Origin of the sequence: Paenibacillus oryziterrae, assembly GCF_042610485.1 — a bacterium.
Classification (GTDB): domain Bacteria; phylum Bacillota; class Bacilli; order Paenibacillales; family Paenibacillaceae; genus Paenibacillus_AQ.
Window position 1 is genome coordinate 1 of the sequence record NZ_JBGJZO010000010.1, and the last position, 57,671, is coordinate 57,671.

Here is a 57,671-nt window from a genome sequence, read left to right on the forward strand (position 1 = left end):
TAAACTTCTTTTGTTCCATAAAATGCTCCCCATACAGTAACAGGCTTTTATTATTTCACCTGTCTACTATATGGGGAGCATATCATGCCGGGACACTCTCTTTGACTATATAGATGATTTGAAGAAAGCAGGAAGATACGCCTTGTTCTTCTCCAGCATTTCATCCATCAACTGCTTAGCCACGGATACCGATGGTACCAGCGGATGATGAACAAGCGCCTGCAGAACAAGTCCGCGATCCCCCTGCACCGCTGCATCAATCGTCAGTCTCTCATAGGTTTTGACCGCATGAATTAATCCTTTAACGTGCTCCGGAACTCTTCGGACCGGAAGCGGAATAGGTCCATTCCCTGTCACGATACAGTTCACCTCAATACAGGCATCCTGCGGCAGAAAATCAAGGATTCTTCCGTTTCTCACATTAAGTGTCTGGATATCCCGTTTATCGTTATATATGGAATCCATAACATTAACAGCCGCTTCCGAATAATACGCGCCTCCGCGTTGCTCCAGCTGCTTTGGTTTTTCCTGAAGAGTCGGATCTTTATATAATTCGAACAGTTCATTCTCCACCCGTTTTACCACTTCGGCACGGGTTCCACCCTGCTCCACAGATTCGAGCTGTTCTTTAAGCATAATGTCTGTCATATAGAAATATTTCAAATAATAGGATGGCAGGGCCCCTAGAGACAACAGAAATTCAGAATCCCATTCACTGGGCGGTACATTCTTCGCGGTATATTCCTCACGCTGATCCAGAAGCTCCGGCAGCTTATTCTCCCCGTTCACGAGCACCTCAGTTACCCAGTGCAGATGGTTTAAACCTACGAACTCGGTATAGATATGCTCGGCTTGTGTCTGATATTTCTGAACCAGCATCTTTTGCAAACCGATAGGGGCGTTACACAGACCGATGCTCTTAACGCTGGAATACTTCTGGATCGCTTCGGTAACCATGCCGGCAGGGTTGGTGAAATTCAGCAGCCATGCATCCGGGCTGAGTTCCTCGATATCCCGGCATATATCCAGCAGCGCAGGAATCGTCCGAAGTGCCTTCATCATCCCTCCCGGACCTGTAGTCTCCTGTCCAATTACCCCATATTGATTGGGAATATGCTCATCCCATTTACGGGCTTCCAGCAATCCTACACGCATCTGTGTAGATACGAAATCAGCTCCCTCAATCGCCTTTCTGCGGTCAAGCGTCAGGTGAAGCTCAATTGGCAGACCCGATTTCTCAATCATTCTTCTTGCTAAATTCCCGACAATTTCAAGCTTATGTCTGCCCTCTTCAATATCTACCAGCCATAATTCCTTAATCGGCAACTGATCATAACGCAGCAGAAAGCCCTCTACAATCTCGGGTGTATAAGAGGAGCCCCCTCCAATGACTGCAATCTTCAAACCTTGTTTCATTTATACTCACACTCTTTTCGTCATAGTAATCGAATGAAATTCCTGAATCGTCTTAAGCTGGCTGTAGGCTTCCGGCGAGAGAGCTTCTCCTGATGACTCCAACGCCATCCATACTGCCCCGACTACCGGCTCTACCGCAAGCTTAACCAAATTCACACCGGGTGCAACTCTTTTAACGGCTGCAGCAATGGGAGCGTGGATGAAATCCCCTTCTCCCCGGGTGACAATGCTCCCAGCAAGAACAAGATCGAAGGTCTCCCCTTCCATACCAAGACGGCGAATCACCGCGCAGGCTGACTTGCCAAGTTCTTCACCCTGATGCGTCAGAATATCCTGTGCTACCTTATCGCCTTTCATAGCCGCTTCAAAAGCCAGCTTCGCAATGTGAATTGGCGGAGTCAGATTATGGTCGAGATAGTCATCGAGCATCTCATCGACGTTGTTATATTGAAGGACTTCCAGCAGAAGCCCGGTAAGCATCGTCGGGATCTCTCTTCCATCCCAAGCGCGGATCACAGAGCGAAACACCTCTACCGACAATGCCCCCCCGCCACCGAAATCTCCGAATAGATAGGAGAAACCTCCGCACTGAAAGAAATCCCCCTGCCGGTTTCTCCCCGCGCTGTTGGTTCCACTTCCGCATATCAATACAACACCATATGGTCTGGTTGTGCCAGCCCGCAAAGCAATCTGTGTATCACAAACAATGCTATGCCGGGGAAAGCCTAAAGCGGCGATCATTGGCCGCAGCACTTTAAAGTCCGTCTCTCTGTCCGCTCCTGCCAAGCCGAAGCAGGCATGCTCAATCTCATCCGGTGTTAGAGCAGCTATGTGCAGCGCCGTGTCGACGGCCTGCCCGATATTTCTTCTGGCTATATCATAACCGGTCTGGTGATTACCGTTCCCGGCTTCACCCATGCCGAGAACGTTCCCATACTGATCCGTAACGAGCGCGTAAGTTTTGCTGCCTCCGGCGTCGACGCCCAAGTAATATTTCAAAGGTACCACTCCAGCTTCAAGTAAAATGTTGTGTTAATTAATTCTCGCTGTCGATTCCCGGATAATCAGCTCGGGTTCAAACTGCAGCGGCAGCGATACATCGGGTATTGCAGATTCATTAATCCATTTCAGCAGCAGATCCACACCGTACCGGCCAATCTTCTCAGCCGGCTGGCGTACCGTAGTTAGCCGGGGATGAAGTTCGGACGCCACCGACTGGTCATCAAAACCGACGATGGACACCTCCTGCGGAACCCGTACACCGGAATACTGAAGCGCGTTAATTACGCCGAGGGCAATATTATCATCCGCGGCAAAAATGGCAGTCGGCAGATCTCCGCTTTCCAGCCATTGCTGCGCAATGGCATAACCCGAGGCAATCGTGAACTCCCCACGCTGTACAGCATGCGGGACCAGTCCGGCTTCTTCCAGTGCTATACGGAATCCGTGCTCTCTTTCCCTGCTGCTAAGGAACGGATCGGGTCCGCTAATATGAGCGATTTTGCGATGTCCCAGATCTATGAGATGTCTGGCGGCATCATACCCGCCTTTCCGGTTATTCACAATGACCGAGGGCACCGAAGGATGCTTTAACTGGTTATCCAGCATGACAAAAGGTAAGTTCTTCTTCTTTAATTCCTGCACGTAGGTTTCCTCGTGAATCGGAGAGAGCAGGAATACGCCATCCACACGGTCTTCCTGAAACAGAGGGCTTTGCAGCGCATCCTCTTCAGGAGAATAGACAGAGATGGCCAGGAAATACCCATGCTCTGTCAGCCGGTCATTAATTTCTTTTACGACTAGATCAAGAAAGGAATCATCCAGTGTCATCAGTGTAAGACCGATAATTCCTGTCCGGCCGAGAGCTAAGCTGCGTGCGGCAGCGCTTGGCTGGTACCCTAACTCCTTCATGGCTTGCAGAACCTTATCCCTATTCTTCGGCCGGACTGAGTCTGAGCGATTCAGTACCCGGGACACGGTAACAACCGAGAGACCGGATTTCTTGGCTACATCGAAGATACTTACTTTCATGTCGGATCTCTCCATTTACTGTAGGTTTCAATCCTTTAATTATATCACACGAGTTCTCACGGAAGCCTGCAGATCAAGGGGGTCCAAGGTTCCGCACACGCCTCGGCCCCCTCCATCATTATTTGTTCAGGCGGGCCAACAGCTTCTCCAGCTTATCTTGAATCACTGGCAATACCTCGTCAGCTGCCTGTTTCCCGTTCTCTACGCCGGACAGCTCATTGATAAACAATTCGTTAATCTGCGAGTAGTTGGCAATGAGATGATTATAGGATTCGAAACCGTATTTGTACGCTCCTTCATAGACCTGCTTGATATCGGCAGGATCAATGCCTTCGAAATTACTGTAGTATTTCTCTGCAGCCTTCTGGTTCACGGGCGGATTGCCTCCGCTCAGCTCGATCGACTGCTCCTGAACCTCGGTGGTAATGAGGTATTTGATCCACTCCAGCGCTTCCTGCGGATGCTTTGAATCCTTCAGGATGAATAGCGGATCGACGTAAAGAACGCTTCTTACTTTCTCATTCGGGCCCTGCGGAACGGCGGCTACTCCCACTTTGAAGTTGAAATCCGCAGCAGCGGCAAGACTCCAGGAGCCTACCACCGACATTCCGATTTTGCCGGAGAGGAACGGATCACCGAACTGCCCGGACACAGACTTAGAGAAGGCCGGGGTCGGCGAAATCTTTTTATCCCAGATCAAGCCGTAAATGGTCTTGTAGGCATTAATAACTTCCGGCTGGGTCAGGTTAACTGCAGAAGGTTTGCCGCCGTTACTCCATGTATCATCAGAGTACACATTCGCTCCGAAATACTGCGGCCGCTGGTCCCGCTCGCCCCACCCGAAATCCACACCGTATTGCGCCTCGGCCAGATTCGTTGAATCTACCGTCATTTTGCCGGCGTAATCGACCATTGTATCAAATGTCCAGCTCTTGTCTTCATAATCTGTAGGAGGGTACGAAAGCTTGGCGGCATCGAACAGGTCCTTATTATAGAGCATCACGGTCACATAGCTGTTAATCGGAATCCCGTACGTCTTGCCGTTGACTTTATAGATGTTCATGACATCTTCCGGAATGTTATAGTCGGCAGCATCGAAACCATCTTTCTCCATAAGCGGAGTCATATCGAGCAGCATATTCTTGGTATAATACTCCATGAAGCCGCCGTATCCCCAGTGCGAGGTCACATCTGGTGAATTACCTGCCGCGATAGATGACTGAAGCTTGGAATCAAACTGCTCATACGGTGCTTTGGTCACTTTAATCTTGATCCCTGGATGGGTCTTCTCAAAATCGGGTATCAGCTTCTCCACAAAAGTCCGGTCCGGTGAATCAATCGTATAATGGGTTATGGTTACTGTATCTCCATCACCATTTCCACTGTTTTGCGAACAGGCAGAAAGGGTCAAAGTTAAGGTAAGCATGATACAGACTAGCACTCCTGCATATCTTCCGTGCTTCTTCATGTTCGAACTCCCCCTGATTATGAAATGATTTACTTGATTCCTGTTAGCACTATTCCTTCCACGAACCGCCGCTGGGCAATGGTGAACAACAAGATAATCGGCAGCACCGACAGAAGGGAAGCGGCCATCAGCAAATTCCATGGTGCAATACGAAACTTGGAGGAGAGCATAGCCGCCATGCCGATTGGCAAGGTGAAATTCTCCTGTGAATCCAGATATAACACGGGTGCCAGCAGATCATTCCAGCTCCAAATGAAGGAGAACACCGCAACAGTTGCAAGAACCGGACCCGATAAGGGCATGGTAATATTCCAGTACAGCCGGAACTCACTGCACCCGTCGATCCGCCCGGCAGCATATAATTCGTTAGGGAGTGAGGCAAAGAATTGTCGCAGCAGAAAGATCATGTACGCAGAACCGAAGAATGTTGGCAGAATCAATGGAAGCAAGGAGTCATGCAGGCCAAGTTTCGTAAAGAGCAGAAACTGTGGAATCATAATCGCCGGATAAGGCAACATCATAGTACTGAGAACCAGGACGAACAGCACATTCTTCGCTCTGGACCGGTACCGGGCAAAGCCATACGCCACAAGGCTCGAAGATAATACGGTTCCGATTACCGTCATTACAGCAACAACAATGCTGTTCCAATATTGGCGGCCAAACTTGAGATCAGAATTCGTGAACAGCTTAGTGAAATTGTCCCAGGCATAATCCACAGGCAGCAGCGTCGGCGGGTAAGCAAGCATCTCTTTGGTAGTCTTAAGCGAAGTGGATATCATAAACCATAAGGGTGACAGCATGGCAATCGTAACGGCCAGGAGAATGAGAAACCCAATGGCTTCAAATGGCCTTATCGCGAACTTTGGCCTGCGTGTGATCCCCTTATGCTGTTCCAAAACAACACGGTTCATCGCTCCTCCCCTCCTTCGTAATAAACATAACGCCCGGATGTTTTTAGAATCAGGAATGTCACCAGCAGGACCGCTACCAGCAGAAGCCAGGCCATCGCCGAAGCATAGCCATAACGGAAGTTCTTAAATGCGTTGATGTAGATGTTGTATACGTAGAACCAAGTAGAATAGCTGGGACCGCCTTGGGTAATCGTATAAGCCTGGGTAAATACCTGAAAAGAATCAATGACTCCAATAATAAGCTGGAACAGAAATACGGGTGAAATCATAGGAAAGGTTACATTCAGAAAAGACTTCCAGCGTCCCGCCCCGTCAAGTTTGGCCGCTTCGAGCAGGCTCGCCGGAACTCCTTGCAGCCCTGCCAAAAAGATCAGCATACCAGCCCCCATCCCCCAGAAGGACATAATGATCAGTGCCCAAAGCGCATACTTCTCATCAAGGAGCCAGGGAATTGGATCTACACCGAACCACGACAGTACATAATTGAACAATCCCGCCTGGGGATTGAATACCCAGAACCACAGCAGCGCCATGGATACACCGGAAATCATACTGGGAAAATACATCGCAGTGCGGAAGAAGCCACGAAACGGAACCTTCTGGTTGATCAACAAGGCGAACACAAGTGACAATACAAGCGTGATGGGTACACTAATAAAAGAGTATTTAAGTGTAACTTTGACGGAATTCCAGAACTGAGAGTCATGAAACAGCTCAGTGTAATTTCCGAGCCCGATGAAGACAGGACGATTAATGATGTCATACTCCGTAAAGCTGTAATACAATGATGCACCTACGGGGAACAGGGCGAAAATGATAAAGCCGAGAATCCATGGTGAAGTGAAAGCATAGAAGTGTCGGCTTTCTCTGCGCATTTCTCTGGATAACTTCATGGCATACCTTCCCTTCGCATAATTCCGTTGGCATCCTAAAAGTTTAAGCGCTTTAACTTTTAGGTATAAAAAGTATCACCCCGCCCCTGTGCTGCGCATCAAAGTATAAGCGCTTTAACTTTTGACTAAATTATAGTCTACCATCAAAATGATTTCAATACTTTTATTGTGGTTAACGAAGGATCTCCAGAAGCGGGTATTGATATGAGGCACTTCGGCTACACTCATAAGTAAGGCGTACCCTCTACATCTTCACATGCAAAGGAGATGCATACAAATGCTACCCGTCCACGAACGGCTTGCCGAATTATATACCCTCAGCCGCCAGCGCAAGCTGGATCTGGTTGAAGCTGCCGAAATGCAGCAATGCCTCCAGGTGAATGCCAAGTACTGCTGGGAAATGTCCTGCCTTAACAATGAAGCGCTGCTGGCAATGGCTACCGGCGATAAAGAATGGCAGCAATCCATAAGCTATGCCATAACGGAACTGCGCCTAACCGGCAAACGGGCCAAACGGCCCAACTAAGCACCCACAAAAGCCAACCCGAATATAAAAAGGCAAGCGACATTCATCGCCTGCCCTTCCACGCTTATACCGCTGAGTACCAAGCCGTAGTTCCATTAAAGGAATCGGAACTGCGCTTCAATCAGCCCGTTATAAATTCCTTCCCGGTCCGTAAGTTCCTTGTGTGTGCCTTCTTCCTTGATTTCACCGTGGTTCAGAACGACAATTTTATCTGCATGCCGGATGGTAGACAAACGGTGGGCTACAATAAACGAAGTGCGCCCCTGAAGCAGAATCTTCAGCGCTTCCTGAATTTTCAGTTCTGTCTCTGTATCAATACTTGCCGTTGCCTCATCGAGAATCAGAATGCGGGGATTGGCGAGCAAGGCTCTGGCGAATGACAAAAGCTGGCGCTGTCCCATGGACAAGGCACTCCCGCGCTCCTCCACCTCTGTATCATATCCCCGTGGCAGCCTGCTGATAAATTCATGGGCATCCACAGCCATGGCTGCCTCCTCGACTTCCTTGTCGGTAGCATTCAACCGCCCGAAACGGATGTTATCACGGATCGTACCGGAGAAAATAAAGGTATCTTGCAGCACGATACCAATCTGCTCCCGCAGACTTTGCAGGGTCACCTCGCGGATATCTCTGCCGTCAATAGTAATTTTCCCGCTCGTAATGTCATAGAAACGGCTGAGCAGATTGATTATCGTGCTTTTTCCTGATCCGGTGTGGCCAACTAGCGCAATGGACTGCCCCGCCTTCACTTTGAGGTCAATACCCTTCAACGCCGCCCGCCCTTTCTCATATTCGAATACCACATGCTCAAAGCGGATGTCTCCGCGGATGGTGGGCAGCGGCTGTGCCCCCGGAACATCCTTCACCATTGGTTCTTCATCCAGGTATTCGAATATCCGCTCCGACGAAGCCATGGCGACCAGCAATTGGTTGTACATCTGCCCGAGGCGGTTGATCGGGTCCCAGAAGTTGCTGACATAGGTGCTAAATGCGACCAGCGCGCCGATCGTAAGCTGCCCCGACTGAATCAAATGGGCACCCAGCCAGAACAGAATCATCGTTCCCAAGCCACCGGTCACCTCGATGATCGGCCCAAAACCCTGGTTCATCGCTGAAGCTTTATTCCATGATTTGCGGCTGTCCATGTTCATGGTATCGAAATACTGCATATTCTCCTGTTCCTGCGTGTACGCCTGTGTCACCCGAATGCCCTGAATGGATTCATTCAAGTGGGAGTTGATTCGCGAGTTCTTGATCCGTACATCCTGCCAGGCCATGCGGATCTTCTGCCGCAGCTTAGTGGAGACAAAGAACATAATCGGCACGGTAACCATGACCGCAAGCCCCAGCTTCCAGTTAATCAGCAGCAGAATCACCATAATCCCGGCAAGCTGCACACAGTCGATCATGAGGTTGACCGCACCATTGGTGAACAGATCCTGAAGTGAGTTAATATCATTCGTGACCCGCACCAACACGGAACCCGCCGGTCTTTTATCAAAAAAGTTAAATGAGAGCTTCTGAATATGCCGGAACAGGTGCGAACGCAGATCATAAATCACCCGCTGCCCGATCACATTGGTATATTTGATCCGGTATACACCGGCAATCCACTGGATCAGATACAGCACGACGACGCTTGCTGTAAGTAGGTACAGTAGAGTCAGGCTTGTATTTCCATCCGCCGGGTTAATTGCCCGGTCAATAGCCAAACTGGTCAGAAAAGGTACCATGAGCTTGGTTATCGTACCCAGGACCATCATAATCAATACCAGGGGCAGCATCTGCCTTGCATAAGGTTTCATATAGCTGAACAGCCGGACGAACTGTTTCCAGTCAAAGGCTTTATCGATCTGATCGTCATCCTTGTATACGAACCGTTCTTTAGTGGAATCATTCGTCTGGGTCTTGTTATCGGCAAAAGCAATACTTCCCGCGGGTTTAGTCTCAAGCTTCATTCCGCAGCACGCTCCTTCCCTCCAGTGTCTCTGGTCAGATAATCTGCATACTGGATCCGGTAGACATCCCGGTAAGGACCCGGCACTTCAATAAGCTCCCGGTGAGTCCCTCTCTGTATGACACGGCCCTCGTCAAGAACAATGATCTGATCCGCATGCCGGAGTGAAGAGATCCGATGGGCGATAATCAGTGTCGTGCGCCCCCGCATCACTTCCTGGAAGCCGGCTTGAATTTCGTGCTCCGTCTCCATATCCACGGCACTGGTCGCATCATCTAGAATGAGAATTCGCGGATTCTTGAGCAGCGCTCTGGCGATGGCAATCCGTTGTTTCTGTCCGCCGGAGAGGCCCATACCCCGTTCACCTACAACCGTATCGTAACCCTCGGGCATCTCCATGATGAACTCATGAGCCTTGGCCAGTTCAGCCGCGCGGATAATCTCCTCCATGGTTACATTGTTCAACCCGTACGAAATATTATTGCGGATCGAGGAGGAGAAGAGGAAGGTCTCCTGAAAAACAGTAGCGATCTGCGAACGCAGGCTATGTACCGTGTATTCCCTAATGTCCTTGCCATCCAGCAGAATATTCCCTTCGTTCACATCATAGGCGCGCATCATCAGCTGGGTCACAGTAGACTTCCCTGAGCCTGTCCCTCCGAGAAAACCGATAACGGAACCTGCGGGAGCGTCGAAATGAATATCCGTCACCGCCGGCATCTTATTCCCGTAGGCAAAAGTAACATGGTTAAAGGTAATATGCCCCTGCACCTCTGCAGCTTTCAGTTCTCCTGCGTCCTCCTTGTCCTTCACGTCAATCCGCTGATTCAGCACCTCCAGTACTCTCTCGCCAGATGCCTTGGACTGGGTATAGTTATTGATATGGAATCCGAGTCCCCATACCGGCCCGATGATATACCAGATCAGACTGAAGAAGGCAACCAGCTCTCCCAGAGACATGTGTTTATTAATGACCAGCGTTCCGCCGACACCGAGCAGAATGGCTACACTCACCGATGCGAGAAGCTCCATGACCGGAAAAAAACGGCTCCACAGCTCAGCGGCAAAAATCTGATTATTCTTGTAACGCTCATTACGGTGGGAGAACTTCTCCACCTCATACCCTTCCCGGGCAAACGACTTCACGGTCCGGACACCCGTCACATTCTCCTGAACGGCTGTTGTAAGTGCACTTAGCGCCATTCGCATCTCCTGAAACGCAGGATGAATCTTAGATTCAAATCGGAAAGCCACAGCAGCTAAGAATGGCATCGTAATCAAAGTGACCAGAGTAAGCTGCCAATTAAGTGTGAACATCATGATAGAACCGAAGGCAACCATAAAAAATACATTCAGCAGTTGGGCAAACCCGAAGCCGATAAAGAGTCGGATCGCTTCCAGATCCCCGGTCAGCCGGGACATCAGGTCTCCTGTCTTAGCCGTATCATAATACCGGAAGGACAGAAACTGCAGCTTCTCGTAGCAGCCGTTTCTCAACCGGTAGGCGAGGAAGTTGCCCAATCGACCTCCAAAAAAACCATGCAGAAACTGAAGGCAGGCTTTAATAAAAACTACGCCTAGCACAGTTAGCGCAAGCACTGGTACTGCCTTGAAATTCATTGGAACAATTACTTCATCAATCAGCTTTCTGAGTAAATTGGGAATGATCAATCCTACTGATGTTGCAGCGGCCAGGCATACAATCGAAAGATACAAATAATGCAGCTTCTCCCGGTAAAAGCCCCGCAGTTGCCTGAGAACGTCCATCTCTTTCCTCCTTAGAGCTATTTCGCGTAAGCGGCTTAGCAGACAAGGCTTAGCCTAACTTCACATAGCATCTTTCTATATTTAGCGCTTCCATTTTAGTGACTTTATGCAGTTTATCATCCCTCTTTTAATGCGGCAAAGCGTAGAATCACCCATTTTCCACTTGATATGCGACAAATTGGTGCTTAACCTCAAGGTTATTAACTATCCTTTCTTTAAATACTCTGATTTCCTCGTAAATGCTAATGAATTAAGGTTAGGGTTGATTCAACTGTTACTCCGAGATGTGCATATGGTTGATGAAAATCTTAAGCATGTACTGCCTCATAATAGAAAAATCCGCCAGCCTATGGCTGACGGAGACTTTGGGAGTGTGAGACTATACCCAAAATGCTTTAGTGATGATTACCAGCAAGATATAAAGCACCAGAATTGCCGTTGTCGATGTCCAGCCTACCAAAGGACCAGGACCATATCCATTACCAACACATTCACCCATTAGTGATTCCTCCCTTGTAATTGAGTACACCATAGCGTATGCGGATTTCCCTGGTCTGCTTGGGTGAATGCACCGGTTCCCGGAACATTAAGCCATAATAATATTCGGGCTGTCCCCCTGCTTCACGGCTTTCACCTAAAGGTTTATTTTGCTTCGCAATTGATATTAAGCAGTCTTTATTCACACATTAACCAAACACCCCGCCACTCTAATAATGGGTAGCGGGGTGTCGTATGTATATCGCGGTTTCCTTAGACCTTTGGTATTGTGTCTGGCCAACTAAAAACGTGTCCGAGGCTTTGACACTAAAGTATCAAAAGCACTGCGGACACGTATTTGTATTCCACGGAGAAGCCTAAGTAAAATCTGTTACCCGATAGACCCTTCCATCTCGAACTTAATGAGACGATTCATCTCTACCGCATATTCCATCGGCAGTTCTTTGGTAAATGGCTCAATAAAGCCCATAACAATCATTTGGGTCGCTTCGGCTTCGGTGAGACCGCGGCTCATCAGGTAGAAGAGTTGCTCCTCGGATACCTTGGAGACGGTTGCCTCATGCTCCAGCGTAATGTTGTCATTCATGATCTCATTATACGGAATCGTATCTGAAGTAGACAGATTATCCATAATGAGTGTATCGCATTTAATGTTCGACTTAGCACCTTCTGCCTGACGGCCAAAGGAAGCAAGTCCACGGTAGGTTACCTTACCGCCGTGCTTGCTGATCGATTTAGATACAATGGTTGAAGTTGTATCCGGAGCCAAGTGAATCATCTTGGCACCCGCATCCTGGTGCTGGCCTTTACCGGCTACAGCAATAGAGAGTACGGAGCCTTTGGCGCCGCGGCCTTTTAGCACAACCGCAGGATATTTCATCGTCAGCTTAGAGCCGATGTTGCCATCCACCCATTCCATCGTGGCATTTTCTTCAGCAACCGCACGTTTGGTAACGAGGTTATAGATATTTGGTGCCCAGTTCTGGATAGTAGTATAGCGAACCCGGGCATTTTTCATGCACAAAATTTCAACAACCGCGCTGTGCAGAGAGTTCGTGCTGTAGATTGGAGCCGTACAGCCTTCAACATAATGCACGAAGCTGTCTTCATCGGCAAGAATCAGGGTGCGCTCGAATTGTCCCATGTTCTCGGAGTTAATACGGAAGTACGCCTGCAGCGGCACTTCGCATTTCACACCTTTCGGAACATAAATGAAGCTTCCGCCTGACCATACCGCACTGTTTAGTGCAGCAAATTTATTATCAGATGGTGGAATAATCGTTCCGAAGTATTTCTTCAGCAGCTCCGGATGCTCCCGAAGAGCAGTATCGGTATCAGTGAAGATAACACCTTGATCTTCAAGGGTCTTCTGCATGCTGTGGTAGACAACTTCAGATTCGTATTGTGCCGATACGCCGGCCAGGAACTTCTGCTCCGCTTCCGGAATGCCCAGCTTGTCGAAGGTTTCTTTAATTTCCGAAGGAACCTCTTCCCATGTCTTCCCTTGTTTCTCCGAAGGTCTTACATAATACTGAATATCCTCGAAATCCAGATCGTCCATATTGCCGCCCCATGTAGGCATCGGCATTTTGCGGAACTGTTCCAGTGATTTCAGGCGGAAATTAAGCATCCACTCCGGTTCATTCTTGATTGCAGATATTTCTTTGACAATTTCGGCCGTCAAACCTTTGCCAGACTGGAAAATCGACTTGTGCTCATCCCGGAATCCATACTGGTACTCTTCCATCTCGGGCGCTTTCTTCGCCATGGTGTCAGCCTCCTTGTTCTACTGTTATTTGTGTTCTTCTTCCCCGTCGATCCCTTTACGCAATGCATTCCAGGCCAGGGTGGCACACTTGATGCGTGCCGGAAATTTATTCACTCCCGATAGGGCTTCGATATCTTCATAATCGTCAAACTCAACGTTGTCGCCCTTCATCAGGCAAGAGAAGCGCTCCGCCAGATCAAGAGCCTGTTCTACGGTTTTGCCTTTGACCGTCTCCGTCATCATCGAAGCCGAAGACATGCTGATCGAGCAGCCTTCTCCGTTGTAACGGGCGTCCTTCACAACCCCATCTTCCACTTTGAGTTGAAGCGTGATCCGGTCGCCGCAGGTCGGGTTATTGAGTTCTATCTTCATCGCATCATCATCAAACGAACCGCGGTTCCGGGGATTCTTATAATGATCCATAATTACGCGTCTGTACAAATCATCCAAGTTCATCGGCGAAATACTCCTTTGTCTTGATTAAGCCCTGAACCAGCCGATCAACATCTTCTTCGGTGTTATACAGGTAGAAGCTGGCGCGCGCCGTTGAGCTGACTTTCAGCCAGCGCATTAGCGGCTGGCAGCAGTGATGGCCGGCGCGAACGGCAATGCCTTCCGCATCCAAGACCGTTGCTACGTCATGAGGGTGAACGTCTCCCAGATTGAAGGTCACGACTCCAACCTCACGATTGCGAGGTCCATAGATCGTAAGTCCGCCGATCTCAGACAGACGCTGCTCCGCATAAGCGGCGAGCTTCATCTCATGACGGTGTATTTCATCCATTCCAACCGACTGCAGGAAATCAACGGCTGCCCCGAGTCCAACGGCTCCGGCGATAATCGGGGTGCCGCCTTCGAACTTCCAGGGAAGCTCTTTCCAAGTCGATTCGTAGAGACCTACATCATCAATCATTTCGCCGCCGAATTCCACCGGCTCCATAGCTTCGAGCAGCGATTTTTTACCGTATAATGCTCCGATTCCGGTAGGAGCCAGCATTTTATGCCCGGAGAGGGCGTAGAAATCACAATCCAAATCCTGCATATCTACCTTCATGTGCGGAGTACTCTGCGCGCCGTCTACAACAATGACTGCCCCATGTCGATGGGCGATAGCCGCTAACTCCTTCACCGGGTGGGTAACGCCCATAACATTGGATACATAAGCGACAGCTACAATTTTGGTCCGGTCTGTAATTGTCTTCTCGGCATCCTCCAAAGTAATGGTTCCATCTGCCTGGAGGGGAATAAATTTAAGCGTGGCGCCAGTTCTTTTGGCAAGCTGCTGCCACGGGATAAAATTGCTGTGATGCTCCATTAGTGTAATAACAATCTCATCGCCTTCCTTAACGGCCGAAGAGCCGTAAGAAGAAGCTACAAGATTTAGCGCCGTTGTGGTGCCGCGGGTGAAGATAATTTCTTTGGTGCTTCGTGCATTAATGAATCTGGCCAGCTTCTCTCTGGCACCTTCATAAGCATCCGTTGCCCGGCTGCCCAGTGTATGGACACCGCGGTGTACGTTGGCGTTGTCCCACTCGTAATATGACTTAACCGCTTCGATGACCTGGCGCGGCTTCTGGGAAGTCGCCGCACTGTCCAGGTATACAAGCGGGTGGCCGTTCACCTGCTGATTCAGGATGGGAAATTGCTCCCGGATAGTGCTGATCATTGACCCAACTTCCTTTCCACAAGAGATTGGAGCTGATTGCGCAGTCCCTCCAGTGGAATTTGCGACACAACGGGAGCCAGGAAGCCATAAATAACAAGTGTTTCCGCATCATGCCGTGAAATTCCCCGGGACATCAGGTAATATACCTGTTCGGGATTGACCTGTCCTACGGAAGCGGCATGGCCTGCTGTAACATCATCCTCATCAATAAGGAGGATCGGGTTGGCATCACCGCGCGCTTTTGGACTTAGCATCAATACTTTCTCTGTCTGCTGGCCATCGGCACGGGTTGCGCCTTTTTCTATCTTGGTAATTCCGTTAATAATTGAAGTGGCTGCATCACGCATCACCGCGCGCGTGATCATGTTACTTGGAGTGCTTTTGCCGAAATGCTGAGCTTGGGTTGTATAATTCAGCTTCTGCGAACCTGAGCCGACTGCAATAACCTTGGCATTCGAGCTCGATCCGTTGCCTTTAAGCACCGACTTGGTGTCGCTTGCGGTGTCTCCATAATTCATTTCACCGACGATCCAGTCAATCTCGCCATCATTTGCTACGACTGCACGGCGGTAGGTAACATCGGTAATATCTTCTCCAAGCTGATGCACTGTAGCATAACGAACCTTAGCACCTGCTCCAACAAACACCTCCACCGCGCCATTATGCAGGCTGGCTTCGGTCTTATCTGAAACATAGTTATCAACATAAGTAACAGAGCTGTTGCTGTCGGCTACAATAAGAATGTGCGGAACAAAAGCAGCTTCGGCATCATCGGTAAGAAGTACAGCCTGAAGCGGTGTTTTGACTTCAACATTACGAGGTACATATAGGAATACTCCACCGTTCCAGAGCGCTGCATGCAACGCCGCCAGGGAGTTCTCTCCAGGCAGTACGGCTTGATGCAGATATTTCTGAATCAAATCGCCATGCTCCTTGACTGCAGTAAGTAAATCGGTGAAGATTACTCCCTGCTCCACCAGTTCTGGTGCCAGTCTTGTATATACAGCGCCTGAGTTACGTTGAATAATCAAGCTTCCCTCTTCCTGATCCTTTACCAGTGCAGCAATAGAGGATGGAGCTTCGATAAGTGAAGTAATGGAAGGGCTGGTCTTATAGTTTACGGACTGATCTAAGTTCCAGCGGTCAATCCGGGTCTTCTCCAGTTTGGGCAGGTTCAGCTCTGCTGCCAGCGCCAATGCCGCCAAGCGGCTTTCCTTCAGCCATTCCGGCTCGCCGTTTCTTTGCGATAACTCGCTTAAACGTTCGGCATCCACCGGAAGTGTGGTTTGCGTCGTCATATAGTGGTCTCCTCCTTCCCGGTGTGTTTTAAGCGTTCTGTCCTACAGTCTCATCTTCAATGCCAAGCTCTTCTTTGATCCATTCGTAACCTTCGGCTTCCAGACGTTCAGCAAGCTCAGGTCCTCCGGATTTCACAATTCGACCCTGCATCATTACGTGTACAAAATCAGGTTTAATATAGTTCAATAGCCGCTGATAGTGGGTAATAACCAGGAACCCACGGTCTTCGCTGCGCATGGAATTCACACCGTCGGCTACAATACGAAGTGCATCAATATCAAGGCCGGAGTCAATCTCGTCCAAAATTACGATCTTAGGATCCAGCATCATCATTTGCAGGATTTCATTCCGTTTCTTCTCACCGCCGGAGAAACCTTCGTTCAAATAACGGTGCAGGAACTCAGGGTTCATCTCCAGTTCCTTCATCTTCGCTTCCATTTGACGAATGAAACGGATCAAAGAAATCTCGCTTCCTTCTTCTCGGCGTGAATTAATCGCACTGCGCAAGAAGTCAGAGTTAGTCACTCCGGAAATTTCGCTTGGATACTGCATCGCCAGAAAAAGACCGGCACGTGCGCGCTCATCCACAGCCATTTCCAAAAGATCCTCACCTTCAAGCGTTGCAGTTCCCTCAGTCACTTCATATTTAGGGTGACCCATTAGTGCAGAAGCAAGTGTACTTTTACCTGTACCATTGGGACCCATAATCGCGTGAATTTCTCCGCCTTTCATTGACAGATTGATTCCCTTGAGAATTTCCTTCCCTTCAATTGTCGCTTTCAGTCCCTCGATAACAAATTCTGCTGCCATAAATAGTATTCCCTCCATTATTCGATTTGCGAAATCAAAAGCGGTATCTGTATTGTAAACAGGATGTCCCTGGTTGCCAGCACAAGTAGACCTAATTGTAATACTGAGTATCACATTATAATTATTATAAATTAGATCATAGTGATTATCAATGATTCTCATTAAGTTTATTACAAACCAATCTTTTTTACAAACGTATTCCCTTGTCCAAAAGACAAAAAAATAAAGCCTCCTTTCTGAGGCTTTATTGTAAACGTAGCCATAGAAATCCCTTTACCGGGATACTCAGCCGAGGAAAGAACGCAGCATCCATTGCTGCTTCTCCAGATCACTACGAATCTTAATGAACAAATCTGCAGTTGGCTGATCGCTGGCTTCTTCCGCCAATTCGATCCCCTCAGTTAATTCCTCCGACACGGTTGCGAAATCCTCAATTAAAGATTGAATCATTCCGCGGGTGTCTTCTTTGCCTGTAGCTTCTTGTATCGTTGAAAGCTCCAAGTATTCTTTCATAGTAGCAGCCGGTGACCCTTTAATTCCCAGAAGACGCTCAGCCACCTCATCCATTTTGAGTGTAATATCATTGTACAATTCTTCAAATTTCACATGCAACGAGAAGAACTGTTCCCCTTTAACAAACCAGTGAAAGTTATGCAATTTAACGTACAATACGTTCAGGTTAGCCACCTGACGGTTTAAGGTTTGCTCCAGTGATGTTGTGTTTACTTTATTGTTTTCTTTAGCTTTAGCCATGATCTTATCCCTTCCTTATCCGATAGTGTAGCCGGTTTCCCGTTGTTCTTCCCGGCTCTGCCCTGCAGTGGTCTATATTCATCTTACCCTTCCGGGTACAAGACGAAACAAGGAAATGTTGAGATATGCCCGTCCTGTTACCTAGGATGAACTTCGATGACACAGCTTATCCTTATATATATGCAAAGATCTACAACTCATGCAAAAAAGGAGCCTAAGGCTCCTTGAAAATGGAAGCTTATCTATTTCGCGGAGACTTATCAGACCATCCGCAGCAAAGCTTCTGCTCCAGTCATACCCGGGAGTATGCCCAAATGTTCAGCCTCCGTTGTAACAGACTCCATCGGTGCGGCCAACAGCTGTTCCAGCGTACGGACGCCTACTGCCCTGGCGGCTATAATATGACGGTCGCCCAGACGATCATTCAACAGTCCGATATCCAGTGCTCCGCACATAATGTATCCTTTACTTGTGCTGATGCTAAGTAGTGTTGTCTTAGGCAGCTTGACTTCCACACCAAGCATGATGTGATCACCTACGACGATGGGTTCAAGGGTAACCAAATTAAAGCACCTCCTCTTCTCGCTTACACGATGTATGTGTATGCCTTAACACTTGACAATGTGTGGATGGCAGTCCTGTACAAACAATTTATAGCAAAGCGCAAGTCCTATTTGTCACTTGTGAAATCGTCTGGTTATTGATTTAATAGTGATAAGGTTATATACTAAATAACCGCATTCCTAATAATTAAGCCGGGGGACTTATGGACAAGAGACTTCAAAGCACTGACGGAAACTACCTATTCAACGTCGATATCCTAATTAATGCCCGTACCAACCCGCTTGCCATGCAACTTTTGCTCGAGCTGTTGAACAACAACGATAAAGTAACTGATTTCAAAATCAATTCCGGTATGGAAATGGGAAGAACGATCGACAACCTTCTCCGTTCTGCGAAGCTTGCTTTGCAGCAGCAGGAGGCAGCTGCTCCCAAACCGGTCAAATCGCCTGTGGACAGAGTGGTCAATCCCCAAGTCAAAACAAATCAGCCACCCTCATCTAAACTTTCCAATCAGCCAAAGCAATCTGAGCCAGCGTTGGGACCTGCAGATGTATTTGGCCAAATTCGTAAATATGTTCAGAACAATCAGCTAGTTCGTATCAGAGCCAATCGTCATGGGAAGCAAGTTTCTATGCCATGCCGGATTCTTAACTTCGATGAAGCGGCCAATACACTTAGTGTGTATCATGTGGATGAGAAGCAAGTGTACACCTTCAAACTTAACGAAATTGACGAATTTTTGTAAGTTCCGCTACCAACAATAAACAAGCACCCTGCCTTATGAGCAGGGTGCTTGTTTATTAATTTTCTTTTTCATAAAATGGCAGCAGATGCTACATATCCGTTCTCCGGGAAAGAGCTTCCAATACAAGCAGTAACCAGCCGGCAAGAAAACAAATACCGCCCAGCGGTGTGATTGCTCCGAGCACCTTGATGCCGGATATACTAAGAACGTAGAGACTTCCCGAGAAGAGTATAATGCCTGATATCAGCAGCCTGCCAGACCACCTGAGTCTGGAGCTTTCTCCCCACTGGCCCACTATAAGGGCAATTAGGATAAGGCCGAGCGCATGTACCATATGGTATTGCACACCGGTTTCATACACCTTCATAGCGTCTTCACCAATCATCGGCTTCAGCAGATGTGCACCGAACGCCCCAATAGCTACTGAAAGCATCGCCAGTAAAGATCCCCAAGCCAGAAACGTACGCTGCATGGTATACATCTCCTTCATTTAAATGCTGCCTATAGCATGGTGTTCCATCCCCGAACGGAAGGTCTTTTTATCTTAACGTATTGCAGGACTGTTTTTCCAGCCGCGCTTTTATATATTTTCCAATTGGGGGGTTGCAATTCATGTCGTCTTATGAAAAAGTGAGCATGTACCCTGTTACTTTTATCTGCTGAAGGAGTGTCACTACATGGATGATAATTATTTGTCGAAATCAGATCCGCTTGAACCTTCCCTCCCGTACGAATCGAAGTATAACCTGAAGCATTCCGGCCCGGGTATCGCTTCCTTTGTCATCTCCATCGTCTCCATTCTGGGCTACGTCATTACTATAATTACCGTCTTTGCCATGGCCAGTTCCATTATGAATGAATTCGGTGAAATGACCAATGACGCCTCACAGTCGATTATGTTCTTGGGATTTGCCGTGCTGGCACTGGCCGCACTGAATGTCGTGGGAGTCGTTCTCGGTATTATCGGACTTATTATCCGCAACCGGAAGAAAGTACTGGCAATTATCGGTACGATTCTCAATGGAGTCGTCATTCTGTTCTTCATGTTATTAATTGCGGCAATACTCATCAACGCGGGAACGGTATAAACGCATCCCACATGACTAAGGGCTGTTTCAGGCCGTTAACGGCACTTGAAACAGCCCTTTAATTCAATTATCCAATCTACTATTGGTTTACGATCGAATTAAGCGAAGAATAGACATGCGGCGGGAACCCTTCGAGTGCATCACCCATAGGAATATGAAGCTTGAAAATATAACCCTGTCCGTCGATTTCCTTCACTATATATTTCATAATGCTGCCCTTTCCGGTAGCTGACAGAAACAGTCTGGCATCCGACATGGAATCCGGTCTGTCCACTTCAGTAATCACACTCACCTTCCCTGTCTTCGCCAGTTCCTCTTGTCCTTCCAGCTTCAAATAATCCAGATTGAAATCCGAAGGCAGCTTGATAATATCGGCATAATAGTCCTTATCAATCGTCAGAAACAACCGGTTCTGGTCCTGATCAAACGTTAGGATATCAAGCACATACAGGGCATATCCGTCACCATGGGCAAGTTTGGCAACCTTATCTTCAACATTGCCTTCCAAATTCAATTTCATGGTCATGTTCTGCGGCAGTTCAACCTCCCCGGCAGCCCCCCCACTATCTTCTTCTGACAGCGAAAGCTTGGACAGGATGCGTTGTTTCAAAGTGTCATCGTTACCTACTAGTTTCTCCACGAACTCAAACACAACTGGATCATTCATCTGAAGTGTCTCCGGAACACTTTCGGTTCCGGCTCCAAGTTCAAACGCAGTAGGTCCTTCCTCCGTTTCTATTTCTACCGAGTGATTATCAATCTGTCCTATATAAGTACCGCTACCCTGAATTACCACTGGTTCTTCAGCAGGAGGTTCTGTGGAAGGTGCCGGACTGGCGGTTACAGTAGGCAATGGTGATGCGGATGCGGATGCCGTTGCAGTTGGAGGATTCTCTTGACCTGGAGCTGCAACCGGATGATCCCCTCCGCAGGAAGACAGCAGCAACAGACTAGCAAGTGATGCGACAATTACAGGCAATACGTATCTTGTTCTCATCTGAATACCTCCTGTTCATAGATGCATAGTGAATTCTGTCGTACTACATATATAAACGTGTTCGTCTTAACCAAGGTTGCAGGGTTAACATTACATTACATTACATTACCCTCTTTCATAGGTGTACTAGCACTGACATATTAAAGTACCCTTACCCGCTAAACCCTAGACCCGATAGGAAGTCTCTCCGTTCACCACCGTCATTCTAACGTTGACCTTCAGCAACTCCTCTGAATCCTTATACACATCCCGGTCTATCACTGTGAAATCCGCATAGTGGCCTGGAGCAAGTTCTCCTCTTAGATTGTCTTCACCGGCTGCGGCGGCACTTCCAGCAGTGAACAATCGTATGGCTTCCTCAGTGGTCAACTTCTCCTGTGGCAAATATCCTTCGTGCGTCTCCCCCGGTTTGCGGCGGGTTACGGCAGCATGCATGCCCAGGAACGGATTCAGCGGTTCGATTGGAGCATCGCTGCCACTCGCGCAAAGTATGCCTGCATCCAGAAGTTTTTTCCACGCGTATAGATAATCTGTTCTTGCCGAGCCAACGCGGTCTAGTACCCAGGGGAAATCGCTTGCCACAAAACGCGGCTGAATATCGGCGATGAGCCGGAGGCTCCGCATTTTCTCCACAAGTCCAGCATTCAGAACCTGGGCATGGATGAAGCGGTCAGGCAGCGGTGCATCCATAGGTAATGCTGCTGTCTTCATCGCCTCAAGGGTCATGCGGGCAGCCGCATCCCCGATGGCGTGGACAGCCACAGGAAAGGACATTCTTCTGGCGGAAGCCACAATTTCATTCAGCTTATCCTGGGTGTGAATCGCGATTCCAGAGGTATGCAGAGCGTCGCTGTATGGATCCTCCAAAAGAGCCGTACGACCGCCGATCGCACCGTCAGCGAACAGTTTCACAGCGCCCAGACGTAACCACTCGTCGCCTGATCCAGGCTGAAGCCCCAGCTCTTCTACCTCCTGAAGATATGTATAATACAGTAGCTGATGGGTGCGGAAATGCAGCCCTTCCTCCCGGAGTTCCCTATGAATACGCAGCATAGTATCTACGCTGCCAAGCAGCCGTAAGTCCTCAGTGTGGGCAGCGGTCAGCCCTAGTGACAGGGCGTCCTTATAGGCGCGTCTCATGGCTGCTTTCAAGGCGGCATAATCCGGCACCGGTTGCACAGCGGCAAACGGTTCGGAAGCATCCTCATAGATCCAGCCGTTCAGACGACCGGCATTGTCCCTTCCATAAGCACCAGAGGCGAAATCAGGAGTACTTTCGGTAATCCCGGCCCTGCGGAAAGCTTCGCTGTTCGCTAGAAAAGCATGAAAGCAAGTCCGTGTCAGATAAACCGGATGCTTGTCCGTTACAGCGTCAAGTTCAGTCATATTCGGTGCTTCAGCAGGCTGGAACTCGTTCTCATTCCAGTTCAGACCGAGTATCCATTCCCCTGCCGGAGTTACCTCTGTCCGTCTGCGGATCATTTCCAGCATCTCTTCCTTCGAAGTAACGCCAGTGAAGTCCAGCATGTCCAGCTTCAATCCGTGCATGCCCAGATGCAGATGCGCATCTACAAGGCCGGGAAGTACATAACCCCCATCCCAATCCACCGTATGATACGGTTTGCCGGACAATTGCAGGGCTAGTTCACGGCCGTCCCCGATAGCGGCAATTCGCCCGTTCTCAACATATATTGCATCTCCCGCAATCTTACTGGATGACGGCAGAACGCCATTTGTAAACAAGGTTGCTGTCATAGGTAGCTGCTCCTTCTCTTATTCAATGTAACTCCTATTGTAGTATAGGCACAAACGGGATGCACGCTGCCGTATAATTGCAGCGAATGGGGCAGACATTCCGGCATTATCACATATCCCCCATCCCCATGAATATACTTTAGTTACAACCTGCACTTTGAAGTAGCCTGTACGGAATTATATTTCTTGGGAGGTGGTCAGACATGCAACCGCAGCAGCCCTTCACATTCGTTGTATCCAAGGAAGACTGGTCCCTGCACCGGAAAGGCCATCAGGATCAGGAGCGTCATCAGCAGAAGGTCCGGGACGCCATTAAAGATAATTTGCCAGATCTCGTAACCGAAGAGAACATTATCATGTCGGACGGCAGGCAGATTGTGAAGGTGCCGATCCGCAGTTTGGATGAGTACCGGATCATCTATAATTACCGTAAGCAGAAGCATGTTGGTCAAGGTGATGGAGACAGTCAGGTGGGCGATGTTCTGGGCCGCGAGCCTTCATCTGCCGGTCCGGGCAAAGGAGAGAAGGCCGGGGATCAGCCGGGACAGGACACGATTGAGGCCGAAGTGGACTTGGAAGACCTGGAGGATATCCTATTCGAGGAGATGGAGCTTCCGCACCTGAAGCCGAAGGATAAAGAGGAGATTGAGGTCCAGTCCATCGTCTTCAACGACATCCGCAAAAAAGGAATGATGTCCAATATCGACAAAAAGCGTACCCTGTTGGAGAATCTGCGCCGCAATTCAAGCGCGGGACGGCCCGGCATTCACGGCATCAGCCCCGACGATCTGCGCTACAAAACCTGGGATGATATTACCGTCCCTCACTCCAATGCCGTGATCATCGCCATGATGGATACCTCAGGTTCTATGGGCACGTTCGAAAAATACTGCGCACGCAGCTTCTTCTTCTGGATGACCCGCTTTCTGCGCCGCCAGTATGAGAAGGTGGAGATCGTGTTCCTTGCCCACCATACAGAGGCGAAAGAGGTCACCGAGCATGATTTCTTCACCCGGGGTGAAAGCGGCGGCACGATCTGCTCCTCCGCTTACCAGAAAGCACTGGAGATTATTGATTCCCGCTATCCGCCATCCAAATACAACATTTATCCGTTTCATTTCTCCGATGGCGATAACCTGAGTTCTGACAATGAACGCTGCGTGAAGCTGATCGCGGAGCTGCTGAAGCGCAGCAATATGTTCGGCTATGGGGAAGTGAACCAGTACAACCGCAGCAGCACCCTCATGGCGGCCTACCGCCACGTCAAACACGAACAATTCATGCATTATGTCATCAAGGATAAAAAAGAAGTGTACCAGGCTTTGAGGACCTTTTTCCGGAAACGTGATGGTGTGCAAGGGTAATGATGTGCCATAGGATAAAAAGGGTGACCCAAGCGCCAAATGAAATGCTCCCCATACAATAGACAGGTGAAATAACGAAAACCTGTCTCGCTATGGGGAGCATTTTGGCGGTTCATGGTTTTAATTTGATACTAATTGGATAAACGCAAAGTGTAATTCGTTCTTTTATCAGGAAGTATCGGCTCAACTGCAATGTACTCATCCACTGAACGATACAAGCGACTGCTTCAGGGATTCCGCCAGTCCTTCCAGCTTCGCAGACAAGGCGACCAGCTCTTCACTGACGATAAACTGTTGGGAAGACATAGAAGCTACTTCTTGCGTAGCAGCATTGGTCTGCTCAACAACTGAGCTGACGCTGGCCATCGACTCACCTAATTGCTGCTGGAACTCGACCAGCTCCGAGATTGCGGCTGAGGATTCACCGATATGGTTGATAAAATGCTCCATTTCCTCTTTTACACTCTCAAATATAGTAGAGGATTCCCGGACGCAATGAATCTGCTCCTGGAACAGCGGGGCCGCCTCATGAACCACCTTCACTGTATTCTCGATATGGTGGCCGATTTCATCGGTAATCCGTGAGACGGATTGAATGGATTGACTGGACTGGTTGGCGAGCTGACGGATTTCATCCGCGATCACAATAAATCCCCGGCCTGCGGCTCCCGCACGGACCGCTTCAATAGAGGCATTAAGTGCGAGAATATTCGTCTGCTTGTTCATATCGATCATCGGGGCAAGGATACTGCGGATCAGATGGGTGCTCTGCCGTAGTTCATCTGTATGCCGGACGATGAGATTCATCGTTGACAGTGAGGTCTCGCTTTTCTCCACCAGTTCCTTCATCAGCTCTGATCCTTGGCCGCTGACCTCAATCACCTTGCCGGCGGAGGTGTCCATCACTTCATTGATGCCGGATACCACAGTCATTTTGTGGCCCATCGTCTCTACGCTTTCGTTACTCTTCTCCGCTTCAGCCGCGAGACTCGCAGCTCCTAGCGCGATATCGCCTGTTGCATTCGCTACTTCCCTTGCATGGAGCGAGGTGGTGCTGGAAGCCTTCACAAGCTGCTCCGAGGTAGCCAGAACTTCGTTGGCAGATGATCCGCTTTGACCGGCAAGCAGTGATATCTGCTCCATCATCCGATTAAAGCTATGACCAAGACGGCCGATTTCATCCTGATTCTTAAAGTTCGTCCGCACCTGGAGATTGCCCTTCTCGCCTTCTTCCATAAGATCTGCCAGCTTGTGAAGCGGACCGCCGATTAACCGCGCCAGGAAGAAACCCATCAACACCGCGATTAAAGCGGCAGCCAATACAACAGATAACGTTATGTATAGAAGTTTATTGGCTGATTTCGTAAAATCACTGACTGGTGCATAGCCCAGCATGGTCCATTTTGCTGTTTCGAGTGGCTGATATACGACAAGCTGAGGATCCCCCTGCTCATCCTTGGCTGTGAAGGAGTGTTCCTCCGCTTTGGTCTGTTCCTTGCTCACTTTTATAAACGAAGGCTGTCCAAGCAAAGCAACATTCGTGTTGTAAGTGATCGTTCCTTCCGTATCCAGAATCCGCACCACACCGGAGGTTCCAATATGAAGATTGGACAATACATCGGTCAGCGCTTTCCCTTTAATCTCAATGAGCATGTAATATTCTGCTTCGGGATGCTTCATATTCCGTAGCAGCCTGCCCATAGTTAGTGAAGGCTCACCGTAGGAATCGAAGAAGCCCTTAGGCCGTACAGGGAACCAGACTGGATTACCCTTAGCACTCTCAATCTCCTTCAGACGTTTCTCAACGCCTTCATCCTTCCGGATCGAGCTGGTACCGGTTGATTTGTAAGACTCCACATCGACCAGGCTTTTGGAGACCAGCCGAATTCCATACATCCGGTCGTCCGAGCCTTTTACTGAATCCAGCTTTCGGCGGATGCGGTCTTCAGCGGCCACTTTCTGCACGGTCCCCGCAGATGGATTATTCACCAGCTCCATATCGGCCTTTAGTACAGGATCTACAGCAAATTGTCTAGAAAGCGCTTCATACTCGGCGAACAAAAAATCCAACTTGTCCGCTGCCTGGACCACAGACTGCGAAGAAGCCGCCGCTACTTCACTCGTAATGATTCCTTTGGCTGCATAATATGAGGTTAAACCCAGAACGGATGACAGCAGGACAATGGTCAAGAATAAAATGGCAAACAGCTTCACTCCAACAGACTTCATTTGAACAAGTTGTATTCTTCTCATTCCCTTTTCTCCCCATGACAAAATAAAGGTACAGACCTTCAATACTGCATAAAGGCTGTACCCCTGTTGTTCAAGCTTTACTACATCAATTAACCTTTGCTGGCTCCTGCCGTTAATCCGTCTACAAGCAGGCGTTGCAGGAATGCGAACAAGATCATAATCGGAATCGAAATCATTACAGCACCTGCCGAGAACAAGGTGAAGTTTGTGTTCTGCTGGCTGTTAACCATATCCCACATACCCACAGCTACTGTCCAGTTCTCTTTGGTACGCAGAATCAGCTTGGCGAAAATGAAATCTACCCATGGGCCGACGAACTGTGTCAGTGCCATATAGGTAATCATCGGACGCGACAACGGCAGGATGACTCTGGTGAAAATGCCGAAGTTGCTGGCACCATCGATCCGGGCCGCTTCATCCAGTGAACGCGGAATGGTATCGAGGTAACCTTTGGCGATAAAGGTTCCACCGAGCGGCGCCCCGGCTGCGTACACGATAATGAGTGCCAGATGCGTATCGAGCAGATGGAATTCCTTAAGCAGCAGATAAATAGCGATCATGCTCATGAAGCCCGGGAACATCCCCAGAATCAGCACTGTCGAGAGTGCTGTTTTACGGGCTTTAAACCGGAATCTGGATACCGCATAGGCGGTCAGCAATGTAAGGACAACCCCGATCAGCATCGAGCAGATCGCAATTTTCAGTGTATTGCCATACCAGGTTCCGAACATGTAGACCGGTGAGGTAAACAATTCTTTGTAGTGCTCCAACGTGAAATGCTCAGGAATGAGTGTCTTACTGTACAAGGATTTACCGGGCCGGAAGGAAGCAAGCAGAATCCAGAGCGCCGGATAGACCGCAGCGATCGCCAGAGCAATCAGGATGATGTAACTTCCCGTCAAACGAATAAAGTTACCGAGTTTACGTCCGCTCATTGAATCATGTCCTCCTCTTTAAATGATTTGGTTCGGCGGTAATTGTACAGGGAGAAGGATGCCACGATGACAAAGATAATAATCCCTATCGCTGAAGCCATGTTGTTTTTGTTCTGATCCAGCGTCAATTTATACAGCCAGGTGACCAATAGATCTGTTGATCCGGCATATTGGTAATTACCGTTAACCGGATTCCCGCCCGTAAGCAGGAAGATCGCATTAAAGTTATTGATATTGCCCGCGAACTGAGCAATCAGTGTCGGTGCGGTGGAGAACAGAATCATCGGCAGCGTAACGATACGGAACTTCTGATATGCAGAGGCTCCATCCACTTCGGCAGCTTCATACATATCGCGCGGAATAGTTGTCAGTACACCCATAATCAGCAGCATAGATACCGGAATACCCACCCACATATTAACGATGATAACCGTAACTTTGGCCCAGAATGGATCCGTCAGCCAAGGCAGTCCGCCTAGACCGAAATATCCGAGGTACTGGTTGATCGGTCCAAACTGTCCGTTGAACAGGTTGCGCATCAAGAGCAGGGAGATCAACTGCGGCACCGCATAAGGAACGATGAGAATAACTCTCCACATCCCTTTAAATTTGATGCCCTTCTGGCTAACCAATAATGCTACCAGCAGACCACCGAAATATGTAGTTACCGTTGACAATACCGCCCAAACGATCGTCCAGGCTAATACACCATAGAAGGTGTGGCTCCAAGTCTTTAGTACAAGCAGATTCTTGAAAGTTTCAAAACCTACCCAATCCACTAGCTTGGCCGGCGGCAAATGATTCGGTGCAGAATAGTTCGTGAACGCCAGCATGACCATGAAGATAATCGGCATAATGGTGAAGAACAGGATACCGATACCCGGCAGAATCAGAAAAGTTTGAGCAAATTTATAGTCGAGTATATAGCGAATCGTTTGTTTAAACGTATTCGGATGAAGACCAGCTTCGCGTTCCGCGCCAGTCTTATAAGCATCTTTAATATTCAAGTACCAGGCAAGAAGCACAACAATAAGAATAAGCAGGGTAATCAAGCTCTGTATGAGGATATAAATCGAGTGATCTCCGGGAACCAGCTTGGCTATCCCTTTAACCTTCTCAAAATGACTGCCCGAATCCCCCAGTGTAGCCATACCCCAAAAGGCCCGGCCCAGATGACCGATAAAATAATACACACCAACAGCTTCCACAGCCAAAAAGATAAGTCCTTTGATGAATTGGCGGTTATATATTTGTCCCAATCCCATAAAAATCGTCGACAGTATTGCGGCTCTCGTACGGTGTCGCTGCATTTCCCTTCCGTTCTCCTCTCCCGCGGAATCAGTAACTCGCCCGCCGCTTTGATTCCTGCGGCGGGCAAGTTGATTCCACTATAGGCTGTTAATTCTCAGGCAGTACACTGTACTATTACTCAGCGGATGCGCCGTTGTTCAAATCAGTGATTTGTTGTACAGCTTTATCCATTGCAACTTTAGGGTCAACATTGTTATCCCAGATTTCAGGAAGCGCTGCGTTCACAGGACTCCATACGTTACCCATTTCAGGAATGGAAGGCATCGGCTGGGAGTTCTTAGCTTGCTCAGCAAACGCGGATACATAAGGGTCATTTGCGATTTGCGGATCAGCCAGTGCTTCATTATTCGTAGGCACGGAACCGATTGTTTTGTTCAGCAGAAGCTGTGCATCTTTGCTGGAAGCGAAGTGTGCATACAGTTTAGCTGCATTTGGATATTGGCTGTAAGCATTAACTCCGAAAATTTTGATACCGGAGAACGTAATAGCTGTTTTTCCGTCAATCGTAGGAATTGGTGCAATACCCAGGTTGTCGCCCAGTGCTGTTTTGTAGCCGGCAAGTTCCCAAGGACCAGTAATATCCATTGCTACATCACCGGAGTTGAACAAGCTGCGTTTAATATCGGCATTGATATCACCGCTCTTGATTGGCAGTGCTTCTTTCATTTTGACAAATGCGTTCAGGCCAGTGATTGCACCTTCGTTGTTCAGACCGATATCATCTTTGTTGGTGCCGTTATCCCCGAAGAGGTAACCACCGTTGGAAGCGATAAACATGTAGTTGAAATACAGGTTTCCAACTTCCCACATAATTCCGTACTTGTTCTTAGTTTTGTCTGTGAAAGTTTTGCTGAAAGCCAGTACATCGTCAAAGGACTTAGGAGCTTCTTTAACCAGTGATTTGTTGTAGAACAAAGCATAAGTTTCAGCCGCTCTTGGGTATCCGTACAGTTCGCCGTCAAACGTGGAACCGATGATCGATGCTTCAGTGTTGTTTGCTTTGGTTTCTTCACCAAAAATATCGTTAGGCAGCAGCAGGCTCGCGCTAGCAGCTTTACCCAAGTTATCGTGTGGAATGAGGATAACGTCAGCAGCAAGTCCGGATGGACCGTCTTGTGTAAGTTTAGTTACTTGATCCGGTGGTGCTACCTCTTCAATTTTGACAGGAACATTATATTTAGCTGTGAATTGCTTCGCGATTTCTTCGGCAAAAGGTCTTTCTTCTTTACTTTCCCATACAACCAGTGATGCGCCATCTTCAGGGACAACTTCCTCAGTTGCTGCTGCATTGCCAGCGCCTGCATTATTTGTTGCTGCAGCGTTGTTTGCCGGTGCGTTAGTTGCTGCTGCATTCTCCTCATTGTTGCCGTTGTTGTTACTTCCGCATGCTGTGATGGACAAAGCCATCGAGAAAGCTGCGGTGAGAGCCATAATTTTCTTAACCTTCATTGCTTAAACCCCTCCCGTTTTATGTAACTGAAAATGTGTTTCTACCACGCTGCAATAACTTGCGCAAACGATTTCAGAGAAGATAAAAAAAATGTGGTTTTGAACATCGTCCTTATCTGTTTACGCTTTAACAAGTTTTAGAAAGCGCTTCATTCATGAATCCATCATACAACAGTAATCTTTGTTTGTAAAAACGTTTGCACATGCTGAAAACGATCATTTTGGGATATTTTCCACAACTTTTAGGTTGATTCCTCTTATTATCGCACGATATCTCTTATTTGAGCGTATTTTTCAATATTCTTAGGTTTCTTTTTTACTATAAACCCCCTGTACTTAACGATTTGCATAATAAAAGCGTTGTTTTTCGGAGCCAGTTATGAAAAAACATCCTATTCCATGTGAAAATTTGTGCAATTGTTTGTACAAAAGACATTGAACACCTTATTTGTTCATGCTATAATCCATTTCGATCAGGTAATTGACAATATTCACACAATCAGAAGGCAATGTTATCTATGACAGGTACATCCTCGGAAGCTCTGCTTTCTTGATGTGCCTGTTTGTCATGATCTCTATTCATTCTTTTTCAGGAGGAAATTCGATGCTACTAGAAGCTGTATATCACCGTCCCCGCTTAAACTGGTCTTATGCTTATGACGAGAACACCATTCACCTGCGGTTGCGTGCCAAAAAAGGAGATTTGACCGAGGTCTTCGCCTGGGCTGGAGACAAATATGCTTGGGACACCACTAAAGAACTGATCCCGATGACGCTGTTCACTTCCGATGCCATGTTTGATTATTGGGAATGCGCATCTGTCCCTCCCCACCGCCGCCTGAAATACGGTTTCTTGCTGCAAAAGGATCATGAGCGCATCTGGATGACAGAAAGCGAATTCCAGACTGAGCGTCCGGCCAATCCTTACCGTTTGTTTGAGTTTCCGTACATTAACCGCAATGATGTATTTACGCCTCCGGCATGGGTAAAGGACGCCGTATTCTATCAAATCTTCCCTGAACGTTTTGCCAATGGCAATCCGGAACTCGATCCTGAGAATGTAGAACCGTGGGGTGGAACGCCTAGACCGGATAATTTCTTCGGTGGTGACCTTCAAGGGGTTATTGACCATCTAGATCATTTGAGTGAACTGGGTATCACCGCCATTTACTTTACACCTGTATTCGCTGCTACCACAAATCATAAATATGATACCGAAGACTATATGAAGATTGACCCGCAGTTTGGCGATGCTGAAACCCTGAAGAAACTTGTGGATGTCTGCCATGAACGCGGAATTCGGGTATTGCTCGATGCGGTGTTCAACCATGCGGGTAAGACCTTTGCACCCTTTGTGGACGTACTTGAAAAAGGCGAAGCTTCCAAGTATAAAGACTGGTTCCATATTCATAAATTTCCGATTGAATTCACCGAAGACATCCCTCCGTACGATACTTTTGCTTTTGAACCAATGATGCCTAAGCTGAATACGGAGAATCCCGAGGTGAAACAGTATCTGCTGGAGGTCGCTGAATACTGGATCAAGGAAGTCGGCATTGACGGCTGGCGCCTGGATGTGGCGAATGAAGTGGATCACGAATTTTGGAGAGAATTCCGCCGAGTTGTCAAACGGGCCGATCCGGATGCATATATACTCGGGGAAATTTGGCATGAATCTGCTCCATGGCTGGAAGGCGATAAGTTTGATGCTGTGATGAACTATCCGTTTACGGATGCAGTTCTGGACTTCTTTGTCACGGACAAGCTGGATGCTGAAGGTTTTGCCAACTCCATCGGGAAGCAATTATCGCGTTATCCGCTCCAGGCCAGTGAAGTAGCCTTTAATCTGCTGGATAGTCATGATACTCCCCGCGTTCTTACTCTGGCTGAAGGTGACAAGAACAAGCAGAAGCTGGCTGCACTATTCCAATTCACATATATGGGGACCCCTTGTATCTATTACGGTGACGAAATCGGTATGGATGGCGGAGGCGATCCGGAATGCCGCAAATGTATGGAATGGGATATCAGCAAGCAGGACCGCAATTTGTTCGAATTCTATCGCCGCTTGATTCATATCCGCGCAAGCCACCCATCGCTGCGGACTGGAACAATTACCTTCCTGGAAGCAGGAAGAAATGGAACAAAGCTTGCCTATGAGCGCCGGCTGGGTGAAGATGTCATCGTTGTGCTACTGAATAAGGATGAAACCGCCCAATCCTTCCTGCTGGATGTGGAAGAAACACAATGGGAGAATGTATTCACAAGTGAGGCCGTCAGAACGGAACGAGGCAAGCTGAGAATCAAGCTTCCAGCTTTCGGATTTACAGTCCTAAAGGCCGTCTATTAATAATAGAAGAAATAATTTCAGATTCGCGTGCACAACCCATTCTTTGGGAAGTATAAAGAATGGGTTGCTAGCGGATTTTTGGCTTTTGACTGGGGCCCTGCAAGCATTCTGAAAGAGTTTATCTATTTACAATTATCAGGTCTTCGATTAATATTACTTTGTAAAGCAAACGGTTCCATAAGGAGGTTTCTATGACAGTTACCATCAAGGATGTAGCCAAGAAGGCTGGAGTTTCACCTTCCACGGTCTCCCGGGTGTTGTCAGGCCATCCCAGAATCAGCCTGGAAACTTCCCGCAAAGTTAAGGTTATTATGGAGGAAATGGGCTATCATCCAAATATGATGGCTAAAAGCCTGGTCTCGAAGACGACCAATAGTATCTGCATTATCCTTCCGAAACCGGCTGAAGAGCTGTTCTCTAACCTGTTTTTCATGGAATTGATCCGCGGGATTGTTACACAGGCTAGTCGTTCCGGGTATGATGTGCTCATCAGCTCAGGTGCGAATGAGAAGGAAGAACTTGAAGCCGCTTCACGTCTCCTGAAGGGACGTCGGGTTGACGGCGTTATTCTGCTGTATTCGCGCAAAGACGATGCAGTTATTGATTTTCTGGAAAGCAACGGCTACCCTTTCGTACTTGTAGGAAGAAGTGACCGTTATGAGAATATTGTCTCTGTCGATAACGATAACGTGATGGCTGCATACGACGCTACCAACCATTTAATATCTATGGGGCATGAGCGCATCGGCTTTGTCAGCGGTCCTCCTAATCTTATTGTTTCGCGCGATCGTCTGGAAGGTTACCGAAAGGCCATGCAGAGCAGCGGTTTGGACATGCGCACTGAGTGGATCGTCGAGGGTGAGTTTCTCCAGGATAGCGGGTATCGGGCAATGTCTTTTTTCATGAATCTTCCTAACCGTCCGACCGCGCTTGTCGTTGTCGATGACATGGTATCCTTTGGTGTACTCCGTGGACTTAATGAATTGAAATACAGTGTCCCTGAAGATTTAGCCATTGTCAGCTTCAACAATATCCCGCTTTCGGAATTATCTAATCCGCCGATCAGCAGTATTGATATCGGCATTTATCATCTGGGTTACACGGCTTCTCAGGTGCTGATCCAAAGCATCCAGAAGTCGGATATCGGTGCCGGATATACCAACCGTTTTGTAATTCCGCATCGTCTGATCATCCGTGAATCATCCATGCATTCTCTGAACAAGAAATGATTTAATGTTTCAATAAATGAAGCAGCTAAGGCTTCATTTATTTTTTCGAAAGTTGTACAAACGTTTGCGCTACATAATCTCTTCATCCATAAGCTTGGTTACATCCAGGCAGCAAACGTTGAAATATTAGCTAGATTTACATCACGCTCAGGAGGGCTGCTTGGAATGACGGAAATAAAAGCATGTTTATTTGATTTGGATGGTGTTCTTGTCGACACGGCGAAATACCATTATATTGCCTGGAAAGAGCTCGCGGATCGCCTCGGTTTTGAGTTCACTGAACAGGATAATGAGCGCCTTAAAGGCGTTAGCCGGGCGGCGTCGCTGAACATTCTGCTTGAGATCGGCGGTTTAAGCTTGGGAGAAGCCGAGAAAGAGCACTTGGCTGCTGAAAAGAACGCGCGTTATGTGGAATATATTTCGGCAATGGACAATTCCGAGATTCTACCCGGAGCACTGGAGTTCCTGAAGGAATGCCGGTCACAAGGTCTGAAGGTTTCACTTGGTTCTGCCAGCAAAAATGCTATGATGATCTTAAACAACACCGGACTTACACCGTATTTCGACGCCATCATAGACGGCAATCATACATCGGCTGCCAAACCTGATCCTGAAGTGTTTCTGCTGGGGGCAAAAGCTCTCGAAATCGAGCCCGCGAACTGTGTCGTATTCGAGGATGCCGAAGCCGGTATAGAGGCCGCGAACCGCGCCGGAATGGCCAGTATTGGAATCGGTTCCGAACAAACGCTCGCCGCTGCGAATATGGTAGTCCCTTCACTCGCCCATATGAACGTAGAGCGTTTGAAATCGGCTTTTGCAAGCGCTTAGTTGCTTAATCATCGGGAAATCTGTCTTTAAATTAGGATATGGTGAGAAAGTAACGGAGAGGAATTTTGGAATTGGAGAAGCGTTAGCGTTCGCCTTTATAATCAGATTTCAGCCGCCAATGCGGATAAATTAAAGAAATCTGATTATAACAGCGATCGGAAGTCCAAACATTCAGCGTAGTTACGTCCTGGCCACCAATCCGATAAATGCATTTTGTAATGATGTAATTCCTAATCATTTATAAGGAGAGATTAATGTGAAACAGTATTTGAAAATTGATGAATGGTCGATCATCGAGGAATCGTTCGATCCTCAGACGCATGAGATATCTGAAAGCATTTTCAGCATTGGTAACGGTTATATGGGCGGACGCGCCAACTTTGAAGAGCAGTACAGTGGGCGCAGTTTACAAGGCAGCTATATGGCCGGCGTGTATTACCCCGATAAGACCCGTGTGGGCTGGTGGAAGAACGGATATCCTGAGTATTTTGCCAAAGTGCTTAACAGCACCAACTGGATCGGGATTGATGTAGAGATTGACGGAGTTCAGCTGGATCTGGCAAAATGCACTGTCAGCGAGTTCCGCCGTGAGCTGAATATGAAGGAAGGTACGTTGTCGCGCAGCTTCACTGCCACTCTTGAAGACGGCAAAGAGGTTAAAGTCGAGAGCATCCGTATTGTCAGCATGACCCGTCATGAGATTGGTGCCATCCGCTACTCCATTCTTCCTGTGAATTTTGCCGGCACCATAACTATCACTCCTTATCTCGATGGTGATATCAAGAACAAGGATTCCAATTATGATGAGAAATTCTGGAATGAAGTAGAGAAGAACAGCGAAGAAGGCAGCGGATACCTTACCCTCAAGACGAAAAAGCTGGATTTCCACGTTACTTCCGCAATGACTTATGACATCCTTCTGGATGGCGAGAAAATCGCTACGCCCCCTGAAGTAATCGAGCGGGAAAAATATGTTGCTAACAAGGTCAGCCTTAGCGTTCAGCAAGGGAATCAAATCGTAATCTACAAATACGCAGCAAATACAACCTCCCGCAATCATGGTCTAGGCCAACTTGTGGAAGCAGCCAAAATCAAACTTCAAGAAGCTAAAGAAGCTGGTTTCGTGACCCTGTTAACCGAACAAGCGGAAGCTTGGAGAAACAAATGGAAAGAAAGCGACATCATCATCGAAGGTGATCCGTCGGCGCAGCAGGCCATCCGCTTTAATATTTTCCAGTTGAACCAGACCTATAGCGGGGATGACGACCGTCTCAACATCGGGCCTAAGGGCTTTACTGGTGAAAAATACGGCGGCAGCACTTATTGGGACACTGAAGCGTACTGCGTACCCTTTTACCTCAGTACCGCTGACTCTTCCATCGCCCGCAATCTGCTGATCTACCGTTACAAGCACCTTGAGAAAGCCAAGGAGAATGCCCGCAAGCTCGGCTTCACTAAAGGCGCGTTATATCCAATGGTGACAATGAACGGTGAAGAATGCCATAACGAGTGGGAAATTACGTTTGAGGAGATTCACCGGAATGGTGCTATCGCTTACGCCATCTATAATTATGTGAATTACACCGGCGACAAGTCTTATCTCGGACAATATGGACTTGAAGTTCTCGTTGAAATTTCCCGCTTCTGGGAAGAACGCGTTCATTATGTAGCCCACAAAGATAAATACGTTATGCTTGGCGTGACCGGCCCTAACGAATATGAGAACAACGTCAACAACAACTGGTACACAAACCGGATGGCTTCGTGGACGATGGAATACACGCTGGAGGCACTTTCCTATCTGCAGGAGAATGAGGCTGCACGTTACGCCGAACTGGCAGAGAAGCTGGAGCTTCAAGAGTCTGAAACATCCAAATGGAATGAAATTATCGCTAAAATGTACTACCCGGCGGATGAAGAACGCGAAATCTTCCTGCAGCAGGACGGCTTCCTGGACAAAGAAATCATCCAAGTAAAAGACCTGGCGCCGGAACATCTGCCGCTGAATCAGAAATGGTCCTGGGACCGCATCCTCCGTTCCTGCTTCATTAAACAGGCGGATGTGCTTCAAGGGTTGTATTTCCTGGGCGATCGTTACGATCTGGATACGAAAAAACGTAATTTCGACTTCTACGAGCCAATTACGGTGCATGAGTCTTCCTTGTCCCCTTGTATCCATGCGATTCTTGCCTGTGAACTGGGCTATAAAGAGAAAGCTTATGAAATGTATCTACGTACTTCACGGCTGGATCTCGACAACTACAACAATGATACGGAGGATGGCTGCCACTCCACCAGTATGGCAGGAACATGGATGTCCGTGGTACATGGCTTCGGCGGACTCCGCGTCCTGGATGGCAGACTGGTTCTGAAGCCTTTCAATCCAGGACACTGGAAATCGTACTCCTTCAAAATCATGTTCCGTGGCGCCCGCCTGAAAGTAAGCGTAACGGATCAAGGAATTACCGTAGCTAATGAAACCGAAGTTCCGGCATCCATCACCATTTATGACAAAGAATATACCGTGAACGGGCTGAGCAGTGTTACTGCACAGGGTAATCCCGCTCTTGCAGGTGAACAAATATGAACAGAACCTTCTGGAAAGAAGCTGTAGTCTATCAGATTTATCCGCGCAGCTTCATGGACAGCAATGGTGACGGGATTGGGGATTTGCAGGGAATCATATCCCGTCTGGATTATTTGCAGCAGCTTGGTGTGGATGTAGTCTGGTTGTCGCCGGTTTATAAATCACCAAATGACGATAACGGCTATGATATCAGCAACTACGAGGATATTATGGATGAGTTTGGAACCTTGCAGGACTGGGAGGAGCTCCTGGCCGGCATGCATGAACGCGGAATCAAGCTGATGATGGATCTTGTCATCAACCATTCGTCCGATGAGCATGCCTGGTTCGTGGAGTCACGCTCTTCCAAGGACAATCCATACCGGGATTACTATATTTGGCGCCCGGCACAACCTGACGGCAAGCTGCCGAACAACTGGAGCTCCATCTTCAGCGGCCCGGCCTGGGAGCTGGATGAAGCCACCGGCGAATATTACCTGCACCTGTTCTCCCGCAAACAGCCGGATCTTAACTGGGAGAATCCGAAGCTGCGGGAAGCGCTGTACAGCATGATCGCCTTTTGGCTTGATAAAGGTGTGGATGGTCTGCGCATGGATGTCATTAACCTGATCTCCAAAACTCCCGGCCTTCCTTCCGATGGAGATGCAGTGCTTGGCGGAGGCGGGCAGTATTACATGAATGGCCCCCATGTTCATGACTATCTTCGTGAGATGAATGAGAAGGTACTCTCGAAATACGACATCATGACCGTCGGAGAAACCCCGGGTGCCAGTGTCGAGGACGCTATCCTTTACACCGCTGAAGACCGCCAGGAATTGCAGATGGTGTTCCAGTTCGAGCATATGGATATCGATTCGGGACCGGGAGGCAAATGGGACGTGGTTCCATGGAATCTGGTCAACTTGCGAAAGATTCTGCACAAATGGCAGATCGGGCTTGCGGACCGGGGCTGGAACAGCCTGTACCTGAACAATCATGACCAGCCTCGGATGGTGTCCCGGTTCGGTAATGACGGTCCTTACCGCCTGGAATCGGCCAAAATGCTGGCTACCCTGCTTCACACACTTAAAGGCACACCTTATATTTATCAGGGTGAAGAAATCGGGATGACCAACGTGAAGTTCCCGTCTCTTGAGGATTATCAGGATATTGAGACTCATAACATGTACCGGGAAAAAGTGACCTTAGGCGGTGCTGACCACGATACCATCCTGAACGCGATTTACATCAAAGGGCGGGACAATGCCAGAACCCCGATGCAGTGGAATGACTCGGAGAATGGAGGATTCACAACAGGTACTCCATGGCTCAAGGTCAATCCGAACTATACGGATATTAACACCGAGCAGGCAATGGCTGATCCGGATTCGATCTTCCATTATTACCGGAAGCTGATTTCTCTCCGTAAGGAGAATCCGATTATGGCGTATGGCAAGTATGATCTGCTGCTCCAAGATCATGAGTTTATTTACGCCTATACCCGGACGCTGGAGAATGAGAAATGGCTGATTCTGCTGAATTTCAGTGACACCGCTCAGGTAGTTGAACTACCGGGTGAGCTGTTAACCTTTAAAGAGCTGATTATTAGCAATTACAAGGAAGAATCCTCTGACCGGATGATACTTAGACCTTTTGAGGCAAACGTCTGGTCCATCTAAGGTAAGCTATCGCTTTTCAATAACCTAACCCTTTATAATAGAGCCATCGCCGCTAAATTTCAGTGGTGATGGCTCTATATTTATGTCCAACCCTCTCAGAACAGATGCCCTTCTAACCGAAGTGTATCTGTCTTTATAAAGCATGGAATGTCAGGATAAGTTGCCGGACTTCATGCTAGTATAAGTTCAAAGGAGATGGCGTCACTTGGAATGGCTAATCCGTATGAAAGATGCTTTGGATTATATGGAGGAGAAGATGGATGACACACTCAGGGTAGAGGACATCGCTAAGATCGCGTGTTCTTCCCCTTTTCACTTCCAGCGCATGTTCCATATGCTGACAGGGGTAACCGTGGCAGATTACATCCGCAGACGCAGGTTGACTCTTGCCGCTCAGGAACTGGCGATCTCCTCCACTAAAGTGCTTGACGTTGCACTAAAGTACGGATATGACTCTCCCGAGTCTTTTGCCAAAGCTTTTCGCAAGGCGCACGGAATTAACCCCTCTGCTGCCCGCGGTCAAGGTGCCCAGCTCAAAGCTTATCCACGCCTATCCTTCCACCTATCTTTGAAGGGAGATCAAGAAATGGACTATACCATTATTGAAAGAGACAGCTTCACAGTCATCGGCAAATCGAAAGAGGTTTCATGCAAGGATGGAGAGAACTTTCGCCTTATTCCTGAGTTCTGGCAGGAAGCCAATGAAGACGGCACTTCCGACAAGCTGATTGAGATGGGAAGTACCATGGATATTCTGGGTATTTGCATGACCATGGATCATACCCATGAGCTGCTTTCGTATTGGATTGCGGTGGAAGGCGGGGAGTCCACCGATTCCAGCGGATATGAGACAGCTGTGATTCCCGCAGCGACCTGGGCCGTGTTCACCTCTGTCGGGCCGATGCCGCATGCCATCCAGAACGTATGGCAACGGATTTACCAGGAATGGTTCCCGGGAACAGGCTATGAGCATACAGGCGGACCTGATTTCGAGTTGTACCCGCCGGGTGACCCTGCAGGTGAAGATTACCGCTGCGAGGTATGGATTCCGGTTAAGAAGAAATAAATTCTTATTTAACTCGCCACAATGGCATAGTTTAATGTTCAATGTGACCAGCAGCTCTCCATCGCCGGAGATATGCTGGTTTTTGCCATGTAGCCGTTCGGGTAACTCTGAAACTACCGGATATTTCAAATATAGTTGCAGTATTTTTTGTTTTGCGAATAGCAATCCGCTTGGTATAATAAAAGAATTATGGCCCTCATTATGCTGTAATTTATTTCAAGCAATCGGTGAAGGAGAAATTCATGTCTACTGTAAAAATATTTGCGGACAGCACTTCCGATTTACCGCAAGTCTGGAAAGACACATACGATATCGGCATTATCCCGCTTTATGTAGTGTTTGGTGACGAAACTTACCGTGATGGTCTGGACATTATACCCGAAGATGTATATGAACGGGTTGCAGCAAACGGCTCATTACCAAAGACTGCAGCACCGTCACCGGCTGATTTCATGGCAGCTTTTGCTCCAGCCATTGAAGCCGGTCATGATATCGTCTACATAAGTCTCTCTTCCGCCCTCTCCTCAACCTATCAGAACGCGTTACTGGCCGCCGGTGAATATCCCGAGGGCAGGATCAAGGTTGTTGACTCCAAGACATTATGCGGAGGAATCGGCTTGCTTGTCATGAAAGCGGTCCATGCGGCCCGCCGCGGGCTTAGCGCAACGGAGATTTCTCTCATGCTGGAGCGTGATCGTGAGCTGGTGGATACTCAGTTTGTCGTGGATACCCTCGACTACCTGTATATGGGCGGACGCTGCTCCGGTATGCAGAATTTTATCGGCAGCCTGCTTAAAATCAGGCCCCTTCTTAAGATGATGGAAGGCAGCATTGTGCCGATCAATAAGATTCGCGGCAAAAAGGAGAAAGCAGTAGAGCAGATGCTTCAGAACGCCCTCGCCGATATTGAGCGAATGGACGATGAATTGATCATTATCGCCCACACACTGGCCGATGAAGACGCACAGTATTTACAGAATGCCCTGCAGGAAGCAACCGGTGTCCGTGAAATTGCTATCGTTCATGCAGGCTGTGTAATCAGTAGCCACTGCGGACCACAAACGGTAGGCCTCATGTATATGCTTAAGCCTGAAACAATGTAGCACTTATTCCTACTGACTTCTTACACAAACAACCTCCGTATCATGTTGCTTTGGGCAACGGATACGGAGGTTGTTTGCTGTTTAAATGGTCTCACTCCAGCTCGACATCTTCCTTGGTGAACGGGAGCATAAAGCGAAAGGTAGAGCCTCTGTTCTCTTCGCTTTCAACAAAGATAGTGCCACCCATCAATTCCACTAGCTGCTTGCAAATCGCCAGTCCAAGGCCCGTTCCACCATATTTGCGGTTGATCGTCGGATGCACTTGTGAAAAGGACTGGAACAACAGATTCAGTTTATTGGCAGCAATCCCTACGCCGGTATCCCTCACGGAGAACTCCAGTAAATAATCCTCCGAACCCGGCAACTGAATATTCTTAATGGAAAGGGTCACGCTTCCTTTCTCCGTGAACTTCAAGGCATTCCCCACCAGATTGACGATAATCTGACGAAGCCGGCTTGGATCGGTTCTTAGAATTTCTGGCACACTTGTATCTGCCCACCATCGCAGCGCCAGCTTCTTCTCCTCCGCTTTAGGTGTGAACAAATCTACAATACTGGAGACCATCTCTCGAAGATCAAACATTTCGGATTGCAGCGGCATTTTACCAGCTTCAATCTTACTGAAATCCAGAATATCATTTAAAATCTGCAGAAGACTATAGCTGCTGCTGCGCAAAATTTCAGTGTACCCGCGCTGCTCCTCCTCAAGCTCTGTCTCCATCAGCAAATCCGCCATCCCGATCATACCATTCATAGGTGTGCGGATTTCATGGCTCATCATGGCCAGAAAGTCTGACTTCGCGCGGGCCGCCTTCTCGGCATATTCCTTGGCGCGGATAATTTCCCGTTCATTTGTGATGTCATTAAAGGCCACCACTGTGCCTTGAATAACCCCATTATCAATAATCGGGGAAACCCGGTAATTCACCAGAAAGCTTGTCCCGTCTTTTCGCCAGAATACCTCTTCATCCATGCTGCGAGTAGCTCCATCTAGAACTGTCAACTGGATAGGTGAATCTTCACGGGTATAATGTGAACCATCAGAGCGGGTATGATGAATGAGAGAAAGACTGTGAATACCGATGAATTCCTCACGGGAATATCCAAGCATCTCCATCGCTGCGGGGTTAATAAACATGGTATGCCCATTGGTATCCAATCCGAATATCCCTTCGGACACAGAGTCCAGAATCAGACTGTGGCGTTCACTTAATTCCCTGATCTGCTCCAGATTACGCATATTATCAGTGAAATCTATTGCAACGCCATGATAGCCCTGCGGTATTCCATTAAGGATTATCGGTACATTTACTAAATGTAACCGAATAGGTTTACCTTCTTTGTGGGTAAGGTTAACTTTGTAATGTTGGGGTTCCATATTGAGTTCTTGAGCGCTGCATGAAGCAGAATCATTCTCTTCCTGCGGATCAATAAAGTCATGAAACGACATTCCCAGGAATTCGTCCCTGCTGTAGCCAAGCAACTGCTGCAGACGCGCATTCACCTCAGTGAATCTTCCTTGCTCATCAAGCAGGTAGACTCCTGCCGGATTGTGTTGGAACAAAGAACGGTAACGTTCATTACTCTCCTGCAGCTTCTTCTGAGCCTGAACTTTATCTGTAATATCCTTGGCAATTCCGAACACGCCAACCACTTCTTCTCCAGCCTTGATTGGCACATACGTGATGTCAGCCGTCCGAACTTCGCCATTTCTATGTTGAAAACTCAATTGAAAACGGGGGGACTCCCCTTTCAGCGCGAGTGCAAAATTATCCTTACGAAGTGTCCTGCTCTCCGGCACAATAGGTTCTTTGCTAACTAGATCGTTGAGATCCTCGACCGTATAACCGATCACCTGTTGCATCGAAAAGTTGGCATCAACATAACGTCCCTGCAGATCCATAATGTAGATGGAATCCGGATGATTCATATATAAGGATTTAAAGGCGCCATCCGCCGAAATCATTTGTTCTAGAATTAGACTTTTTTCCTTATACACAGCCCACATCCTCTCTGCGTTCCCCCTAAAAAACGACATAATTCATGCAAAAAAAAGCCGAAAACATCGGATATTGCGTATTTTTGAATTGTTTTATCTATTATATCAAAATTGCGCGGATTCGTATTCGGTAAAATTAAATAACCTCTACCCTTACGGGTAGAGGTTATTACTTGGATTAGCATTCTATGAAATGTCCTCTGTCTCCACTTTCCGGATGGATAAATATGCAATCGCAATGCCCAGCAGGCACAATGCAATGGACACATAAGCCAGATCTCCAAGACGGAACTGTTCAAAGCCCGAAGATATCAGGCTGACAATCAGGACGGACGATACGATGGTCGCGGAAAGTGATTTCTTGCGCATTCCGATATAGAGCGGGATCAGGGAAATCCCCGCTGCATACAGGGCGCCGAAACCAAGCTTCGCCAGTGTGCTTCCGACCAATGATAAGGTGAGCTGCCCGGGTATGATACCTGAGATAGCATCGAGTCCCACCAGCAATGCAGCAAGAATGAGATAAGATACGATAATGGTAACCATCGTGAACAGGAACACGACGATAACTTTGGCAGCCATTAATTTTTTACGAGGGATGGGGTACATAAACAGCAGGGTAATCGTATTATTTCTATATTCATCAATGATCAGTTTGCCCAGAAGAACAGCACCAAATATGATAAATACTGATTTCACAAAGACGAACAGCCCATCAAGCAGCTCAGCATAGGATTCAAAGGTGCGGTCAACCTCACTCTGGTCCATGAATAAGACAAGCACCATAAAGATGAGGAGACCCAAATTGGCGTAGAGTACTGCCTTAAGCATGCCAGCCAGTTTATGTTTGCGGATTTCCAGAGAAATAAGCTTAAGCAATGCTCTCACCTCCAATCAGGTTCAGGAAGTATTCTTCAAGCGAATACTGCTTCTTGCTAAGGCTCTCCAGCTCAATATCCGCCATCACCAGCGCCTTATTTAACTCACGCTGTGTGATTCCATCCTGATAAATCCGGATGGTCCGCGGATCCAGCACCTTAAAGTTGGTAATACCCAGTTTATACTCCAGTACATACACAGCCTTACTGGTCTCTTGTGTCACCAGTTCGATATACTCTGAATTCTGTCCGCGGATGGAATCCATCGCCACTTCCTCAGCCAGCACACCTTCACGTATTACACCGATTGTATCGGCAATCTGTTCAATCTCCGCTAGAATGTGGCTGGACACGAGCAATGTCATTCCATATTCACGGCTTAGCATACGAAACAATTCACGCACTTCCTTAATTCCGACCGGATCTAGTCCATTGATGGGCTCATCCAGAATCAGCAGCTCAGGCTTGGTCATGATTGCTCTTGCAATTCCGAGGCGTTGCTTCATTCCCAGTGAGAATTGGTGAACCGGTTTGTTATCCACATTCGTAAGGTTCACCAGGCCCATGGCTTCATCTATCGCTTTCTTGTCATAATACCCTAGGTATTCTCCATGCAGGATCAGGTTCTCTCGGGCACTCAATCTATCGTAGAACACCGGATATTCGATGATACAGCCCATACGTTTCAGCATCTCATATGAACGGTTATGCATTTTCTCCCCGCAAAATTCAATTTCACCGGCTGTAGGCTTCACGAGATTGGTGATCATTTTCATAACCGTTGTTTTTCCGGCACCGTTCGGTCCCAGGAAGCCATAAATTTCTCCCTGCCGGATGTTCATATTCACGCCGCTTACGACTTCTTTGCCTTTATAGCATTTGGTTAAATTCCGTGTCCGCAATATCGTATCCATAGGTCGCTGTCCCCTTTGATTTGTTCTCGCCCTTCTATATTTATCATTGTACACAGCGGAATTTTCTTTTTTATTACCTGATTCTTACGAAAATCTTAAGTTCTGTTCTTCTAGAACGTCACACGCCGGAAAGAAAGTGTGAATGCGGTTTTTACCCCTGGTTTACTGTCAAGATTGATGGTACCGTTCATTTCTTCCGTAAGCCTTTTGCTAATCGTCAGTCCCAGACCGCTGCCTTGATAGAGACGGTTTCGCGAATCTTCTAAGGTATACATCCGCTCGAACACCTTATCCTGATGAGCCTCCGGAATACCTTTTCCTTTATCCCACACTTCGATATGCGCCTGCTGCTCATCATAATACAACCTGAGACCAAGCACGCCACCAGCATCTCCATACTTTATCGCATTGGACAACAGATTGGACAAAATACGGTCCAGTGCCTCATCGTTCCCCATGATATACAGCGGCTCCTCCGGCAGATCAATCTGCACCTCAGTACCTTTGCCGCTCAAAAGATCATAAAAGGAAAGAATATTCCGCCGGCATACCTCGCCCAGCTCCACACGGCTAAGAGGCATATCACTATCACCCGACTCCAGTTTGGCCAGATCAAAAAAGGTGTTCATTAATGTAATCACTTCATTGGCTTTAGTATGAATCGTGTGAAGTAGACGTTCCCGTTCTGATTCAGGCATGTCCTTATCTTGCAAAATAGTTTCAATATATCCAAGCACCACCGTCAGCGGTGTCTTCAGATCATGGGATACATTCGAGAGCATGTTGCGCAACGACTTTTCCAGTTTAACCTGCTCGGAAGTTTTCTTCTGATTGGCATCCAGCAGCCGGTTAAGATCGGTCAACAGTTGCTGTAGCTCTGGGGAGCTGCTAAATAGCAGCAGCCTTTCCTGAGTGTCCTCCGTCAGAATTCGGTTTAGCTTCTCATGGATATAACCAAGCTGGCGCTTAGTATGTTGCGCATTCCGGTATTGCAACACATTGACGAACAATAGGCCTATAGCGATTATCGTGAGCATTGCGTTCATCCTGCTGATTCCTCCAGTTTATATCCGATTCCCCATAACGTTTTGATATACACGGGATTCGAAGGTTCATCTTCAATTTTTTCACGAAGTCTTCTCATATGTACATTAATGACATTCTCATCACCGTAATAATCATCCGCCCAGACAAGCCCATAAATCTGTGCTTTGGTAAATACCCGGCCTGGATGGGTGACGAACAGCTTGAGTATATGAAATTCCTTGGACGTCAGCTTGATCTCGCTCCCGTTCTTCTGTGCGGAGAAATTCTCCAGATCAACCGTCAGTCCACGGACCGTAATTGTCTTCGCCAGTGCGGGCTGCTTCTCTTTGACCTCTTGTGAGAGGTAGCCCGCCCGGCGGATCGCTGCCTTCACTCTTGCCGCCATTTCGATCATGGAGAACGGCTTGGCGATATAATCATCTGCCCCGAAGCCCAGTCCAAGCGCCTTATCTACATCGCTGTTCTTAGCCGACATGATCAGAACCGGCACCAGGCTGGTGCTGCGGATGATCTGCAGTAGGTCCATCCCGCTGCGCTTAGGAAGCATCAGGTCAAGGAGTATAAGATCATAGCTGCCACCCTCTGCAAAAGCTTTCTCTGCCGCTTCTCCGTCGAAAGCTGTTATTACCTCATACCCTTCCTTTACCAGATAAGAACGGACCATCTCACTGATCGTCTCATCGTCTTCAATGAGTAAAATTCGCTGCATATTTGTTCTCCCGACCCTTCATTTATAGTTCCGGCTTAAGTCTTGACCCGAGCGGCTCAGGAGGATGCCAGAACAATTAATTATAACTAGATATAGCGGATACAGAATAGATAACACGATTATAATCAGACCACTTGCTGGATTAGGTCTATCCCCCGGGTGAGTGATGGGAAGCAGCGTCCGGACTATAACAATGAATACCGCTAAATAGATAATAGACAAAGGTACGGACCAGAACTGCGCCTTCCGGCCCTCCATCCAATGGTGTGCCAAATAAACGAATAACATTGTCGCACATATAAATCCCACGACATTATACACAGTAGTCATCCGGTCCATCATACCTATTTCCAAGCCTGTCACTCGTGATAGACGATATATATTTCCGAGTAACTCAGTGGACAGGAAGAAAGGTACAGCATATATCATACTGAGCAGGTTTAGCTTCAGAATAAATTTCATGGCCTGAGTCTTCCTTTCTATAAAGGTAAGTATTCATGTCCAGAAATTGGTGCCTGTTAAAGTATATCAGCAATAGTGAAGGATGTAGAGATACCAGAGACATAGAAATCTGCCGCCAGTTATACCGCCGCCAATTGATGAACCCTAGATACATACACAAAAAGAAATCGTCTCTAGACCATTGGATCTACCATCCAATCCTCTCAACTAGAAACGATTTCTTTGGAGCTTCAGACTGTCACCATACCGCTGAGTTCGAGAGCATCCCCGAGTCCATTTAAGGTGTAGGCGGTAATTGAGAAGGAGTTGGTATGAGGGTTGCCAGTTTTGGTGTCGCTATTACAATGCCCGATGACCCATCTACTTCCGGCCTTAAACTCGGAGGACTCATTGAATTTCTTGGCGGCACTACTATCGGTGTTGCAGTAAATTCCTGTTCAGGTGATGTTACTGGTGTTGGGGTTGGAGCTAAGCTTGGGGTTGGGGTAAATGTAGGCGTCAGTGCTGACGTCAGTTTCTCTTTGACTTTCAGCGTCCTGTCTAATATGACAACGGCCTCTGCACGGGTAGCTGATAATCTGGGATGAAATTTCCGGTCCATCGCATACCCCGTCATAATTCCCTGATCGTAGACGGCACCGATTGCCTCTTTACTCCATGCAGGGCTTTGAGCCATGTCGCTAAACGTATCCGCGGATTCTGATGGAATGAGGCCAAGTAATTTGCTTATCATAACGGCGAACTCCTGGCGGCTTACCTCCCGGTCAGGTCCAAACGACCCATCTGCATAACCGGTAATATAACCGGCAGCATTCGCTTTTAATACTTCCGGGTAAAACCAATCATTGGCTGAAACATCCGTTAATTTCATTTCTTTTGTCACAGTAAAACCAAAAGACTTATTAATCAATGCAATCAGTTCCGCTCTGGTTATATGTTGATTAGGCTTAAATTCCCCATCCGGATAACCTGAGATCAGATCATTCTTCATCCATTGCGTAATTTGCGCCTCTGCCCAATTCCCTTCAATATCCGAAGCATTACTTGCAAAAGCAGGACTAAAAGATAAAGAGGCCAGAGTGAGGATAAAGGCAGCTAAACCAGCTTTGTTCAATAACGTTTTCACTAACAATTTCGAACCTCCATTACATTCGGATTATGTATGAGATTGAACTTTTACATTTGATCATAGCACACTATTTTTCTGCTTTATGTCAGTTCTTGTCACCCACTCATCAAACCTACCAACTGCCCTCACTAAGGCCTGCGGCGTCATATTGCCCTCTCCCTCTCCATATACATAATAAGAATACGTATGTTTCTACGACTACCCGCCTGCAGAAATGAGAGGAGAGATGGGTTCATGCCCGGTGAGGAAATAAAGGAGCTTGAGCGCTCCATCGCGGAAATTACAGAAATCGCCTCCGGCTTCGGTCTGGATTTTTATCCTATGCGTTATGAAATATGCCCAGCAGACATTATCTATACCTTTGGTGCCTACGGGATGCCAACACGCTTCTCACATTGGAGCTTCGGAAAAACCTTTCACAAAATGAAATCCCAGTACGATTTCGGCCTAAGCAAAATATATGAGCTGGTCATCAACTCGAACCCGTGTTATGCCTTTCTGCTCGACGGCAATTCCCTTATCCAGAACAAGCTGATTGTGGCGCATGTCCTGGCACACTGCGACTTCTTCAAGAACAACGCGCGTTTCTCCATGTCCAACCGGGATATGGTCGAGAGTATGTCGGCTACCGCGGAGCGGATCGCCCAGTATTCCGTTACTTATGGCAAACAGACCGTCGAGAGCTTCATCGATGCGGTGCTAGCCATTCAAGAACATATTGACCCCAGCCTGATCAAACCGCAAAAACTGGGTAAAAGCCGCCAGGTGGAACTGAAAATGCAGGAACGCAAGGATGCTTCCAAGGGCGTGCAGAAGCCGTCCGGTCCATACAACGAGCTGTGGGATTTAGACACTGCCTTAGAAGGTGGCACGCAGGCGAATCCTGCGGGAGAACCTGTCTTTCCGCCGGAGCCGGAGAAGGACATCGTCTGGTTCATCCAGCAGTACTCCACGGTGCTTGAAGACTGGCAACGCGATATCATGACCATGCTGCATGACGAGATGCTCTATTTCTGGCCGCAGATGGAGACGAAGATCATGAACGAAGGCTGGGCTTCCTACTGGCATCAGCGCATCATGCGCGAGCTGGACCTGACGCCGGAGGAGACGATCGAGTACTCGAAGCTGAATTCCTCCGTGGTGCAGCCATCTCGGCAGAGCTTGAATCCGTATTATCTCGGCCTGAAGATCTTCGAAGACATTGAGCGCCGCTGGGACCGCGATAAAATATTTGAGGTGCGCGAGCTGGAATCGGATACTTCATTTATCAGCAACTATATGTCCAAACAGCTGGTCAATGATCTGGACCTGTACATTTTCGAGAAGAAAGGCCCGGAATGGAAGATTACCGACAAGGCCTGGGAGAACGTCAGAGACCAGTTGGTACGGGCACGAGTGAATGGAGGATCTCCGTATCTGGTCGTGCAGGACGGGGATTATGAGCGGAACGGCGAATTATTCATCGTTCACCGCTATGAGGGGATTGAGCTGGATCTGAAGTATCTGGAGCGGACGCTGCCGCATATTTATACACTTTGGGGGCGGACTGTACACCTGCAGACCGTGCTGGAGGATAAGAAAGCGCAGTTCTCTTTTGACGGTAAAAAGGTGCAGCGGCGGTTTGTGTAAAGAACAGAGGTAATTTCTACATTCATCAGAATCTTATCGACAGCGTGAGGGAGCCAGCCTACAAAGGTTGACTCCCCCTTTTGTTTATTATAGAACCTTGAACTATCTTGCCTATTCATCAAATCAGCATCTTTCCACAGCTGGAGAATCACCCTAAAACATCACTTGTTGTAATGATTTCACCCTTTTTGCCTGTAGATTGGATAATCATTTGTTTTATTTTTTGGAGAATGAAATATGTAAGATACGAGATTGCGAAAATAAAAGGCGTATATAAAATTCGAATAATTACCATCTCTTTTATTATCGCTACATTCAACATATCCAACCCAAGATTAATCACGCTTATTATGAAAACATGCAGAATATATATTCCAAGAGAATGTGCTCCAATTCTTGATATTATTGAGTTTTTCCCAAGTGAACGATTATTTAGTGCAAATAAAAATATTGAAATTGTTAAAAAAATAGTGGAAATAAAATAACTACTAGGCGAATTCAATACAATACTTTCAACAACTTGTGTTGTGAAGAAAGCAATGATTAAAGTTATAAGTGTACTATTACTCAGCTTCACTTTAAGGCTCGGATAATACTTGGCAAAGTAAAACCCTAATGTGGTGTAAAACAGTCCAAAAAACAATGTGTCGAGTGTTGAGAAAGTAATATTAATTAAAGATAGGACAGCATATGCTTGACCAAAAAGTCCAACTACATTCAGCACCAAACTTATGATCATCAAGAGATTTATTCTTCCGATTCTATAAAAGCTATATAAAATAAGAACGCTCCAGAATAATGAAGGCAAGAACCACAATTGGTAACCGCTCGACACTGTTCCATAATAAAACACATTTAGAAAGCTAAAGCTGTCCTTAAAATAATCAGCTAAACCCTGAAGTATGTTAGTTCCGTTCTGAATGTTAACGAGGGTTAAAACGCTTGTGTCATACCATACATAGAAAAGAATGCACCATCCATAGATTTTAACTAATTTAAAAATGTAACTCTTCACATAAGATAAACATTCACTTGTGCCAGTACTGTTTATTAATTTTAGTCCAATGAAATAACCGGAAGCCACAAAGAAAAACGGAACCGAAAATCTGGATAGAGCATTCAGAATTAAACCTAACTGTGTGTCCACTGAGGTTGTATGAATAACCACGACAGCTAGTATTGCGAAAAATTTAATATAATCTATTGAATAAACTCTACCCATAACGGATAACCCACCATCCTCATTTTATGTTTATTAACTAGATTTCTCACGGATAAGCATTGTGATTATAGCATTCTGTTTTTAAGGTTTATGTCATTTCTTGTAAGACGATTCGGATTATTTATAACTCACGACCTCAACATAGGTTAGAGCCTACGCTAGGCGCACTAAAAAAGCCGCCCGAAGGCGGCTGTAACATAATCTTTCTTGTCTCATCACATTAGAAGTGTCTCATCGCTAACGGCTCCATTACCGGTTCAACAGACTTCCCACATACCGCAGCAGCTCGTTGGCACAGGTCGGGCAGTAGCCGTGGCCGTCCATGAGTCTGGCGCAGACCTCGTTGATCCGCTTCAGTTGGCTCTCATCCGGTGTTTTGGAGGAGGTGGTGATCTTGACGATGTCCTTCAGGTCCGTGAAGAGCTTCTTCTCGATCGCTTCCCGCAGCCGGTCGTGATTGCTGTATTCGAACTTCTTCCCTTTACGGGAATAGGATGAAATCCGGATCAATATTTCCTCGCGGAAGGCCTTCTTGGCATTCTCCGAAATGCCGATCTGCTCCTCGATGGAACGCATCAGCCGCTCATCCGGCTCCATCTCCTCATCGGTCAGCGGATCGCGAATTTTGGTCCAATTGCAGAATGCCTCGATATTATCCAGATAATTCTCGAACAGCGTTTTGGCCGATTCCTCAAAAGAGTACACGAATGCCTTCTGCACTTCGCTTTTGGCGAGAATATCATATTCCTTGCGGGCAATGGAGATGAAGTTCAGATAACGCTCCCGCTCTTCTTTCGTAATGGAAGGATGCTGGTCCAGACCGTCCTTGATCGCCCGCAGAACATCCAGTGCATTCATGCACTGCAAGTTGCCTTTAATCAGCGCACTGGAGATGCGGTTAATGACGTAGCGCGGGTCGATCCCTGACATGCCTTCATCCAGGAACTCAGTCTGCATTTCCTTAAGATCCGCTTCCTTATAGCCTTCGACCTCTTCGCCGTCGTACATCCGCAGTTTTTTAACCAGATCCATACCCTGCTTCTTGCTCTCCTTCAGGCGGGTCAGGATGGAGAATATCGCTGCTGCACGCAGCGCATGAGGTGCGATATGAACATGCTTCATATCACTCTGGCCAATCAGTTTGGCGTATATTTTCTCTTCTTCAGATACCTTAAGGTTGTATGGCACCGGCATGACAATCATCCGCGACTGGAGTGCTTCATTTTTTTTGTTAGAGATAAAGGACTTATACTCAGTTTCATTAGTATGGGCAATGATCATTTCATCCGCTGAGATTAACGCGAACCGTCCGGCCTTGAAATTCCCCTCTTGAGTCAGCGACAGCAGATTCCATAAGAATTTCTCATCGCATTTCAGCATCTCTTGGAATTCCATCAGCCCGCGGTTGGCCTTGTTCAGCTCTCCGTCAAAACGGTACGCACGCGGGTCCGACTCCGAGCCATATTCGGTAATCGTCGAGAAGTCGATGCTTCCTGTCAAGTCGGCAATATCCTGGGATTTCGGATCGGACGGGCTGAAGGTTCCAATGCCGACGCGTTCCTCCTCGGACAGCAGCACTCGAACCACTCCGACCTTCTCGATGTCGCCGCCATATTCATTTTTGAGGCGCATCTGGCAGGAAGGGCATAAATTGCCCTCAATCCGGACGTCCAGCGCACGCTCAATGTCAGGTCGCAGCTCCAGCGGAATCAAATGCAGCGGATCTTCATGCATCGGGCAGCCATCAATCGCGTAGACAGCGCCTTGTTCCGTCCTTGAGTACTGTTCCAATCCGCGCTTGAGCAATGTAACGAGAGTGGATTTACCACCACTGACAGGACCCATCAGGAGCAGGATCCGTTTGCGTACATCCAGCCTCCGCGCAGCAGAGTGGAAATATTCCTCCACCAGCTTTTCCACTGCCCGGTCCAGCCCGAAAATTTCCTGCTCGAAAAATTTATACCGTTTGCGTCCGTTGATTTCCTCGACACCATGCGACTTGATCATGTCATACACCCGGGCGTGGGCAGTCTTGGCGGGAGAAGGGTCTTTCTTAAGCAGTTCTATATACTCCTTGAAGGTTCCGTTCCACGCCATGCGCTCGTTCTCAGCCCGATATGAAGCTATACGCTCAAATATGTCCATTGCTCGCTGCCTCCTCACCTTGCGCTCCAATTGCCGAATTAGCATTCAAAAGTGTATTACATAACTATGCGGGGAGCGCGGAATAGTTGACCTCTTTTTTGCTGTGCTATAATAGAGAACATGGAAATGTACGTAAGATTAGGCTTTAGGAGTGACGATCGATGGCCGTACGGCATGAAACGGAGCTGTATGCTCCTTTAAAGGTTTTTTTTGAGAAGCAGGGATATTCGATCAAAGGAGAAGTGCGGACCTGCGATTTGGTGGGGATTCGTGAAGGTGAGAAACAGCCTCTTATCGTGGAAATGAAGAAATCCTTCAACCTCTCCCTGCTACTGCAGGGAGTTGAACGGCTGAAGCTTAGCACCAACGTGTATCTGGCTGTTGAACGTGTCCGTGACAAGAAAGGGGCGGTCAACCAGCGCTGGAGTGAGCTCAGCGAACTGTGCCGCCGCCTGGGACTTGGACTTATTACGGTTATCTTCTACAAGACCAAGGCCCCCCTGGTCGAGGTATTGGTTGAAGCAGGGGACATCCCGCCCCTTCGCCGCACCGGCGGCAAACGCCAGGAACGACTGCTGTATGAATTCCATGAACGCAGTGGCGATTACAACATCGGCGGGAGCAGCAAGGTGAAGCTGGTCACCGCTTACCGAGAGAAGGCGCTGCGTGTGGTCGCTGCTCTATATGCACTGGAGAATGAAGCCCGTATTAAGGAATTGCCATCCGCCAGCAAGGATGTCCTTTCAATTACCACTGATAAACCGACCGGGAAAAAAGCTTCCCGCAAAGCCGCATCAACGCCGCAGGCTGGTATTACCCCGGCTGCGTTACGCAAAAGCAGCGGTGTACCTATAGCGGCCGCCATACTTCAGAATAATTATTACGGCTGGTTTATCCGTGTCGCACGGGGACGTTATTCCCTAACTCCCGCTGGTGTGGAGGCATTATCGGAATACTCCGCGATTACAATCAGCCATCAGGCCCCTAATCCTTCTTCATTTTACGAATCAGAAGGGTCACAAGCAGCAGTGAAACAGCCACAATCAGGATATTGAAGACTACCTTACCGCTAACCGGCCCGGATTTCGGTTTAGGTTCAGGTGTTGCCGCAGCAAACTCCGCACCAAGCTTGGCAGCAGCAACCTCTTCCCCAGCAATTTGCGTTCTGAACTTCACGATATCATACTGCGGTGTGGATGCAGCGGAATTCCCGTACAGCAGCCGGTAAGGTCCTTGTCCGGTTTCGGCAAAAACCAGCTTATCCACCAAATATTCCGTCCGTACATTGGTGATCTCCAGCGGAGTATCATCCCCGTTGGAGACTGTTATTGTGAAAGAGGGACTGCTGATCGGCTCAAGCGCCACAATATCGGTTCCTGTGATTTGGACATCCTTGAAATCAAGACGGTACAGTTCCCCGTTCCCTTCCACCGCAATATTACTTCCGCTCTCATCTCTTACTTCATATCTGCGGGAGAAATTACCGCCGCTCCCGACAGACACCTTCGTCACTTTTAACCGATCCCCGTTATTGATGACGATTCGGGTCAGCCCCGGCTCCTCCTTAACCTCGTACTGCGGTGTTCCCGCCCGCTTGAAGTCTGTACTCTTCACTTCCGACGTGCGATGAAGGAGCTGAAGGCTCGGGAAATCGAGATCCTCCACATTATTCTTCACGGAGAGCCGGTAATAGCCGTATTTATAAATGGCGCCAAGTTCTACACTATTCTTCTCCACCCCACCTGTGCGATACAGATCATCCTTGATCAGATCCTCCCACGTAATACCGTCATAGCTGCCAAAGACCTGAACATGCTTTAAAAATGACTCCCCAGGCAAAGTAAAGATCAGCTTATTCCCCTGAATATCCGTGTTCAGCTGCAAAGGGGTAACCGCGTAGTCAATCAAAGTTTCTTGCTGCTTCTTTTCTTTATGTACCTGTGTAGCTGCATAGATAATGTTCTGCTCTACCGCAGCTTCTCTGCCGCTTTCGATGAAAAAGGGGACAAATCCCCCTCCAGAGTCAGCAATCCGCAGATCCCTTAAATCACCGGCTGCTTTCGCGTACACTTCTTCATCCAGGTACAGCTCATGGTATTTCCCGGAAGCCTCTGTCTGAAGCGGCTTGGAGAACTTCCACAGCTCCAAACTTTGATCGGGGGCAGAAGCCCGCGAATTCGGGGAATTCAGTCCCAAGAAGAGACAAAGCGCCACTGTAATTACCTTAATGTTTCTGATCGCTCTCTGCCCCGCCACGAGACTCCCCCATTCTTCCTGATACTTTTTGATAAATATAAGAAATGCCCAAGAGACAAACCCCAAAGCTGAAGTAGGCGGCAATCTTGCTGCCGGAAGTGAGCAGGCTTAAATCGTACAGCAGCAGCTTTCCTGTCGACAGCAAAGTTAGTCCAAGACCAAAACGGCGGATATAGACATACCTCTTACGGAAGCCATACATGATATACAGCACGGCTAGCAGTAAATAGATCAGGCTGAAGGTCAATCCCACATCTCCCAGACGGAGCTGCACGCTTAAGAATGCGGTTATGATCCCGAGCAGATATACAGCTAAGATGACTGGGTAGAACTCCATGTTCTTATACTTTCTGCGGATTTCTGATTTCAGCAGGTCGCGGCCACTGAACAGGACGAACAGGTTAAACGCAATAAGAATTCCGAGCGCGATATAGTCGGCTGCTGTATTCGCACCACGGTCCAGATGCAGAGTCGGCAGCCCAATCGTTACAGCAATACAAATGACATAGCTGATTACATACAGTACCAGCGAGTAGTATTTGACGAAAGTATCGTAGAGCACCCTTACTTTAGGGAGCACATAAGCCATCCCTATGGTGACTGCGGCAGACAATAACAGGTCATAAAAACGATAATGAGAGTAATCTTCCGGGATAGCCAGCTCGTATAAATGTCTGCTTTCATACAGCAGGTAGAACCAGAGGTTCAACAGTGCAGCATATCTAAACAGCACCGTTAGCTTAACTTCAGAAGGTCCACTGTACACCAGGTAATCCTTATGTTGATGGCGGAAGGCATACAGAAGTGCGACAATGAGCATCCCCGCTGTAATGAAAGTATATTTAAGCGCAAAATAACGGTCCCCGGATTCCAGCAGCGAGAAGTCTGCCTGCAATGGCACATTGAACCCGAAGAACGAACCCAGACACAGCAGCAGAAGCCCCCAGCCGGCTCTCTCCAATCCCTTAAAACGGTTCAGATTTCCGTATACGATCAAGACCACCGCTTCCACGAGCCAGCCCATGGACCACCAAACCGCTCCGAATTGAAACGGGATCATTAATACGGCAAATGTAAGTGAAATGGAGTAGAACAGCAGAATGCTCTCTTTTTCCTGCTTCATCACCTTTTCCAGAATCCAGCCCAGTCCGAAATACATCAGGCAGAACAATAAGGCAAGCCCACCCTTGTACTCTTCCAGTCCACTGCTGATAAACAGCACATAGAGCGTAACGCAGCTGACCAGCGTATTGGTACCGAGTAAGGAGAAATCCCACCAGGACAGCTTGGAACGGAATTTGAACGGATACCAGAGTGTGATCACAAGATACATTGCAAAAATCGTCACCGCATACAGCATGCTCACAAAATCACTATCCGAGAGACTAATCAGCAGCAGCATGGAAGGCGTATTGAACAGGAAACTGATGTAGTTGACGATGACCCACCGTTTCCGCAAAGAAATCAGCAGGATAGACAAATTCAGCAGGAACAAATAACCCATCGCGGCAAAGACCGCATTGCCCTCTAGTCCAAATGCGCCTATATAGGAAAATAACGGCAGATACCCTCCGATTAGGGCCAGGGAACAAATACTCCTCGACTGATACCTCAGAGATAACAGTACAGCTGTTAACGTAACCAGCACGGATAAAGATAAACCGGTATAGATACTTATAATCTCCAGCAAAAAGTAGCTGTAAAAAATAGAGCCATACAGCACGGAAATCCCGCCGCCCAGCAGTCCGAGGGCGAAGGTTCCTCTCCCTTTACGGAACAGCCACTCTCCCCCGGCAAGCATTAGCGCACCGAGCAGAAAGAAGGCACTTCCCTTCATGTAGCCCGAGAACCAGTTGGAATACGAATACTTGAAAGCCGCACCGACACCCAGAATAATTAGCAGGATGCCCAGCCGGTTAATCCATCCGAGCCCGATCTTCATCTCGATCCGGTTCTGAAGCCTTCTGCGCCGGATGATTTCTTCACTGATGTTCTCACCGGCTAGTTCATCAAGACCGCCGTCTATTTCAGAGCGCGCTTTGTTCTCCGTCTCACTTTTCATCTGCCGCTGAAGCATGACTTTTTGGTTAATTTCTGCACTGAGCTGTTCCAGACGTCCGGTAATTTCTTCTTTGTCCTCCGACAATTGACGGGAAGCGAATGCATACATCCGTTCCAGCCGATGCTTGGCCATTTGTTCAAAGGCGGTCAGCCGATCACCGTAAGCTTTGCT

Annotated in this window: 45 protein-coding genes (1 of these 45 running past the window's edge); 13 read left to right on the forward strand and 32 right to left on the reverse strand. The window is 47.9% G+C overall.

Features of this window, described 5'->3' with window-relative positions:
- Positions 1–105: 105 nt before the first annotated feature.
- The 6 genes from ACAN55_RS12585 to ACAN55_RS12610 form a co-directional block, all read right to left on the reverse strand.
- Positions 106–1,416: a 6-phospho-beta-glucosidase gene (locus tag ACAN55_RS12585; protein ID WP_379132904.1), complete on the reverse strand. Its 1,311-nt coding sequence runs from the start codon at positions 1,414–1,416 to the stop codon at positions 106–108.
- 6 nt (positions 1,417–1,422) lie between these two features.
- Positions 1,423–2,424, reverse strand: a complete 1,002-nt coding sequence (locus ACAN55_RS12590) for an N-acetylglucosamine kinase (protein WP_379132907.1) — start codon at positions 2,422–2,424, stop codon at positions 1,423–1,425.
- Positions 2,425–2,448: 24 nt separating this feature from the next.
- Complete coding sequence (locus tag ACAN55_RS12595) at positions 2,449–3,447, reverse strand: LacI family DNA-binding transcriptional regulator (protein WP_379132910.1); 999 nt, start codon at positions 3,445–3,447, stop codon at positions 2,449–2,451.
- A gap of 118 nt (positions 3,448–3,565) precedes the next feature.
- Positions 3,566–4,915, reverse strand: coding sequence for an ABC transporter substrate-binding protein (locus ACAN55_RS12600; RefSeq protein WP_379132913.1), 1,350 nt, complete (start codon positions 4,913–4,915; stop codon positions 3,566–3,568).
- Positions 4,916–4,944: 29 nt separating this feature from the next.
- Positions 4,945–5,829, reverse strand: a complete 885-nt coding sequence (locus tag ACAN55_RS12605) for a carbohydrate ABC transporter permease (RefSeq protein ID WP_379132917.1) — start codon at positions 5,827–5,829, stop codon at positions 4,945–4,947.
- Positions 5,826–6,722, reverse strand: coding sequence for a carbohydrate ABC transporter permease (locus ACAN55_RS12610; protein WP_379132920.1), 897 nt, complete (start codon positions 6,720–6,722; stop codon positions 5,826–5,828). The genes ACAN55_RS12605 and ACAN55_RS12610 overlap by 4 nt, the downstream gene beginning before the upstream one ends.
- 277 nt (positions 6,723–6,999) lie before the next feature.
- On the opposite strand from ACAN55_RS12610, the gene ACAN55_RS12615 reads away from it, so the two are divergent.
- Positions 7,000–7,248, forward strand: coding sequence for a DUF7667 family protein (locus ACAN55_RS12615; protein ID WP_379132923.1), 249 nt, complete (start codon positions 7,000–7,002; stop codon positions 7,246–7,248).
- Between the two features lie 95 nt (positions 7,249–7,343).
- Here ACAN55_RS12615 and ACAN55_RS12620 read toward each other — a convergent pair whose 3' ends face one another.
- The 9 genes from ACAN55_RS12620 to ACAN55_RS12660 form a co-directional block, all read right to left on the reverse strand.
- A complete protein-coding gene (locus tag ACAN55_RS12620) occupies positions 7,344–9,206 on the reverse strand; it encodes an ABC transporter ATP-binding protein (RefSeq protein ID WP_379132926.1) in 1,863 nt (620 codons plus the stop codon).
- Positions 9,203–10,972 (reverse strand): ABC transporter ATP-binding protein, encoded by a 1,770-nt coding sequence (locus ACAN55_RS12625; protein ID WP_379132928.1) that lies wholly within the window; start codon positions 10,970–10,972, stop codon positions 9,203–9,205. Before ACAN55_RS12625 ends, ACAN55_RS12620 begins: the two co-directional genes overlap by 4 nt.
- An 868-nt stretch (positions 10,973–11,840) precedes the next feature.
- On the reverse strand, positions 11,841–13,238 hold the full coding sequence (gene sufB, locus ACAN55_RS12630; protein ID WP_379132931.1) for a Fe-S cluster assembly protein SufB: 1,398 nt from the start codon (positions 13,236–13,238) through the stop codon (positions 11,841–11,843).
- A gap of 24 nt (positions 13,239–13,262) precedes the next feature.
- Positions 13,263–13,694: a Fe-S cluster assembly sulfur transfer protein SufU gene (gene sufU, locus ACAN55_RS12635; protein ID WP_379132935.1), complete on the reverse strand. Its 432-nt coding sequence runs from the start codon at positions 13,692–13,694 to the stop codon at positions 13,263–13,265.
- Entirely contained in the window at positions 13,681–14,904 is a 1,224-nt protein-coding gene (locus tag ACAN55_RS12640; protein ID WP_379132938.1) for a cysteine desulfurase, read from the reverse strand. Before ACAN55_RS12640 ends, sufU begins: the two co-directional genes overlap by 14 nt.
- Positions 14,901–16,202, reverse strand: coding sequence for a Fe-S cluster assembly protein SufD (gene sufD / locus ACAN55_RS12645; RefSeq protein WP_379132941.1), 1,302 nt, complete (start codon positions 16,200–16,202; stop codon positions 14,901–14,903). Before sufD ends, ACAN55_RS12640 begins: the two co-directional genes overlap by 4 nt.
- A gap of 28 nt (positions 16,203–16,230) precedes the next feature.
- Positions 16,231–17,013, reverse strand: coding sequence for a Fe-S cluster assembly ATPase SufC (gene sufC / locus ACAN55_RS12650; RefSeq protein WP_379132944.1), 783 nt, complete (start codon positions 17,011–17,013; stop codon positions 16,231–16,233).
- 285 nt (positions 17,014–17,298) lie between these two features.
- Positions 17,299–17,766: a Dps family protein gene (locus ACAN55_RS12655; protein ID WP_379132947.1), complete on the reverse strand. Its 468-nt coding sequence runs from the start codon at positions 17,764–17,766 to the stop codon at positions 17,299–17,301.
- Positions 17,767–18,026: 260 nt separating this feature from the next.
- Entirely contained in the window at positions 18,027–18,290 is a 264-nt protein-coding gene (locus ACAN55_RS12660; RefSeq protein WP_379133283.1) for a YunC family protein, read from the reverse strand.
- A 242-nt stretch (positions 18,291–18,532) separates the two neighbouring features.
- Here ACAN55_RS12660 and ACAN55_RS12665 point away from each other — a divergent pair, with 242 nt between their 5' ends.
- Positions 18,533–19,075 carry a hypothetical protein gene (locus tag ACAN55_RS12665; RefSeq protein WP_379132950.1) on the forward strand — a complete coding sequence of 181 codons (543 nt, stop codon included), beginning with the start codon at positions 18,533–18,535 and terminating at the stop codon, positions 19,073–19,075.
- Between the two features lie 88 nt (positions 19,076–19,163).
- On the opposite strand, the gene ACAN55_RS12670 is transcribed toward ACAN55_RS12665, so the two are convergent.
- A complete protein-coding gene (locus tag ACAN55_RS12670) occupies positions 19,164–19,547 on the reverse strand; it encodes a DUF423 domain-containing protein (RefSeq protein ID WP_379132953.1) in 384 nt (127 codons plus the stop codon).
- A gap of 205 nt (positions 19,548–19,752) precedes the next feature.
- Here ACAN55_RS12670 and ACAN55_RS12675 point away from each other — a divergent pair, with 205 nt between their 5' ends.
- Positions 19,753–20,163, forward strand: a complete 411-nt coding sequence (locus ACAN55_RS12675) for a hypothetical protein (RefSeq protein ID WP_379132956.1) — start codon at positions 19,753–19,755, stop codon at positions 20,161–20,163.
- Between the two features lie 79 nt (positions 20,164–20,242).
- On the opposite strand, the gene ACAN55_RS12680 is transcribed toward ACAN55_RS12675, so the two are convergent.
- On the reverse strand, positions 20,243–21,160 hold the full coding sequence (locus tag ACAN55_RS12680) for a hypothetical protein (RefSeq protein WP_379132959.1): 918 nt from the start codon (positions 21,158–21,160) through the stop codon (positions 20,243–20,245).
- Positions 21,161–21,325: 165 nt separating this feature from the next.
- Positions 21,326–22,915, reverse strand: a complete 1,590-nt coding sequence (locus ACAN55_RS12685; protein ID WP_379132962.1) for an amidohydrolase — start codon at positions 22,913–22,915, stop codon at positions 21,326–21,328.
- A 203-nt stretch (positions 22,916–23,118) separates the two neighbouring features.
- Between ACAN55_RS12685 and yhbH the strand changes: the two genes are divergently transcribed.
- Positions 23,119–24,279: a sporulation protein YhbH gene (gene yhbH / locus ACAN55_RS12690; RefSeq protein ID WP_379132966.1), complete on the forward strand. Its 1,161-nt coding sequence runs from the start codon at positions 23,119–23,121 to the stop codon at positions 24,277–24,279.
- A gap of 198 nt (positions 24,280–24,477) precedes the next feature.
- Here the strand turns inward: yhbH and ACAN55_RS12695 are convergent, their stop codons facing one another.
- From ACAN55_RS12695 to ACAN55_RS12710, 4 genes are all read right to left on the reverse strand, one after another.
- The gene (locus tag ACAN55_RS12695) at positions 24,478–26,532 is read right to left on the reverse strand and encodes a methyl-accepting chemotaxis protein (RefSeq protein WP_379132968.1); all 2,055 of its coding nucleotides are present in this window, start codon (positions 26,530–26,532) and stop codon (positions 24,478–24,480) included.
- 89 nt (positions 26,533–26,621) lie between these two features.
- A complete protein-coding gene (locus ACAN55_RS12700) occupies positions 26,622–27,467 on the reverse strand; it encodes a sugar ABC transporter permease (RefSeq protein ID WP_379132971.1) in 846 nt (281 codons plus the stop codon).
- Positions 27,464–28,777: a sugar ABC transporter permease gene (locus ACAN55_RS12705; protein ID WP_379132974.1), complete on the reverse strand. Its 1,314-nt coding sequence runs from the start codon at positions 28,775–28,777 to the stop codon at positions 27,464–27,466. The genes ACAN55_RS12700 and ACAN55_RS12705 overlap by 4 nt, the downstream gene beginning before the upstream one ends.
- Before the next feature lie 115 nt (positions 28,778–28,892).
- Positions 28,893–30,227 carry a sugar ABC transporter substrate-binding protein gene (locus tag ACAN55_RS12710; protein ID WP_379132976.1) on the reverse strand — a complete coding sequence of 445 codons (1,335 nt, stop codon included), beginning with the start codon at positions 30,225–30,227 and terminating at the stop codon, positions 28,893–28,895.
- A gap of 604 nt (positions 30,228–30,831) precedes the next feature.
- On the opposite strand from ACAN55_RS12710, the gene ACAN55_RS12715 reads away from it, so the two are divergent.
- The 7 genes from ACAN55_RS12715 to ACAN55_RS12745 all read left to right on the forward strand — a co-directional run bounded on the left by ACAN55_RS12715 (position 30,832) and on the right by ACAN55_RS12745 (position 41,048).
- Entirely contained in the window at positions 30,832–32,577 is a 1,746-nt protein-coding gene (locus tag ACAN55_RS12715; RefSeq protein WP_379132979.1) for an alpha-glycosidase, read from the forward strand.
- 191 nt (positions 32,578–32,768) lie between these two features.
- Positions 32,769–33,806: a LacI family DNA-binding transcriptional regulator gene (locus tag ACAN55_RS12720; RefSeq protein WP_379132983.1), complete on the forward strand. Its 1,038-nt coding sequence runs from the start codon at positions 32,769–32,771 to the stop codon at positions 33,804–33,806.
- A 165-nt stretch (positions 33,807–33,971) separates the two neighbouring features.
- On the forward strand, positions 33,972–34,634 hold the full coding sequence (gene pgmB / locus ACAN55_RS12725) for a beta-phosphoglucomutase (RefSeq protein WP_379132986.1): 663 nt from the start codon (positions 33,972–33,974) through the stop codon (positions 34,632–34,634).
- A 256-nt stretch (positions 34,635–34,890) separates the two neighbouring features.
- Positions 34,891–37,221, forward strand: coding sequence for a glycoside hydrolase family 65 protein (locus ACAN55_RS12730; protein WP_379132990.1), 2,331 nt, complete (start codon positions 34,891–34,893; stop codon positions 37,219–37,221).
- The gene (locus ACAN55_RS12735; protein WP_379132993.1) at positions 37,218–38,879 is read left to right on the forward strand and encodes a glycoside hydrolase family 13 protein; all 1,662 of its coding nucleotides are present in this window, start codon (positions 37,218–37,220) and stop codon (positions 38,877–38,879) included. Before ACAN55_RS12730 ends, ACAN55_RS12735 begins: the two co-directional genes overlap by 4 nt.
- A gap of 205 nt (positions 38,880–39,084) precedes the next feature.
- On the forward strand, positions 39,085–39,945 hold the full coding sequence (locus ACAN55_RS12740; protein WP_379132996.1) for an AraC family transcriptional regulator: 861 nt from the start codon (positions 39,085–39,087) through the stop codon (positions 39,943–39,945).
- A gap of 242 nt (positions 39,946–40,187) precedes the next feature.
- The gene (locus tag ACAN55_RS12745; protein ID WP_379132998.1) at positions 40,188–41,048 is read left to right on the forward strand and encodes a DegV family protein; all 861 of its coding nucleotides are present in this window, start codon (positions 40,188–40,190) and stop codon (positions 41,046–41,048) included.
- A 91-nt stretch (positions 41,049–41,139) separates the two neighbouring features.
- Here ACAN55_RS12745 and ACAN55_RS12750 read toward each other — a convergent pair whose 3' ends face one another.
- From ACAN55_RS12750 to ACAN55_RS12775, 6 genes are all read right to left on the reverse strand, one after another.
- A complete protein-coding gene (locus tag ACAN55_RS12750) occupies positions 41,140–43,047 on the reverse strand; it encodes a PAS domain S-box protein (protein WP_379133000.1) in 1,908 nt (635 codons plus the stop codon).
- A 186-nt stretch (positions 43,048–43,233) separates the two neighbouring features.
- Positions 43,234–43,926, reverse strand: coding sequence for an ABC transporter permease (locus ACAN55_RS12755; RefSeq protein WP_379133002.1), 693 nt, complete (start codon positions 43,924–43,926; stop codon positions 43,234–43,236).
- Positions 43,919–44,839, reverse strand: a complete 921-nt coding sequence (locus tag ACAN55_RS12760) for an ABC transporter ATP-binding protein (protein WP_379133005.1) — start codon at positions 44,837–44,839, stop codon at positions 43,919–43,921. Before ACAN55_RS12760 ends, ACAN55_RS12755 begins: the two co-directional genes overlap by 8 nt.
- 110 nt (positions 44,840–44,949) lie before the next feature.
- On the reverse strand, positions 44,950–45,885 hold the full coding sequence (locus ACAN55_RS12765) for a sensor histidine kinase (RefSeq protein ID WP_379133008.1): 936 nt from the start codon (positions 45,883–45,885) through the stop codon (positions 44,950–44,952).
- Positions 45,882–46,595 (reverse strand): response regulator transcription factor, encoded by a 714-nt coding sequence (locus ACAN55_RS12770; RefSeq protein WP_379133011.1) that lies wholly within the window; start codon positions 46,593–46,595, stop codon positions 45,882–45,884. The genes ACAN55_RS12765 and ACAN55_RS12770 overlap by 4 nt, the downstream gene beginning before the upstream one ends.
- A gap of 739 nt (positions 46,596–47,334) precedes the next feature.
- Positions 47,335–48,183: an S-layer homology domain-containing protein gene (locus ACAN55_RS12775; RefSeq protein ID WP_379133286.1), complete on the reverse strand. Its 849-nt coding sequence runs from the start codon at positions 48,181–48,183 to the stop codon at positions 47,335–47,337.
- Between the two features lie 237 nt (positions 48,184–48,420).
- Here ACAN55_RS12775 and ACAN55_RS12780 point away from each other — a divergent pair, with 237 nt between their 5' ends.
- Positions 48,421–49,815, forward strand: coding sequence for a SpoVR family protein (locus ACAN55_RS12780; protein ID WP_379133014.1), 1,395 nt, complete (start codon positions 48,421–48,423; stop codon positions 49,813–49,815).
- A 148-nt stretch (positions 49,816–49,963) separates the two neighbouring features.
- On the opposite strand, the gene ACAN55_RS12785 is transcribed toward ACAN55_RS12780, so the two are convergent.
- Together ACAN55_RS12785 and ACAN55_RS12790 are read right to left on the reverse strand one after the other, a co-directional pair.
- On the reverse strand, positions 49,964–51,037 hold the full coding sequence (locus ACAN55_RS12785; RefSeq protein ID WP_379133017.1) for an acyltransferase: 1,074 nt from the start codon (positions 51,035–51,037) through the stop codon (positions 49,964–49,966).
- Positions 51,038–51,286: 249 nt separating this feature from the next.
- Positions 51,287–53,182, reverse strand: a complete 1,896-nt coding sequence (locus ACAN55_RS12790; RefSeq protein WP_379133020.1) for a PrkA family serine protein kinase — start codon at positions 53,180–53,182, stop codon at positions 51,287–51,289.
- Between the two features lie 161 nt (positions 53,183–53,343).
- Between ACAN55_RS12790 and ACAN55_RS12795 the strand changes: the two genes are divergently transcribed.
- A complete protein-coding gene (locus ACAN55_RS12795) occupies positions 53,344–54,237 on the forward strand; it encodes a DUF2161 family putative PD-(D/E)XK-type phosphodiesterase (RefSeq protein WP_379133023.1) in 894 nt (297 codons plus the stop codon).
- On the opposite strand, the gene ACAN55_RS12800 is transcribed toward ACAN55_RS12795, so the two are convergent.
- Positions 54,167–55,438, reverse strand: coding sequence for a DUF3999 family protein (locus ACAN55_RS12800; protein WP_379133025.1), 1,272 nt, complete (start codon positions 55,436–55,438; stop codon positions 54,167–54,169). The genes ACAN55_RS12795 and ACAN55_RS12800 overlap by 71 nt on opposite strands.
- Positions 55,407–57,671, reverse strand: the 3' portion of a protein-coding gene (locus ACAN55_RS12805) for a DUF2339 domain-containing protein (RefSeq protein WP_379133028.1). It continues 267 nt past the right edge of the window; only the last 2,265 of its 2,532 coding nucleotides appear in the window; its start codon lies beyond the right edge, outside the window — the gene reads right to left on this strand; it ends in the stop codon at positions 55,407–55,409. Before ACAN55_RS12805 ends, ACAN55_RS12800 begins: the two co-directional genes overlap by 32 nt.

Excerpts from the sequence above, each read along its gene's own strand:
- ACAN55_RS12585 (WP_379132904.1), bottom strand. The coding sequence starts at position 1,416 with ATGAAACAAGGTTTGAAGATTGCAGTCATTGGAGGGGGCTCCTCTTAT.
- ACAN55_RS12595 (WP_379132910.1), bottom strand. The coding sequence starts at position 3,447 with ATGAAAGTAAGTATCTTCGATGTAGCCAAGAAATCCGGTCTCTCGGTT.
- ACAN55_RS12600 (WP_379132913.1), bottom strand. The coding sequence starts at position 4,915 with ATGAAGAAGCACGGAAGATATGCAGGAGTGCTAGTCTGTATCATGCTT.
- ACAN55_RS12605 (WP_379132917.1), bottom strand. The coding sequence starts at position 5,829 with ATGAACCGTGTTGTTTTGGAACAGCATAAGGGGATCACACGCAGGCCA.
- ACAN55_RS12610 (WP_379132920.1), bottom strand. The coding sequence starts at position 6,722 with ATGAAGTTATCCAGAGAAATGCGCAGAGAAAGCCGACACTTCTATGCT.
- ACAN55_RS12615 (WP_379132923.1), top strand. The coding sequence starts at position 7,000 with ATGCTACCCGTCCACGAACGGCTTGCCGAATTATATACCCTCAGCCGC.
- ACAN55_RS12620 (WP_379132926.1), bottom strand. The coding sequence starts at position 9,206 with ATGAAGCTTGAGACTAAACCCGCGGGAAGTATTGCTTTTGCCGATAAC.
- ACAN55_RS12625 (WP_379132928.1), bottom strand. The coding sequence starts at position 10,972 with ATGGACGTTCTCAGGCAACTGCGGGGCTTTTACCGGGAGAAGCTGCAT.
- sufB (WP_379132931.1), bottom strand. The coding sequence starts at position 13,238 with ATGGCGAAGAAAGCGCCCGAGATGGAAGAGTACCAGTATGGATTCCGG.
- sufU (WP_379132935.1), bottom strand. The coding sequence starts at position 13,694 with ATGAACTTGGATGATTTGTACAGACGCGTAATTATGGATCATTATAAG.
- ACAN55_RS12640 (WP_379132938.1), bottom strand. The coding sequence starts at position 14,904 with ATGATCAGCACTATCCGGGAGCAATTTCCCATCCTGAATCAGCAGGTG.
- sufD (WP_379132941.1), bottom strand. The coding sequence starts at position 16,202 with ATGACGACGCAAACCACACTTCCGGTGGATGCCGAACGTTTAAGCGAG.
- sufC (WP_379132944.1), bottom strand. The coding sequence starts at position 17,013 with ATGGCAGCAGAATTTGTTATCGAGGGACTGAAAGCGACAATTGAAGGG.
- ACAN55_RS12655 (WP_379132947.1), bottom strand. The coding sequence starts at position 17,766 with ATGGCTAAAGCTAAAGAAAACAATAAAGTAAACACAACATCACTGGAG.
- ACAN55_RS12660 (WP_379133283.1), bottom strand. The coding sequence starts at position 18,290 with ATGCTTGGTGTGGAAGTCAAGCTGCCTAAGACAACACTACTTAGCATC.
- ACAN55_RS12665 (WP_379132950.1), top strand. The coding sequence starts at position 18,533 with ATGGACAAGAGACTTCAAAGCACTGACGGAAACTACCTATTCAACGTC.
- ACAN55_RS12670 (WP_379132953.1), bottom strand. The coding sequence starts at position 19,547 with ATGCAGCGTACGTTTCTGGCTTGGGGATCTTTACTGGCGATGCTTTCA.
- ACAN55_RS12675 (WP_379132956.1), top strand. The coding sequence starts at position 19,753 with ATGGATGATAATTATTTGTCGAAATCAGATCCGCTTGAACCTTCCCTC.
- ACAN55_RS12680 (WP_379132959.1), bottom strand. The coding sequence starts at position 21,160 with ATGAGAACAAGATACGTATTGCCTGTAATTGTCGCATCACTTGCTAGT.
- ACAN55_RS12685 (WP_379132962.1), bottom strand. The coding sequence starts at position 22,915 with ATGACAGCAACCTTGTTTACAAATGGCGTTCTGCCGTCATCCAGTAAG.
- yhbH (WP_379132966.1), top strand. The coding sequence starts at position 23,119 with ATGCAACCGCAGCAGCCCTTCACATTCGTTGTATCCAAGGAAGACTGG.
- ACAN55_RS12695 (WP_379132968.1), bottom strand. The coding sequence starts at position 26,532 with ATGAGAAGAATACAACTTGTTCAAATGAAGTCTGTTGGAGTGAAGCTG.
- ACAN55_RS12700 (WP_379132971.1), bottom strand. The coding sequence starts at position 27,467 with ATGAGCGGACGTAAACTCGGTAACTTTATTCGTTTGACGGGAAGTTAC.
- ACAN55_RS12705 (WP_379132974.1), bottom strand. The coding sequence starts at position 28,777 with ATGCAGCGACACCGTACGAGAGCCGCAATACTGTCGACGATTTTTATG.
- ACAN55_RS12710 (WP_379132976.1), bottom strand. The coding sequence starts at position 30,227 with ATGAAGGTTAAGAAAATTATGGCTCTCACCGCAGCTTTCTCGATGGCT.
- ACAN55_RS12715 (WP_379132979.1), top strand. The coding sequence starts at position 30,832 with ATGCTACTAGAAGCTGTATATCACCGTCCCCGCTTAAACTGGTCTTAT.
- ACAN55_RS12720 (WP_379132983.1), top strand. The coding sequence starts at position 32,769 with ATGACAGTTACCATCAAGGATGTAGCCAAGAAGGCTGGAGTTTCACCT.
- pgmB (WP_379132986.1), top strand. The coding sequence starts at position 33,972 with ATGACGGAAATAAAAGCATGTTTATTTGATTTGGATGGTGTTCTTGTC.
- ACAN55_RS12735 (WP_379132993.1), top strand. The coding sequence starts at position 37,218 with ATGAACAGAACCTTCTGGAAAGAAGCTGTAGTCTATCAGATTTATCCG.
- ACAN55_RS12745 (WP_379132998.1), top strand. The coding sequence starts at position 40,188 with ATGTCTACTGTAAAAATATTTGCGGACAGCACTTCCGATTTACCGCAA.
- ACAN55_RS12760 (WP_379133005.1), bottom strand. The coding sequence starts at position 44,839 with ATGGATACGATATTGCGGACACGGAATTTAACCAAATGCTATAAAGGC.
- ACAN55_RS12765 (WP_379133008.1), bottom strand. The coding sequence starts at position 45,885 with ATGAACGCAATGCTCACGATAATCGCTATAGGCCTATTGTTCGTCAAT.
- ACAN55_RS12770 (WP_379133011.1), bottom strand. The coding sequence starts at position 46,595 with ATGCAGCGAATTTTACTCATTGAAGACGATGAGACGATCAGTGAGATG.
- ACAN55_RS12780 (WP_379133014.1), top strand. The coding sequence starts at position 48,421 with ATGCCCGGTGAGGAAATAAAGGAGCTTGAGCGCTCCATCGCGGAAATT.
- ACAN55_RS12785 (WP_379133017.1), bottom strand. The coding sequence starts at position 51,037 with ATGGGTAGAGTTTATTCAATAGATTATATTAAATTTTTCGCAATACTA.
- ACAN55_RS12790 (WP_379133020.1), bottom strand. The coding sequence starts at position 53,182 with ATGGACATATTTGAGCGTATAGCTTCATATCGGGCTGAGAACGAGCGC.
- ACAN55_RS12795 (WP_379133023.1), top strand. The coding sequence starts at position 53,344 with ATGGCCGTACGGCATGAAACGGAGCTGTATGCTCCTTTAAAGGTTTTT.